This is a genomic window from Hallella absiana (assembly GCF_025457485.1).
Classification (GTDB): domain Bacteria; phylum Bacteroidota; class Bacteroidia; order Bacteroidales; family Bacteroidaceae; genus Prevotella; species Prevotella absiana.
In genome coordinates, this window is the sequence record NZ_JAMXSP010000015.1 from 1 (window position 1) to 57,671 (window position 57,671).

At 51.8% G+C, this 57,671-nt stretch carries 45 protein-coding genes (1 of these 45 running past the window's edge); 22 read left to right on the top strand and 23 right to left on the bottom strand.

Annotated elements, in window-relative coordinates; translation table 11 throughout:
• Positions 1-329 precede the first annotated feature (329 nt).
• The 8 genes from cysS (at position 330) to NG346_RS08810 (ending at position 10,598) form a co-directional block, all read left to right on the top strand.
• Positions 330-1,814 carry a cysteine--tRNA ligase gene (gene cysS, locus NG346_RS08775; RefSeq protein WP_262280475.1) on the top strand — a complete coding sequence of 495 codons (1,485 nt, stop codon included), beginning with the start codon at positions 330-332 and terminating at the stop codon, positions 1,812-1,814.
• 143 nt (positions 1,815-1,957) lie between these two features.
• Positions 1,958-4,021 (top strand): dipeptidyl-peptidase 5, encoded by a 2,064-nt coding sequence (locus NG346_RS08780; protein WP_262280476.1) that lies wholly within the window; start codon positions 1,958-1,960, stop codon positions 4,019-4,021.
• A 167-nt stretch (positions 4,022-4,188) separates the two neighbouring features.
• Entirely contained in the window at positions 4,189-4,848 is a 660-nt protein-coding gene (locus NG346_RS08785) for a hypothetical protein (RefSeq protein ID WP_262280477.1), read from the top strand.
• 24 nt (positions 4,849-4,872) lie between these two features.
• A complete protein-coding gene (rpoN, locus tag NG346_RS08790) occupies positions 4,873-6,402 on the top strand; it encodes an RNA polymerase factor sigma-54 (protein WP_262280478.1) in 1,530 nt (509 codons plus the stop codon).
• Between the two features lie 2 nt (positions 6,403-6,404).
• A complete protein-coding gene (locus NG346_RS08795; protein WP_262280517.1) occupies positions 6,405-7,016 on the top strand; it encodes a phosphatase PAP2 family protein in 612 nt (203 codons plus the stop codon).
• A 76-nt stretch (positions 7,017-7,092) separates the two neighbouring features.
• Positions 7,093-7,599, top strand: coding sequence for a 5-(carboxyamino)imidazole ribonucleotide mutase (purE, locus tag NG346_RS08800; RefSeq protein WP_262280479.1), 507 nt, complete (start codon positions 7,093-7,095; stop codon positions 7,597-7,599).
• Between the two features lie 59 nt (positions 7,600-7,658).
• The gene (locus NG346_RS08805; RefSeq protein ID WP_262280480.1) at positions 7,659-9,518 is read left to right on the top strand and encodes a 4-hydroxy-3-methylbut-2-en-1-yl diphosphate synthase; all 1,860 of its coding nucleotides are present in this window, start codon (positions 7,659-7,661) and stop codon (positions 9,516-9,518) included.
• Positions 9,519-9,638: 120 nt separating this feature from the next.
• Positions 9,639-10,598: an aldo/keto reductase gene (locus NG346_RS08810; RefSeq protein ID WP_262280518.1), complete on the top strand. Its 960-nt coding sequence runs from the start codon at positions 9,639-9,641 to the stop codon at positions 10,596-10,598.
• Between the two features lie 346 nt (positions 10,599-10,944).
• Here NG346_RS08810 and NG346_RS08815 read toward each other — a convergent pair whose 3' ends face one another.
• The 7 genes from NG346_RS08815 to polA all read right to left on the bottom strand — a co-directional run bounded on the left by NG346_RS08815 (position 10,945) and on the right by polA (position 21,831).
• Positions 10,945-11,760 (bottom strand): DUF3108 domain-containing protein, encoded by an 816-nt coding sequence (locus tag NG346_RS08815; protein WP_262280519.1) that lies wholly within the window; start codon positions 11,758-11,760, stop codon positions 10,945-10,947.
• A gap of 176 nt (positions 11,761-11,936) precedes the next feature.
• Positions 11,937-13,916, bottom strand: coding sequence for an Ig-like domain-containing domain (locus NG346_RS08820; protein ID WP_262280481.1), 1,980 nt, complete (start codon positions 13,914-13,916; stop codon positions 11,937-11,939).
• A gap of 86 nt (positions 13,917-14,002) precedes the next feature.
• Positions 14,003-15,523, bottom strand: coding sequence for a GH3 auxin-responsive promoter family protein (locus tag NG346_RS08825; RefSeq protein WP_262280482.1), 1,521 nt, complete (start codon positions 15,521-15,523; stop codon positions 14,003-14,005).
• 191 nt (positions 15,524-15,714) lie between these two features.
• Positions 15,715-16,563 (bottom strand): prolipoprotein diacylglyceryl transferase, encoded by an 849-nt coding sequence (gene lgt, locus NG346_RS08830; protein WP_262280483.1) that lies wholly within the window; start codon positions 16,561-16,563, stop codon positions 15,715-15,717.
• 55 nt (positions 16,564-16,618) lie between these two features.
• Positions 16,619-17,722 (bottom strand): redox-regulated ATPase YchF, encoded by a 1,104-nt coding sequence (gene ychF / locus NG346_RS08835; RefSeq protein WP_262280484.1) that lies wholly within the window; start codon positions 17,720-17,722, stop codon positions 16,619-16,621.
• A gap of 92 nt (positions 17,723-17,814) precedes the next feature.
• The gene (locus NG346_RS08840; RefSeq protein WP_262280485.1) at positions 17,815-18,942 is read right to left on the bottom strand and encodes an ATP-binding protein; all 1,128 of its coding nucleotides are present in this window, start codon (positions 18,940-18,942) and stop codon (positions 17,815-17,817) included.
• Between the two features lie 126 nt (positions 18,943-19,068).
• Complete coding sequence (polA, locus tag NG346_RS08845; protein ID WP_262280486.1) at positions 19,069-21,831, bottom strand: DNA polymerase I; 2,763 nt, start codon at positions 21,829-21,831, stop codon at positions 19,069-19,071.
• 90 nt (positions 21,832-21,921) lie between these two features.
• Here polA and NG346_RS08850 point away from each other — a divergent pair, with 90 nt between their 5' ends.
• The gene (locus tag NG346_RS08850; protein ID WP_262280487.1) at positions 21,922-22,899 is read left to right on the top strand and encodes a polyprenyl synthetase family protein; all 978 of its coding nucleotides are present in this window, start codon (positions 21,922-21,924) and stop codon (positions 22,897-22,899) included.
• A gap of 87 nt (positions 22,900-22,986) precedes the next feature.
• Here NG346_RS08850 and deoC read toward each other — a convergent pair whose 3' ends face one another.
• The 6 genes from deoC to mnmG all read right to left on the bottom strand — a co-directional run bounded on the left by deoC (position 22,987) and on the right by mnmG (position 30,458).
• Entirely contained in the window at positions 22,987-23,958 is a 972-nt protein-coding gene (deoC, locus tag NG346_RS08855) for a deoxyribose-phosphate aldolase (protein ID WP_262280488.1), read from the bottom strand.
• A 63-nt stretch (positions 23,959-24,021) separates the two neighbouring features.
• On the bottom strand, positions 24,022-24,360 hold the full coding sequence (locus NG346_RS08860; protein WP_262280520.1) for a nucleotide pyrophosphohydrolase: 339 nt from the start codon (positions 24,358-24,360) through the stop codon (positions 24,022-24,024).
• 73 nt (positions 24,361-24,433) lie between these two features.
• On the bottom strand, positions 24,434-24,886 hold the full coding sequence (gene dtd, locus NG346_RS08865; RefSeq protein WP_154533881.1) for a D-aminoacyl-tRNA deacylase: 453 nt from the start codon (positions 24,884-24,886) through the stop codon (positions 24,434-24,436).
• 952 nt (positions 24,887-25,838) lie between these two features.
• Complete coding sequence (gene uvrC / locus NG346_RS08870; RefSeq protein WP_154533882.1) at positions 25,839-27,689, bottom strand: excinuclease ABC subunit UvrC; 1,851 nt, start codon at positions 27,687-27,689, stop codon at positions 25,839-25,841.
• 239 nt (positions 27,690-27,928) lie between these two features.
• Entirely contained in the window at positions 27,929-28,459 is a 531-nt protein-coding gene (locus NG346_RS08875; protein ID WP_154533883.1) for an adenine phosphoribosyltransferase, read from the bottom strand.
• Positions 28,460-28,586: 127 nt separating this feature from the next.
• The gene (gene mnmG, locus NG346_RS08880) at positions 28,587-30,458 is read right to left on the bottom strand and encodes a tRNA uridine-5-carboxymethylaminomethyl(34) synthesis enzyme MnmG (protein WP_262280489.1); all 1,872 of its coding nucleotides are present in this window, start codon (positions 30,456-30,458) and stop codon (positions 28,587-28,589) included.
• A 214-nt stretch (positions 30,459-30,672) separates the two neighbouring features.
• On the opposite strand from mnmG, the gene NG346_RS08885 reads away from it, so the two are divergent.
• The 8 genes from NG346_RS08885 (at position 30,673) to ybeY (ending at position 40,406) form a co-directional block, all read left to right on the top strand.
• Complete coding sequence (locus NG346_RS08885; protein ID WP_154533885.1) at positions 30,673-31,356, top strand: succinate dehydrogenase/fumarate reductase cytochrome b subunit; 684 nt, start codon at positions 30,673-30,675, stop codon at positions 31,354-31,356.
• A 41-nt stretch (positions 31,357-31,397) separates the two neighbouring features.
• Complete coding sequence (locus NG346_RS08890) at positions 31,398-33,347, top strand: fumarate reductase/succinate dehydrogenase flavoprotein subunit (RefSeq protein WP_262280490.1); 1,950 nt, start codon at positions 31,398-31,400, stop codon at positions 33,345-33,347.
• 16 nt (positions 33,348-33,363) lie between these two features.
• Entirely contained in the window at positions 33,364-34,119 is a 756-nt protein-coding gene (locus NG346_RS08895; protein WP_154533887.1) for a succinate dehydrogenase/fumarate reductase iron-sulfur subunit, read from the top strand.
• Between the two features lie 439 nt (positions 34,120-34,558).
• The gene (locus tag NG346_RS08900; protein WP_262280491.1) at positions 34,559-35,779 is read left to right on the top strand and encodes a THUMP-like domain-containing protein; all 1,221 of its coding nucleotides are present in this window, start codon (positions 34,559-34,561) and stop codon (positions 35,777-35,779) included.
• A gap of 241 nt (positions 35,780-36,020) precedes the next feature.
• Complete coding sequence (locus tag NG346_RS08905) at positions 36,021-37,163, top strand: N-acetyltransferase (RefSeq protein WP_262280492.1); 1,143 nt, start codon at positions 36,021-36,023, stop codon at positions 37,161-37,163.
• A 38-nt stretch (positions 37,164-37,201) separates the two neighbouring features.
• Positions 37,202-39,190, top strand: coding sequence for a DNA topoisomerase IV subunit B (locus tag NG346_RS08910; protein WP_262280493.1), 1,989 nt, complete (start codon positions 37,202-37,204; stop codon positions 39,188-39,190).
• A 161-nt stretch (positions 39,191-39,351) separates the two neighbouring features.
• On the top strand, positions 39,352-39,825 hold the full coding sequence (coaD, locus tag NG346_RS08915; protein WP_154533891.1) for a pantetheine-phosphate adenylyltransferase: 474 nt from the start codon (positions 39,352-39,354) through the stop codon (positions 39,823-39,825).
• 155 nt (positions 39,826-39,980) lie between these two features.
• Positions 39,981-40,406 carry an rRNA maturation RNase YbeY gene (gene ybeY, locus NG346_RS08920; protein ID WP_154533892.1) on the top strand — a complete coding sequence of 142 codons (426 nt, stop codon included), beginning with the start codon at positions 39,981-39,983 and terminating at the stop codon, positions 40,404-40,406.
• A 215-nt stretch (positions 40,407-40,621) separates the two neighbouring features.
• Here ybeY and NG346_RS08925 read toward each other — a convergent pair whose 3' ends face one another.
• From NG346_RS08925 to NG346_RS08970, 10 genes are all read right to left on the bottom strand, one after another.
• Positions 40,622-40,969, bottom strand: coding sequence for a helix-turn-helix transcriptional regulator (locus NG346_RS08925; protein ID WP_154533893.1), 348 nt, complete (start codon positions 40,967-40,969; stop codon positions 40,622-40,624).
• A gap of 152 nt (positions 40,970-41,121) precedes the next feature.
• The gene (locus NG346_RS08930; RefSeq protein ID WP_262280521.1) at positions 41,122-42,675 is read right to left on the bottom strand and encodes a S41 family peptidase; all 1,554 of its coding nucleotides are present in this window, start codon (positions 42,673-42,675) and stop codon (positions 41,122-41,124) included.
• 258 nt (positions 42,676-42,933) lie between these two features.
• A complete protein-coding gene (ruvB, locus tag NG346_RS08935; protein WP_154533894.1) occupies positions 42,934-43,965 on the bottom strand; it encodes a Holliday junction branch migration DNA helicase RuvB in 1,032 nt (343 codons plus the stop codon).
• A 137-nt stretch (positions 43,966-44,102) separates the two neighbouring features.
• Entirely contained in the window at positions 44,103-45,128 is a 1,026-nt protein-coding gene (dusB, locus tag NG346_RS08940; RefSeq protein ID WP_262280494.1) for a tRNA dihydrouridine synthase DusB, read from the bottom strand.
• 37 nt (positions 45,129-45,165) lie between these two features.
• Complete coding sequence (gene dprA, locus NG346_RS08945; protein ID WP_262280495.1) at positions 45,166-46,296, bottom strand: DNA-processing protein DprA; 1,131 nt, start codon at positions 46,294-46,296, stop codon at positions 45,166-45,168.
• A gap of 15 nt (positions 46,297-46,311) precedes the next feature.
• Positions 46,312-46,770, bottom strand: coding sequence for an acyl-CoA thioesterase (locus NG346_RS08950; protein WP_262280522.1), 459 nt, complete (start codon positions 46,768-46,770; stop codon positions 46,312-46,314).
• Positions 46,771-46,814: 44 nt separating this feature from the next.
• Positions 46,815-48,110, bottom strand: a complete 1,296-nt coding sequence (locus NG346_RS08955) for a DUF2851 family protein (protein ID WP_262280496.1) — start codon at positions 48,108-48,110, stop codon at positions 46,815-46,817.
• Between the two features lie 200 nt (positions 48,111-48,310).
• Positions 48,311-49,867, bottom strand: coding sequence for a calycin-like domain-containing protein (locus NG346_RS08960; protein WP_262280497.1), 1,557 nt, complete (start codon positions 49,865-49,867; stop codon positions 48,311-48,313).
• 60 nt (positions 49,868-49,927) lie between these two features.
• Positions 49,928-50,689 carry a porin family protein gene (locus NG346_RS08965; protein ID WP_262280498.1) on the bottom strand — a complete coding sequence of 254 codons (762 nt, stop codon included), beginning with the start codon at positions 50,687-50,689 and terminating at the stop codon, positions 49,928-49,930.
• Positions 50,690-50,708: 19 nt separating this feature from the next.
• Positions 50,709-51,863, bottom strand: a complete 1,155-nt coding sequence (locus NG346_RS08970; protein ID WP_262280499.1) for a PCMD domain-containing protein — start codon at positions 51,861-51,863, stop codon at positions 50,709-50,711.
• Between the two features lie 203 nt (positions 51,864-52,066).
• On the opposite strand from NG346_RS08970, the gene dapB reads away from it, so the two are divergent.
• The 5 genes from dapB to NG346_RS08995 all read left to right on the top strand — a co-directional run.
• The gene (gene dapB / locus NG346_RS08975; protein WP_154533901.1) at positions 52,067-52,822 is read left to right on the top strand and encodes a 4-hydroxy-tetrahydrodipicolinate reductase; all 756 of its coding nucleotides are present in this window, start codon (positions 52,067-52,069) and stop codon (positions 52,820-52,822) included.
• Positions 52,823-52,846: 24 nt separating this feature from the next.
• Positions 52,847-54,292 carry a signal peptidase I gene (lepB, locus tag NG346_RS08980; RefSeq protein ID WP_262280500.1) on the top strand — a complete coding sequence of 482 codons (1,446 nt, stop codon included), beginning with the start codon at positions 52,847-52,849 and terminating at the stop codon, positions 54,290-54,292.
• A gap of 80 nt (positions 54,293-54,372) precedes the next feature.
• Positions 54,373-54,801: a S26 family signal peptidase gene (locus tag NG346_RS08985; RefSeq protein ID WP_262280501.1), complete on the top strand. Its 429-nt coding sequence runs from the start codon at positions 54,373-54,375 to the stop codon at positions 54,799-54,801.
• A gap of 175 nt (positions 54,802-54,976) precedes the next feature.
• Positions 54,977-55,651 carry a WbqC family protein gene (locus tag NG346_RS08990; RefSeq protein ID WP_262280502.1) on the top strand — a complete coding sequence of 225 codons (675 nt, stop codon included), beginning with the start codon at positions 54,977-54,979 and terminating at the stop codon, positions 55,649-55,651.
• 610 nt (positions 55,652-56,261) lie between these two features.
• Positions 56,262-57,671: the 5' portion of a DEAD/DEAH box helicase gene (locus NG346_RS08995; RefSeq protein WP_262280503.1), read on the top strand. 486 nt of this gene lie beyond the right edge of the window; only the first 1,410 of its 1,896 coding nucleotides appear in the window; its start codon is at positions 56,262-56,264; its stop codon lies off the right edge, out of view.

A 57,671-nucleotide genomic window follows, 5' to 3' on the forward strand; every position in this document is an offset into this window, starting at 1 on the left:
TGAAAGCCTTCAGGTCATGCCTGAAGGGAATAAGGGATATACCCTTCTTTTTCTATAGATGTGTTACTGTCTTTGGTTAGGCAGCGGCATCTGCCCGCCACGGACAATCCCCCTTGGGCCTTGATTATATATTAAGTAGGGGGCGGCTCAGTGAGCTTTTGCCCCTTCTTTATTTTTGTTTCGGCGGGTGCGTACTTACCAGGGAGCGTAGCAACGGTGCGTAACAGTTTTCAAGCTACTGGCCCTGACGTGCTATTCTTCTTTGCCTTTATTGTCTATTTCGAAATAAATCATTAACTTTGCATCTATAATAAACAACGTTTGGGATTATGGAACAGAATTTATTGATTTATAATACGCTCACCCGCAGCAAGGAGCTCTTCAAGCCTTTGAATGCTCCCCACGTGGGTATGTATGTCTGCGGACCTACTGTCTATGGTGATCCGCATTTGGGTCACGCCCGTCCGGCCATTACTTTCGACGTGCTCTTCCGCTATCTGAAGCATCTGGGCTACAAGGTTCGCTACGTGCGCAACATCACCGATGTGGGCCATCTCGAGCACGACGCCGACGAGGGCGACGACAAGATCGAGAAGAAAGCACGGCTGGAGCAACTCGAGCCCATGGAGATCGCACAATACTATACCAACCGCTATCACAAGGCCATGGACATGCTCAACGTGCTGCCGCCGTCGATAGAGCCCCACGCAACGGGACATATCATCGAGCAGGAAGAGCTTGTCAAGGAGATCATGAACAATGGTTTCGCCTACGAAAGCAATGGTTCTATCTACTTCGACGTGGAGAAATACGATCAGAAATACCACTACGGCATCCTCTCCGGACGCAATCTCACCGACATCAAGGACAACAGCCGTGAGCTCAACGGAGTAGGGGAGAAGAAGCATCAGTACGACTTCGCCCTATGGAAAAAGGCTACACCGGAGCATATCATGCGCTGGCCCAGTCCCTGGAGCGAGGGTTATCCCGGTTGGCATTGCGAGTGCACGGCTATGGGACGCAAGTATCTCGGCAACCATTTCGACATCCATGGCGGTGGCATGGACTTGATCTTCCCGCATCACGAGTGCGAGATCGCGCAGGCAGTAGCCTCACAGGGCGATCAAATGGTGCACTACTGGATGCACAACAACATGATCACCATCAACGGACAGAAGATGGGTAAGAGTCTCGGAAACTTTATCACTCTCGAGCAGTTCTTCACCGGCAACCATCCCACACTGGAGCAGGCCTATTCGCCAATGACGATCCGCTTCTTCATCCTCTCGGCTCACTACCGCGGCACGGTGGACTTCTCCAACGACGCGCTCAAGGCTGCACAGAAAGGCTACGACCGTCTGATGAAGGGCATCAAGGATTTGGCCCGCGTGCAAGCTGCCAAGGGATCGCAACCCGAGGTGCAGAAGTTTGTCAAAGAACTGCGTCAGCGTTGCTACGACGCCATGAACGACGACCTGCAGACACCGCTGGTCATCAGCGCGCTCTTTGAGGCTTGCCATCTCGTCAACCAGCTTGTTGACCACAAGGCTAAGATCTCTGCCGACGATCTCAAGGAGCTCGGCGACACCATGCGCCTCTTCACCTTCGACCTGCTGGGCTTGAAAGACGATGCCGCTGAGGGTAATGCCAGCCGAGAAAAGGCTTATGGCAAGGTCATGGAGATGGTGCTGCGCCTGCGCCAACAGGCCAAGGAGGCCAAAGACTGGGCTACCAGCGACCAGATCCGAGACGCACTCAACGATGCAGGCTTTGTCATCAACGATACCAAGGACGGCACTACCTGGTCGCTGTAAAAGACAGAGTAAACATATTATAGACATAGTAACATAGTAAACACAAGTCACACTATATGTTTACTATGTTACTATGTCTTTTTTATTTATGTTACTCTGTCTAAAAGAAAATCATTATCTTTGTATCATAAAATCTACGGTATATGAAGAAAATAGCAGTTTTTACTTTGGCTCTGCTCGCCGCTATGCCGCTTGCGGCACAGAAACGGGCGTTCACCATCGAGGATATCTATCGGTTGCAATACGCTTCCGGTCCAACCGTGTCGGCCACCGGTGCACTGGCCTACGGCACCAGCCGCTCTGACCTGAAGGCTCAGAAGAGCTACAGCAACATTGTCGTGAACGGCAAAACCATCACCACTGACAACAAGAGCTTCTCGCCGTTCTGGTCGGCCGACGGACGCACACTCTACTATGTCTCCATGGCCAGCGGCTCATCTCAGCTTTATGCCTGGCGCGACGGCAAGGCTACACAGCTCACCGACTATGCGCTGGGCATCGACGGCGCCACCGTGTCGCCCGACGGCAACTTGATTGCCTTCGCCGCAGAAGTTTATCCCGAGATCGGCGGCGCTGACGGTAAGGCCAACAAAGCCGCCATCGAGCGCAAGGCTAAGAATCCTATACAGGCACATATCGCTGATCATCTGCTCTATCGCCATTGGACGGAATACAGCGACGGGAAGTATTGGCATATCATTGTCTATAATCTCAAGAACAAGACCTACACCGACGTCACGCCGGGACGGTTCCACTCACCGGTGTTCTCGCCCAGTGGTCCTTCGGGCTTTGTGTTCTCACCCGACTCCAAGGAGCTTTGCTATCTGAGCAACCACGACGAGCATCCTGAGGCCACGACGAATTGCGACCTCTGGGTAGTGCCCGTGACCGGCGGCGAGGCAAAGAACATCACGGCTGAGAACAAGGCTTGGGACGGCTCGCCGCAGTATTCGCCCGACGGACGCTACATCGCCTACCGCTTCCAGCGCACGCCCGGATACGAGAGCGACCGTTTCATCCTCGGACTCTACGACCGCAAGACGGGGCAGAAGCGTGTGCTCACCGAGAAATTCGACAATTGGGTCGACGACTATAAATGGACTCCGGACTCCAAGGCTATCTATTTCCTGGGGGAAGAGCGTGGCTATGAGCCCCTCTATCGTGTCGACTTGAAGAACGACCGCATCACTAAGGTCATCGCCAACCGCGCTATCGGCAGCTTCGACTTCGACGGCAAGGGCGGATTCTACTATACTTATTCGCGCACCGGAAAGCCGTCGGCCATCTACCACGCCACCGCCAAGGCCATCGCGGCGGCCAAGGGACGCCCAGAGCTCAAGGAAACACAGGTGACACATCTTAACGACAGTCTGGAGGCCACGGTGGACATCCGACCCTCGGAGACCATGTGGATCAAAGGAGCCAAAGGCGACTCCGTCGAGGTGTTCATCGTGAAACCACACGGCTTCGACCCCAACAAGAAGTATCCATTGGTCATCAATGTACACGGTGGACCACAGATGCAGTGGATGGATTCTTTCCGTCCCGACTGGCAAGTCTATCCCGGTGCTGGCTATGTAGTGGCTTATCCCAATATCCACGGCTCCACGGGCTACGGACAGCAGTTCTGCCGCGACATCAGCGGACACTGGGGCAGCTATCCCTTCGAAGACTTTATGAAGGCCACCGACAAGCTCGCGCAACTCGCCTACGTCGACTCTACGCGCATGGGAGCCATGGGATGGAGCTACGGCGGCTATTTCATGAACTGGGTACAAGGACAGACCAAGCGCTTCAAGTGCCTGGCCTCGATGATGGGACTCTTTGACCTGCGCTCGATGTGGGGCGCTACAGAGGAGCTCTGGTTCCCCAACTTCGACCTTGAGGGACAGCCCTGGAACTCAGAACTCTACACCAAGTGGAGTCCGTCGAGCTATGTCAAGAACTTCGCCACGCCTACGCTGATCATCACCGGTGAGCGGGACTATCGTGTCAGCTACACACAGAGCCTGCAATATTTCTCCACGTTGCAGTCGCTGGGCATCCCCTCGCGTCTGATCGTCTTCAAGAACGATGGTCACTGGCCCAGCACGCTGAAGTCCATGCCGCTCTACTACAATGCCCACCTCGAGTGGTTCCATAAGTATCTTGGCGGTGCGCCCGCTCCCTGGGACAGCGAGAAGATGGTGCAGCAGGGGGAATGGTAAAAAACACATGATAGAGAGGTCTCTGAAGGACCTCTCTATTGTTTTAGTGACATGCAGTGCTTTTATCTGTAAAAAAGAGTGGAGAAAAGGTGCAACCAAACGGAAAAAGACGTATCTTTGTAGACAAAACAAAGAAATGATGTCAACAGCACCTAAATCCTAAGATTATGGCAAGACTTTGGCAAGACGATTACTGGTTGTTGCTCCTGCAACTCTATCTCAAGGCTCCGCAAGGCGTGAAGCCCCTCTATAGCCGTGCACTCATCGACGTGGCATTGCGCACACATCTCAAGCCGCAGTATATCTATCGCAAGCTCTTCCGCCTGCGACGCATCGACACACCATTGCTCCAGGAACTGTGGAACCGCTATGCCGAGAAGCCTGCACGGCTGAAAGCCGTGGTGAAAAAACTGCAGATGATGGACGGCTTCGGCAATGCCGAGGAGTTCTACGACGGAGTGGAAGCCACCAGAGAGTGGGAACGCGACTTCAAGCCCGTCAGTGCCGAAGAGGCCGCGAAGGGCAAGGATGCCGTCACACCGGTGAAGCTCATCGCCATCCTCGACCTTTACTACCAACTGGTGCCGGCCACGATGGTTCCCAGCACACCCGAAGTAGCGGCACTGGCAAAGTTGTTGCGCATGAGCGCCCAGGAGGTTGCCGACATCATGACCGTCTATCAGGCCTGCGATCCTTTCCTTAGTGAGGACGAGGGACGCAAGAGTCCGCTCTATGAGCCTTGCCGAAACATCTGGCGACGCTTTGGCAATGACGATCCCGAAAAGCTGGCCGCGCTGGCAGCACAACTCAAAGATTACTGGAAATAGACTCTCTCCCCTACATAGCATGTTATGGCACAAAAGTTAATACAGACTGAAACACAACAACAACTCCAGCAGCAGAGGCTCTCACAACAGCAGATGCTGCAGGTGAAACTGCTGGAGATGCCCTTGGCTGAGCTTGAGCAGAACGTCAATGCTGAGCTTGATGACAACCCGGCACTGGAGCATGACGACCATGAGCCTGACGAGTTCGGAGGGAGTGACGACCGCGATGACCGTCTGTCCGACGCCGACGGTGACGGCGATCAGGAGGACTACGAGGTGAAATCTGAGCGAGAAGAGCGTGAGGACGCCTTGGACAGTGCTCTTGAGGATCTGGGACGCGACGACGCAATGCCCTCCGCCGAATCCTCTTACTACGGCGGATCCGACACTGACGACGCTGACCGGGAAGAGATGGTGTGGGGAGACACGACATCGTTCTACGATAAACTGAAAGAGCAGATGGGTGAGCTGGAACTCACCGAACAGCAGCAGGCTATCATGGAATACCTGATCGGATCGCTCGACAGTGACGGACTGCTGAGGAAAAGCCTCGACGACATCGCGGACGAACTGGCTATCTATCACAACATCGACGTATCCACATCGGAGATAGAAAAGCTCCTCAAACTTCTGCAGACCTTTGATCCAGCCGGTATCGGGGCGCGAAACCTACAGGAATGTCTGCTGTTGCAGATAAGGCGGAAGCCGAAAGGCAAGGTGCGCGAACTGATGGAGAGTGTCATCAAAGACCATTTCGAAGACTTCACGCATAAGCGGTGGGACAAAATCTCACAGGCTTTGCAGCTCACCGACGAGCAGGCGACAGCACTGCGCAACGAGCTTCACCGTCTCAACCCGAAGCCCGGTGCATCACTCGGCGAAGCGATGGGACGTAACCTACAGCAGATCACGCCCGACTTTATCGTGGACACAGACGACGAAGGCAACGTGACGTTCACGCTCAACAATGGCCGTATTCCCGACTTGAAAGTGTCCCAGACCTTCTCTGACCTTGTCGACACCTATAAAAACAACAAGGCGAAGATGAACCGGCAGGATAAGGAGGCGCTGCTCTATGCCAAGGAGAAACTCGACAAGGCACAGGGATATATCGATGCCGTCAAGCAGCGGAGACATACGCTCTACGTCACGATGAAGGCCATCATCGACTGGCAGAAGAAGTATTTCCAGGACGGCGACGAGGCAGACTTGCGCCCGATGATCCTCAAAGACATCGCGGAGAAGACTGGTCTCGACATCTCTACGATCTCGCGCGTGTGCAATGTGAAGTACGCACAAACCCGCTGGGGCACGTTCCCCTTGCGTTTCTTCTTCTCCGACAGCTATGTCACCAAGGACGGAGAAGAGATGTCGACGAGAAAGATCAAGGTGGCGCTTCGCGACATCCTGGAGCAGGAGGACAAGCACAAACCGCTCAGCGACGATGCCCTCGCCGCCATGATGAAGAAAAAAGGATTCCCCATCGCAAGGCGCACCGTGGCCAAATACCGTGAACAACTGGGTGTGCCCGTAGCACGCCTGAGAAAGATATGATGATGAAAGAAAAGAATATAATACTGACAGCAAGGCTGATGAGTCTGATCTTCACGCCGTTTTATCTGCCGATAGTCGGGCTCATCGCTCTGTTCACCTTCAGCTATCTGAGCATCATGCCATGGCAATACAAGCTCAGCGTGGTGTTTATGGTGTATCTCTTCACCATTCTCTTCCCCACACTGCTGATCCATGTCTACCGACGCTACCAGGGATGGACACCATTGGAGATGGGAAAGAAGGAGCGACGCATGGTGCCTTACATCATCGCCATCCTTTGCTACTTCTGCTGCTACTACATCATGAGCCTGCTGCGTATTCCGCAGTTCATGGCCAACATCCTTGTGGCGGCGCTGATGATACAGATTGTCTGTGCCGTCATCAATGTTTGGTGGAAGATCTCCACCCACACGGCAGCCATAGGAGGCTTCGCCGGTGCGCTCGTAGCGTTCTCGATACTCTTTGCCTTCAACCCGATCTGGTGGTTCTGTCTCGTCATTCTCATTGCGGGACTGGTGGGCAGCAGTCGCATGATCCTGCGTCAGCATACCCTCACGCAGGTGGTTGTCGGCTTCCTTGTAGGCGTGATTCTGGGCTTCTGGACAATTCTGTAAGCAGCCGGAAACGTTGAGGCCTCGTGAAAACAAATAAAGACATCAATTAGATACCATAGATTTAAAAGACATAAGTATGAAACCATTAGTAAGTATCATCATGGGCTCTACAAGTGATCTGCCCATCATGGAAAAAGCATGTAAGTGGCTCGACGACCAACAGATTCCCTTTGAGGTTAATGCATTGTCGGCTCATCGCACACCCGACGCTGTTGAGGCTTTCGCCAAGGGAGCCAAGGAGCGCGGCATCAAAGTCATCATTGCCGGTGCCGGCATGGCTGCCGCTCTGCCCGGTGTCATTGCTGCCTCTACACCGCTGCCCGTCATCGGTGTGCCCATCAAAGGCATGCTCGACGGTCTCGATGCCATGCTGAGCATCATACAGATGCCACCGGGGATCCCCGTAGCCACTGTTGGCGTCAACGGCGCACAGAATGCTGCCATCCTCGCCGCTGAGATGATCGCCCTGGGTGACGAAGATGTCGCCAAGAAAGTGGAGGCATGGAAGGCTGGACTCGGCAAGAAGATCGAGAAAGCCAACGCTGATCTCAAAGAGGTGAAATATACCTATAAGTGCAACTAAGCGACGGAGTCCTTCTTAGGACTCCATTCGCTCATCAACATACCAACTCATCAACAGATATGGTCGATTTGTTTAACTATCATCGGCGCGAGACTTCTGTAGTGCATATCGGCAGACTGGATATGGGAGGAGACAATCCAATACGCATCCAGTCCATGACCACTACCAACACCGACGATACGCAGGCTTGCGTGGAGCAGGCTGAACGCATTATCAAAGCAGGAGGAGAACTCGTCAGACTGACCACACAGGGTGTGCGTGAAGCGGAGAATCTCAAGAACATTCACGATGGAATACGTCGTGACGGCTTCGCTACGCCACTCGTCGCCGACGTGCATTTCAATCCTCGTGTGGCTGACGTGGCTGCACGCTATGCAGAGAAAGTGCGTGTCAATCCGGGCAACTATGTCGACCCGGCACGTAAGTTCATCAAGAAAGAATATACCGATGAGGAATATGCCGAAGAACTGAAAAAGATAGAGGACCGCTTTGTGCCCTTCCTGAATATCTGCAAGGAGCACCATACGGCCATTCGCATTGGCGTGAACCACGGCTCGCTCTCGGACCGTATCCGCAACCGCTACGGCGACACACCGGAAGGTATTGTGGAGAGCTGCATGGAGTTTCTGCGCATCTGCAAGAAAGAGCATTTCGACGATGTGGTGATCTCTATCAAAGCTTCCAACACGGTGGTCATGGTGCGGTCGGTGAGATTGCTCGTAGACCAAATGGACAAGGAAGACATGCACTATCCTTTGCACCTTGGCGTGACGGAAGCCGGTGAGGGTGAGGACGGACGTATCAAGAGTGCGGTAGGCATTGGCGCCCTGCTGGCCGACGGCATTGGTGACACCGTACGCGTGTCATTGTCCGAGGAACCTGAGGCTGAGATACCCGTCGCACGACATCTTGTAGACTACATAGGCCGCAAGGCTGGCAGTCTGATCGTCCCCGGCGAGGCCTACGAAGGCTTTGACTGGCTTCGTCCCACACGACGCGAGACACAGCCCGTCGGGAATGTGGGAGGCGCACACGTGCCTGTTGTCATCGTCTCGGCTGAGCAGACCGACTATGCCGGTAAGGCTGACTATGTCTATGTAGGACAGCAGGTGCCTGAGCATCCACAGTCCGGCAAACACTATATCCTCGACTACGATGTCTTCGCACAACTGCAAAGTGAGGGTAATCTCGGCAAGGCGCAGGGCGAGGCAACGTTTTATCCTATCTTCCCCGTGGTGGCCATGCCCTTGGTGGGCATGGTACAGAGCGACATGAAGTTCCTCGTGCTCCAGTTCGGAACACCGAGTGCTGAGTACCTGGCTTGCCTGAAGGCACATCCGGAAGTGGTGGTTGTCTGTACGAGCAACCAGCAAAACAGACTCGGTAATCAGCGCGCGCTTGTTCACGAGATGATGACCGCTGAAGTCAGCAATCCCGTCGTCTTCGCACAGATGTACCAGCTCAATGACAAGGAAGAGTTCCAGTTGGAAGCTGCCGCCGACATGGGCGCACTGATGATGGACGGACTTACTGATGGCATCTGGCTGATGAACAAGGGCAATATCAGTGTCGGCGACATCGAGGATACGGCCTTTGGCATCTTGCAGGCAGCCCGTCTGCGCACCTCGCGCACCGAGTATATCAGTTGTCCGGGCTGTGGACGTACGCTCTACGACCTGCGCACGACGATCGCGCGCATCAAGGAGGCTACTAAAGACATGCACGGACTGAAGATCGGCATCATGGGATGTATCGTCAACGGACCGGGAGAGATGGCAGACGCCGACTACGGTTATGTGGGTGCAGGACCGGGAAAGGTCTCACTCTACCGTGGACAGGAATGTGTGGAAAAGAACATTCCAGAGGATGAAGCCGTGGATCGTCTGCTGCAACTCATCAAGTCCGACCGGCAAGGGTAGAACTCTCTTTGCCTCACGGCACTGTCCTGAACGGAGCCGTGGGGCAATATAGTCACCAAAATTCTCTACTTTAAAGACAAAGCAATGAATATCAACACGAAGAGCAGAACGCTGAGCGAGATGGAGCTGAGGAAGCCTTATATCGCCGCGGACAGCCGTTATGACCAAAGCCACAGCCTTTACCGCCGTTGTGGACGGTCAGGCGTGTTGCTGCCAAAAGTGAGTTTGGGCTTTTGGCACAACTTTGGCGGCAATGACAGCTATGAGCGTGCGCGTGACATCACGCACTACGCTTTCGACCACGGCATCACTCACTTCGACCTTGCCAACAACTATGGACCTCCCTACGGCTCGGCAGAAGAGACGATGGGCAAGCTTCTCTGTGACGATTTCTTTCGCTATCGCGACGAGCTCTTCATTTCCACGAAGGCAGGCTACGACATGTGGCCGGGACCTTACGGCAATTGGGGCTCGCGCAAATACCTCATGGCAAGCATCGACCAAAGCCTCCGGCGAATGGGACTGGACTATGTCGACCTCTTCTACAGCCATCGCTACGACCCTCAGACACCGTTGGAGGAGACTTTGCAAGCCTTGGTCGACATCGTCAGAGCGGGCAAGGCGCTCTATGTGGGCATCTCACGCTGGCCACTGGAAGCCTTGAAGGTCGCTGACAAGTACCTTCGCGACCATGATGTGCCTTTGCTGATCTATCAGGGACGGGTCAATATGATCGACCACGAACCGATTGACGAGGGCATATTGGACTATTGCAGCGAGCATGGCATTGGCTTCATCAGCTTCTCACCGTTGGCGCAGGGACTGCTCACCGACCGATATCTCAATGGCATTCCGCAGGACTCCCGTATGGCACATGGCGGTTCCTTGACCGCTGATAAGCTCACGCCGGAACTGTTGGCGCGCCTACGTCAGCTCAACAGCGAGGCACAGGCTCAGGGCCATACCCTTGCCGAGAATGCGCTGGCATGGATCCTTCATCAAAAGGGAATCACGAGTGTGCTCGTAGGAGCCAGTAGTGTGGGACAGTTGGAAAGGAACATGAAATGCATCTTTGACTGACGGGCTTGCAGCCTCTGTCCGTTTGGCTTGTCTTTAACCGTAAAGAATGAGAATATCATAAGGCTTTCAGTATAAGTAAAACGAAAAAGCCCCTCACAGTCATTTCTTTGGTCTGTGAGGGGCTTTTCTTGATATAATAATAATGGTATCGCCGAATAAGCAACGAGCTCTCAGCGCGCGTTTTTTGCAACAAACTGCTTCGGGGTGTAGCTCTAATGGCTGTTGATGCCTTCGTTGTTGCCCGTTGAGGCTCTTTTTATTGCCTACTGATACTCTCTTTCTTGTCTGTTTATGCTCTCTTTTTAGTCTGTTGAGACTTTATTCTTTGTCTCTTGCTAACATTGTCTTACTTCACGCGTGACTGAATCTCGCCTTTCACGCCCTTGTATCCAACCAGGAAGGCCTTGGCAGATCCGAAGCGGAGGTGGAGATCCAAGCGTACGGGGATGTGGTTGGCATCGTCGCTGACAAAGAAGTCTACGATCTTTTTATAGGGCTTTCCGTCCTCTTTTTCGAGATAAGCCAACTTCAGGCATCGGTAGGTGTGGCCGTCGTCGGCTTTGACATTGACTTTTCCCTCATAGTGCAGACGTGCGGGGTCACGGCTGTCGCCGTCGACCATCGGGAAGTCAACATTGTGTCCTTTCTTCCAGCTTTCCGGGTTGAAGGAGCGTGCACGCAGGAAGATGCTCATCATGTCGTATACGCAGTCGTTGTAGGTGTGCTTTTCCCATTGACTCTTCCCATCGCTTTTTTTGCGGTGTTGCACAACGTGGCACTTGCCTTCGGGATAGGAATAGAACACCTCGTCGACCGTATATCGGCTGCCTTCGCGTGCGCCCTTGCGATAATAGAGTGGTGCCATCTCCAAGCTGTTGTAGCACAGCAGAGTGTCGCGCAGTACGAAGAAATCGTCAACGCGGTGGTTGCCGCGGGTGATGAGGCTGCCGCGCCATGCCGGCGTGCCTTTGTAGACACTCCTTACCGTAGAGAATGAGGCAGAACCAGCCTTGACCCATACGAACTTCCAATTATAATAGAGGTTGTAGGAGAGAAACTCTCCTGACTTGAACGCTGTGTTTCGGAATGTACACTGCGCTCCGGCTTGCGTGGCGACCATGGCCAGCACAAGACTGACAAACCAGATTTTCAGTGTTTTCATCATTTCTTGATTTTGTTATTCTGTCTTGATACTTATATGGAACAATCTTTATGCTTATACAGAACCGGCAGTGAGCCTCTTTCCCAATCGGATTTCGTCGTTGCTTGGCAGTGGCAGTCCTACGTTTCTCAAAGCGTAGTCAGGAAGACAGGAAGATGTTCCCTGACTATTGTGGCTTAGGGTTGGGGGATGTATTGAATGCCGAGCTTCTTGGCTCTTTCGGCATTTCTGTGCTGCACCTGCTTTTGCTTGTCAGCCTTTTGCTTGGTGATGGCCGATGGCTTTTGTCGATAGAGTGGTGTGGCGGCAGGGTCCCATGAGCGCGTGGCGTCCCATTTGGCGCGACATTCAATCACTTCGGGATAGTAATAGACGGGTTCCGGCTCTATGTCCTTGCCGAAATCGCCTGTATCCCACAGTTTGTTGTTGTTGGTGTCCTCGATCATCCTCAGATAGTACTTTCCCTCCTTGAGGTAGTAGAACTCCGCCTGGCCGTTGTCGGTGAAGGCTTGCTTGACGACCTTGTCGCTCTCGTCCATGAGCTGGGCGATGACGTGCTTGCCCTGCATGCCGTTGATGGTGACGAGCAGCGAGGCATAGGTGTCGTTGCCGCGCACTTTCAGTCCGGTCTTGATCTTACCGGATATATCGCCGTAGATGGACTGGAAGGCGGTACTGTCAATCTCTAAGCTGTATTGATAATCGGGTTTCCACGATGCCTTGAGCAGGTAGGAGAGGGCATTGACGCGTGTCATCTCGTAGGGTTCTCGGTACCATAGCGAGTCGCTGGGCGGTTGGGAGTATAGATGTACCATCTTTTCGATGTCTACGTCTTTGACAGGTACTGTTGACGTCATGGTGACGTTTTGGTCAGGATCCATCTCGCTGCTTGGTGTGATGGCTATTTCGAGAGGCTTCACGGCCATGACCGAGTCGTAAGGTTCTCCTTTTTTCTTTTTCTTCTCCTGCTCTTTTGCCCATTTGTCGTAGGCTTTCTTTTGCTCTTTCAGCCGTTTGGCATAGGGTTGCTTAGAGAGAATGGAGAGCGTGTCGGTGTGGAGACGAAGCACGCCGAGCGAGTCGGTGATGTGGTGCTGTAGCTCCACTTCGAGTGTGTCCTGGTTGATCAGTGCGGTGTCGCGCAGCCAGTAGGTGATGGTGTCTCGCTTGGCTGACGGATCGATGACAAAGGCGTTGTCAGCATTGAAGTTAAGTCCGCGGAGCTTAGGAAGGTCCGCGTCACCATAGGTATAGAAGAGCGTGAAGTGGTTGGCCTCCTTTCGCTCAGCCTTCACAAAGTATCGGTCGGTGTTGATGCCGGTGAAGGCACGCAGACAGATGTCGTCGGGGAGGAAGTGGGTGTAGTGCACATCGGTGATGCTGGCGATGTGGAGCGTGTCGAGCCATGTCGTGTCTTGCCTGACATCAGGCTTGAAAGTCGGTGTGATCGTCTGATGATTGAAGGCGATCATCTCGCTCTTTTGGGCATAGCGATAGTCACCGTCAGCGTCCTTGAGGGCGTAGATGCGGTAAGAGCCGGGGGCTACACCACGTATGATGAAGTGACCGCGGGAGTCAGTGCGCGACACACGCATCATGGGAGTCTTCTGAAATGCGCTGTCCTCCATGTTGCTGTACAGTCCCACGAGAATGCCTTTGACGGGTTCCAGATTGTCGGCTTCGAGCACGTAACCGGCCACTTCGAGCGTGTCGATATGGTCGCCGGTGGAGAAACTGTAGGTGTAGTTGCCCAGAGGGTTGCCCTCGTTGTTGTCAGAGATGGCATTGGAGAAGTCGACGGTGTAGGTGGTGTTGGGTTTCAAAGAGTCCATCAGCTCCACGCTGATGCGCTTGCCTTGTCCCTTGATCTCTGGTGCCTCAAGCTGTGGCGGCGATACGACGACGTTCTCAGTAGGGTTGTCGATGGTGATGAACTCATCAAAGTTGATGTATATGTGCTTGCGGTGCACGTTGGTGGCATGGTCAGCAGGAGTGGCACCGACCACTTTAGGCGGTGTCTCATCGTACCATCCTCCATCGGGTTGTCCCATGCGGGCGCACGAGTGGAGCAGAAGCAGGAAAAGGAAAGAGAGGGTAAGGAGCAGCAAGTGGCTACCGGTCTCTTTCCATTCGATATGCTTGTTAGGCTTGTCCATGGTCTATACTCGTTTATGCTCTGCACTTTTTTGGTCTCCGCATGTGAATGATTGAATCCTGTGAGAACCGTGGCAGAGTGACAGAACTATTCGTTTTCTTTATGGTTCATCTCCAGCAGTTCATCCATGTTCTTTCTGGAGTTGCTCAGTCGTGGCACCTTATGCTGTCCGCCGAGCTTGCCTTTTGATTTGAGCCAGTCGTTGAAGAGGTCGGGTCTTGCCTTGACGACTTCGAGATGCTGGAGCGTTACATTGTGTGAGCGTTTGGCTTCGTAGTCGGAGTTGATCTCCTGCAGCTTCTTGTCAAGAAGGTCGGCGAAGCGATCCAGACTGTCGGGTTCCACAGAGAACTCAATAAGCCACTGGTGGCGGCATTTTGCGTTTTCGTCCATATAGACAGGAGCGGCTGTGTATTCCTTGACTTGTGCGCCGGTCTTCTCGCAGGCGTAGGCGAGTCCTTTCTCGGCGTTGTCCATGATCAGTTCTTCGCCGAAGGCATTGATAAAGTACTTGGTACGTCCGGTGATGACGAACTTATAAGGTCGCTTGGACGTGAAGCTGATGGTGTCGCCGATCATATAGCGCCACAGTCCGCACGACGTGGTGATGACGATGGCATAGTTGCGTCCGAGTTCCACACCTTCGAGCGGTACGATACTGGGATTGTCTTTCCCTACGTCCTCCAAGGGGATGAACTCATAGAACACGCCGTAGTCAAGCATCAGAAGCATGCTCTTGTCGGTGGGATCATCCTGCAGTCCGAAGAAGCCCTCAGAGGCGTTGTAGGTCTCCATATAGTGCATTTTCGGTGAGGTGATGATTTGCTCATACTGTTTGCGATAGGGTGTGAAGGCAATACCGCCGTGGAAGAACACTTCCAGATTGGGCCACACATCTTCTATATGTTCTTTTCCGGAGATCTCCAGCACGCGTACGAGCACGCTGAGCATCCACGATGGCACACCCGAGATGTTGGTCACATTGCTTTTCAGACATTCGTGGGCAATGCGGTCGCGCTTGACTTCAAAGTCGGAAAGCAGGGCCGTTTGCTTCTTGGGTACGCGGAAGAGGTTGGCAATCGGGTTGATGTTCTCGATGAGGATGGCGCTGAGGTCACCCACGAGCGAGCCTTCCACGTTGTAGTTGGGCGAGTGGCTGCCACCGAGGATGAGCGACTTGCCGTCAAAAAGTCGGCTGCCGGGGTTGTTGCGAAGATAGACGGTGACCACGTCTGCACCACCTTTATAGTGGATGTTGTGCAGTCCGTCGGAAGAAACAGGGATGAACTTCGACTTGTCGTTGGTGGTTCCAGAGGATTTGGCATACCATTTCACCACGCCCGGCCACAATACATTCGGCTCGCCGTGACGCATACGATCGATGTCGCCTTTCAGTTCTTCGTATGTGTTGATGGGCACATTGTTGACGAAATCGTCGTAGCTGTGCGTACTCGCCAGCATGTGGTTGCGTCCATATTCGGTATATTTACCCTTTTCAAGCAGGTAGTGCAATGCACGGCGTTGTAGAGCCTCGGGCTGCGTGTAGTGCTTTTCGAGCTCATACTGTCGTGGCTTGAACAACTTGCTTGCAAACTTTGTCAAACTCATAATTTGCGCAATATATCAATCTAAGGTGCAAAATTAGTCTAAAACTTTGACATCCTCTACTAATTTAGCTTTTTTTATATGTGTAGTCGGCTTTTGTAGCAACTGTGAAGAACAAAACAAAAACCTCCAGCCAGGGCTTCGGTTGTTTGCCTTGGCTGGAGGTGGTTATGAGAAGATGGGCTGATGATGGCTCAGTCTTGCTTTACAGGTTTGAATTTCTTTGCGTGGAGGATGCACAGAAGGCCGATGATGATAAACGGTATCGACAGCAACTGTCCCATGTCGAGCGGCAGGTTGGCCTCGAAAGCTTCCTGGATGTCCTTGGTATACTCGATGAGGAAGCGGGCGACAAACACCAGTGTGAGGCACAGTCCGAGGTAGAGTCCGCTACCCACCATGTCGCGGTGCTTGCGATAGATGAGATAGATGATCACGAAGAAGCAGGCGTAGGACAGGGCCTCGTAGAGTTGACCGGGATGGCGCGGATACTGATCTACACGCTCGAAGATGAAAGCCCAGGGCACATCGGTCACCTTGCCGATGATCTCACTGTTCATCAAGTTGCCCAAGCGGATGAAGGTGGCTGTGATACAGGAGCAGATGCCCATGTTGTCAAACACTACCCAGGGTGAGAGCTTGTTGCGGTGGGAGTAGACAAAGATGGCAATGATCATACCGATCACGCCGCCGTGTGAGGCCAGTCCCTCATAGCCCGTAAATACCCATGTGCCGCTTTGCATGTGGTGAAAAGGGATGAGCATCTCTATGAAATGGTCCCAGGACGAGAGGAAATAGTCGGGCTGGTAGAACAGACAGTGGCCCAGTCGTGCGCCCACAAGCACGGAAACAAAGATATAGATAAACAGTGGCTCGAACTTCTCGTCGGGGATATGCTGCTGCTTATAGAGGCGCTGCATGAGCAGATAGCCCAACAGCAGGCCCATGAGCCAGCACATCGAATACCAGCGAAGACCAAAATGTCCCACGTGGAACATGACTTGGTCGGGGTCCCAGACGATATATGAAAGCAATGTTGACATGATATGTGCCTTATTAGCTTAAAAGATATGAGTAATAGGGTAGGGCGTCCGTAGCTTAGACGTTGAAGCGGAAGTGCATGATGTCGCCGTCCTGTACCTCATAGTCCTTGCCCTCGATGCCGAGCTTTCCGGCCTCGCGCACAGCGGCCTCAGAGCCGTACTTGATATAGTCCTCGTACTTGATGACCTCGGCGCGGATGAATCCCTTCTCAAAGTCGGTGTGGATGACGCCGGCGCACTGTGGTGCCTTCCAGCCTTTGTGGAAAGTCCAGGCCTTCACCTCCATCTCACCTGCGGTGATAAACGTCTGCAGGTTGAGCAGATGATAGGCTTTCTTGATGAGTCGGTTGACGCCGCTCTCCTCCAATCCCAGCTCGTCGAGGAAGAGCTTCTTGTCTTCATAGGTGTCGAGAGAGGCGATGTCTTCCTCTGTCTTGGCAGCGATGACCATAGCCTCGGCACCTTCCTTGGCAGCGATCTCCTCTATCTTCTTGGAATGGTCGTTGCCCGTCTTGGCGCTCTGCTCGTCGACATTGCAGACATAGAGCACCGGTTTGGTGGTGAGCAGGAAGAGGTCGTGAGCGGCCTGCTGCTCTTCCTTGGTGTCGAAAGTCACCGAGCGTGCGTTCTCGCCGCGGTCGAGGACCTCTTTATAAGCCTTGAGGACAGACACCAGAACCTTGGCGTCCTTGTTGCCGGTGGCGGCAATTTTCTCCTGCTTGGCCATTTGCCCTTCGATAGTCTCCAAGTCTTTGAGTTGCAGCTCTGTATCGATGGTCTCCTTGTCAGCGATAGGATCTACGGGAGCACCGCCCTCGCGCACTACGTTGTCGTCGTCGAAGCAGCGGATGACATGAATGATGGCATCGCACTCGCGGATGTTTCCGAGGAACTTATTGCCCAGGCCTTCACCTTTGGAAGCACCTTTCACCAGTCCGGCGATGTCCACGATCTCACAGGTAGCGGGCACGATGCGTCCCGGGTGCACGATTTCGGCAAGCTTAGTGAGTCGCTCGTCGGGAACTGTAATCACGCCTAAGTTGGGTTCAATCGTACAGAAGGGGAAGTTAGCAGCCTGTGCCTTAGCACTGGACAGGCAATTAAACAAAGTAGACTTTCCCACATTTGGTAAGCCTACAATACCACATTTTAATGACATGTCTTTATATAAACGTTTATATCTTTTCTGTTTGCAAAAGTAAGAAAAATATCTGAGGTGGGCAAAGACTGAGGCATAAAAGCGGTTAAATGTCACACGATGAAGAACTCATCGGCGTTTTCCGGTGTCACCACTTTAAAGGTAGCTTGAGGATAAGCCTTGCTGAATGCTTCGGGACAACGTACGTTGGCTTTTCTTGCATTCCATTTAAACTCAGTAGCATCGAGCTTTCCGTCGCTCTCCTCAAGGAAGTCGATCTCGCGCTGTTGCTGCGTTCTCCAGAACCAAAAATTGGTAAATGGCTGATGGATATTGAGATGTTTGAGTCTTTCCGCTATGGCAAAGTTCTCCCACAAAGCTCCGGTGTCGGCGCGGTTCTCCACCTGCTGGAAGTTTGCAATGATGGCATTGCGTATACCCAAATCCCAGAAATAGATCTTCCGGCTCGATTTGAGCTCGTTTCTCAAATTGCGTGAGAAACTGCTCAGACGAAAGATGATGAAGTTCTTTTCCAGTATGTCGACATATTTCTCCACGGTCTTTGAATCCAGTCCGATGAGTTGTCCGACCTCGTTGTATGACACCTGCTCGCCAATCTGATAGGCGAGTGCCTGAAGCAGTCTGACGATTTTGTCGGGTTTGGAGATGTTGTCGATGGTCATAATGTCCTTGTAGAGATAACTGTTGGACAGTTCGTGCAGCACTTCCCGCTCTTCGCCTGGCGAAGTAACCACCTCGGGATAGTATCCAAAAACCATGCGGTGGGGGATCATACGGTGCTCCTCCAACAGATTGGTTTCGTTGACCATCTCCTTATAAGATAAAGGGAAGATGGTGAACTCACGCTTGCGACCGGTCAGCGATTCCTTGATGCCGGAAGCTAAAAGCAGCGAAGAACTGCCCGTAGCCACCACTTGTACGCCCGGCACTTGGTCTGTGACGAGTTTCAACCGCAGTCCTATTTCTGGAATTCTTTGAGCCTCGTCGACGATAAGCCAGCGGTTGTTACCGAGAATCGCCTTGATGCGTGTGGAGGTCATGTCCTTGAACAGTCGCTGGACGTCGAGATCGTCGGCATTCATCCACAGCACCTGCTCCCTGTCGTCGAAGAGTTGATGCAGTAAGGTCGATTTGCCCACCTGTCTGGCACCATAGATGATCACGGCCTTATCGCCTCCGATAAGCCGTTCAATCTGTTTTTTTTGTTCACGCTCTATCATTTCTTGCAATATCAGTATGGTTGCAAAAGTAGGCAAAACGTCTGTAAATTCCAAATTTCTTATAAGATTTTTGGAATCGATTCCCAAAATCTTATAAGAAATTTGGAATTGTCTGACATCTTTACTTTAGTGTGCTTCCAGCCAGTTCTTTCCCCAACCGGCGTCTGCAATCAGTGGTACGCTGAGCTGACAAGCGTTTTGCATCTCGGTGAGGACGATGTCCTCAACCTTTTCTTTCTCCTCGGGATAGACGCTGAAGTTGAGTTCGTCGTGCACCTGCAGGATCATCTTGGAGCGTATGCCTTCCTTTTTGAAGCGTCGCCAGATGCGTATCATGGCAATCTTGATGATGTCGGCTTCCGAACCCTGAATGGGCGCATTGATGGCATTGCGCTCAGCGAAGCCTCGCACGGTGCCGTTTTTGGAATCTATGTCGGGCAGATAGCGGCGTCGTCCAAACATCGTCTCAGCATATTTCTTCTCGCGTGCTGTCGCGATGGCACTTTCCATAAACGCATGTACTTTGGGGAAGGTGGCGAAATAGTCCTGGATGAGTTGTCGTGCCTCGCCGTTGGGGATGCCCATGCGTTGCGCCAGACCAAAGGCAGTGATGCCGTAGATGATGCCGAAATTGGCTTGTTTGGCTTTTTTGCGCTGTGCGTCGGTGACCTCATCAAGGGGCTCTTTCCATATCTTGGCGGCGGTGGCACGGTGGATGTCCAGTCCCTCGCGAAACGCCTCTATCATGTTCTCGTCGCCACTGAGGTGAGCCATGATGCGCAACTCTATCTGGCTGTAGTCAGCGGAGAAGAAGAGGCAGCCCGGTTCGGGCACGAAGCACTTGCGGATCTCCTTGCCGTCGTCATCGCGCACGGGAATGTTCTGCAGGTTGGGGTCTGAGGATGAGAGCCGCCCTGTGGCGGTAACTGCTTGATTGAACGACGTGTGGATGTGTCCCGTACGCTTGTTGATCAACAGTGGCAACGCCTCGACATAGGTGCCGAGAAGTTTTTTCAGACCGCGGTAGTTGAGGATGTCGTCGACGATAGGCGCCTTGTCGCGAAGCTGTAGCAGAACCTCCTCTGAGGTGACATACTGTCCGGTACGTGTCTTCTTAGGTTTGTCGACAAGCTGCATCTTGCCGAAGAGGATGTCACCGACCTGTTTGGGGCTGCTGATGTTGAACGTTTCGCCGGCGAGCTCATAGGCATGTTGCTCATAGCGGGCCATGCGCTCCTTGAAGATGTGCTCTGTCTCTTTGAGAGAGTCGGTGTCGAGGCAGACGCCGTTGAGCTCCATGTCGGCGAGAACCTTGACGAGTGGCATCTCAATGTCCCAGAATAGTCGCTCCATGCCTTTCTCTTTGAGCATGGGTTCGAGGACGTTTTTCAGCTTCAACGTGACGTCGGCATCCTCAGCAGCGTATTCATAGACCTCTTTAGGATCCAGGTCGCGCATGTTTTTCTGATGTTTTCCTTTTGGTCCGATGAGCTCTTCGATGTGCACGGTACGGTAGTGGAGGAGTGTCTCGGCCATGAAGTCCATGTTGTGATGCAGTTCGGGCTGAAGCACATAATGGGCGAGCATGGTGTCGAACATCGGTCCCTGGATGTCGACGCCATAGTTGCGGAGCACCTCGTAATCGTATTTGATATTCTGTCCGACCTTGAGCGTTTCCGTGTTCTCATAGAGTGGTTTAAATATGTTAACATATTGCAAGGCTTCTTCACGGTTTGCTGGTATTGCCACATAATAGGCCTTGTTTTCCTCCACAGCGAAGCTCAAACCGACCAATTCTGCGTCGACAGGGCTGGTAGAAGTGGTTTCTGTGTCTAGACTGAGAATTTCTTTTGTCCTTAAAAAGTCATAAAGTTGAGACACATCTTGCTTATTATCAATCAGTTGATATTCGTGAGAGGTCGTTTTAAGGCTTGCGAGAATCGAATTTTCAGCGACAGCTTGCCCGTCGGTCGGGATTTCGTCAAAAAGAGAAGGCTGTTTTGGCGCGTTTTTCTTGGCGTTTTCAGTTTTATGGAGAAACTTTTCGGCAAGTCGCTTAAACTCGAGTTGTGCGAAGATCTCGCTGAGTTGCTTCTCGTCGGGCTCGGTCATCTTCAGCTCATCGAGGTTGAGCTCGATGGGCACATCGGTACGTATGGTAGCGAGAAACTTCGACATCTTGATGTCGTCCTTTGCGTTTTCCACCTTCTCGCGCATTTTTCCTTTGAGCTGGTCGGCATGTGCGAGCAGTTCTTCACACGATCCGAACTCATTGATCAGCTTCACGGCAGTTTTCTCTCCCACGCCGGGGCAACCGGGATAGTTGTCGGCAGAATCACCCATGAGGGCGAGCAGGTCGATGACCTTGTGTGCTGAGTCGATGCCATATTTCTCTTTGATCTCGCTCTCGCCGATTTTGTCATAGCCGCCACCATGGCGTGGCTTGAACATAAAGACGTTTGGCGCGATGAGCTGTCCATAGTCTTTGTCGGGTGTGAGCATATAAGTTTCCACACCTGCTTTTCCGGCTTTCGTGGCGAGCGTACCGATGACGTCGTCGGCCTCAAAGCCGTCGGCCTGCAAGACGGGGATGTGCATGGCCTGGAGGATCTCCTTTATATAAGGTACGCTGAGTTTGATGTCTTCCGGTGTCTCCTCGCGCTGAGCCTTGTAGGGTGGGTAAGCCTCGTGGCGGAACGTCTTGCCGTGGTCGAAAGCCACGCCGAGATGGGTGGGATGCTCTTTGTCGATGATCTCCCTCAGCGTGTTGCAGAACCCCAGGATAGCAGAGGTGTTCAGGCCCTTGGAGTTGATGGTCGGTCGGTTGATAAAGGCATAGTACGCCCGGAAAATGATGGCGTAGGCGTCGAGTAAGAAGAGCTTGTTCATTTGATATTTCTTTTTTATTTGTAAAATTACGAAATTATTGCCATATTATCCAATTAAAATAACTAATTTTGTATCAAAGATTACTATAGCATGGATTATTTGTCAATCATCAAGCAACCTATCAGCTCAGAATTGTGCGATTTCATCGATCTTTTCAACAAGTCGTTGTCGCATACCGACGGGCTTTTGTCGCAGGCACTGGAGCACATCCGCAACCGTGCTGGAAAGCGTATGCGTCCTATTCTGATACTTCTCATGGCCAAGAACTTCGGTGAGATCACGGATGTCACGCAGCATGCGGCTGTGGGACTGGAACTGTTGCATACGGCCTCACTCGTGCACGATGATGTCGTGGACGAGAGCGGAGAGCGCCGAGGACAGAAAAGCGTCAATGCGATGTTTGACAATAAGGTGGCCGTGCTCGTGGGCGATTATATCCTCTCAACGGCTTTGCTGCATGTCAGCTACACCCATTCCGAGATCATCGTACGGTATCTCGCTGAGCTCGGCCGCACCCTTTCCAATGGTGAAATCCTGCAATTGTCCAATATCCAGAACCAGGAGATCTCAGAAGAGGTCTACTATCAGGTGATCAAACAGAAGACGGCAGCACTCTTCGAAGCCTGTGCTGCCATCGGCGCGCTGTCGGCCGGTGCGGCTGAGGAAGAGATCCAAGAAGCCAAGAAGTTCGGGCAGAACTTGGGCGTCATCTTCCAGATCCGTGACGACATCTTTGACTATTACGACCAGGCCAATGTCGGTAAGCCTACCGGCAACGACATGGCAGAGGGCAAGCTCACGCTGCCCGTCATCTATGCGCTCCGCTCCACCGGCAATCAGGATATGCTCGCTTTAGCCCGAAAGGTGAAGGCTGGCACTGTCACCAAGGACGAGATCGCGGAACTTGTCAAGTTTACCAAGGAGAACGGTGGTATAGAATATGCCGACCAGCGCATGTGGGAGCTTCATGCCGAGAGCGTTTATTTCCTTGAGCATGAGGTGCATGACGAGGATGTGCGCAAGAGTCTGAGAGCCTATCTCGACTATGTCATCGAGCGGAATATCTGATTTCAGTTTGACTACCTACCCATTATCATAAAAGGGAGCAGCCTCTTTGAGGCTGCTCCCTTTTGCTTGTGTTTTATGTTTCCCGTCTTAGTACCACTTGGTATCCTTGCCGAGTACATCGCTGAGCAGCAAGTTGGTCAGGCGGCTCGTGCCCAGTCGGAAGAGCTCGTTGGTGAGCCACTGCTCGCCGAGCACCTCTTTCACGATGGTGTAGTAGGTCACAGCGTCCTTGACCGTGTTGATGCCACCGGCAGGCTTCAGTCCGACGACGCGGCCCGTCTGCTCGTAGTACTCCTTGATAGCCTGTGCCATGACGTAGACACCTTCCGGTGTGGCACCCTGCTTCTCCTTTCCTGTGGATGTCTTGATATAGTCGGCACCGGAATACATCGCCAGCAGGGCCGCTTTCTTCACGTTGCTCAGGCTGCCCAGGTCGCAGGTTTCGAGGATCACCTTCATGGGCACTTCGCCGCAGGTCTGCTTCAGCTCATCGATGTCATCGGCCAGTCCTTCGTAGTCGCCGCTGAGAAATTTGCCTACGGGCAGCACGATGTCCACGTTGGTGGCACCGTCTTTGATGGCCAGTGCTGTCTCTGCCACCTTCACCTCGATAAACGTCTGTGAGGAGGGAAAAGAACCTGAGACAACAGCGACCTCCACACCGTCGACTTCAAGGCTTTGGCTGACGATATGCGCAAAGTTGGGATAGACACAGATCGTCGCCACATGGGGCAGGTCGGGATAGGCTTCGTCGAATTTATTGACCTTTTCGGTCATCGCCAGAATGCTCTCTTCTGTGTCTGTGGTATGGAGACTGGTGAGCTCCACACTGCCGAGTAGGAACTTTTTCACCTCCTCGTTGTCGTTCTCAGGCACCTTTTCCGCGATGATCTTCTCGACGGCAGTTTTCACCTGTGCCTCGTCGACGTCGCAGTTGTATTTGTGCAGAGCCTGCTCGTATTTGTCTTCTTTTGGCTCGTTGCTTTTACGGCCGTTCTCTACTTTCGCCTTCAGGCTGCCCGGCTGTATGGTGGGCTCGATGTCTTTTGTGTATGCCATGTGCGTATGATTGATGTGTTATGATTGGATGATTATGAGGTGTTGCCAATGAATGATCATTGATCATTGATTGGCGTGGTCCTTGAGTTTGGGATTGTTCTTGTGTCTTGTCGCGTCTCGCTGAGTCTTCTTTTCTATGCTTTTCCTGAACTCCTCAGAGAGGTTCACGCCGGTTTGGTTGGCCAGGCAGCAGAGTACCCAGAAGATGTCAGCCATCTCCTCGCCGAGGTTGTCTTTCTCGCCCGGTTTGAAGCTCTGGTCGCCGTATTTGCGGGCCATCACACGGGCGAGCTCACCGACTTCCTCAGTGAGGACGGTCATATTGGTCAGCTCGCTGAAATAGCGCACGCCATAAGTCTTGATCCAGCTGTCTACCTGCTGTTGTGCCTCTTCAAGGGTTATCGTTTTGTTCTCCATATATTGTTGTCTTATCGCTGGCTCCGGTATCTTATGTCCGGAGCGACATTTAATGGTTTTATTCCTTGTTTTTTGTGTCCATGCAGATGGTCACGGGTCCGTCGTTGAGCAGTTCCACCTTCATGTCAGCACCAAACTCTCCTGTGCCGATCGGCTTGCCGAAAGCCTCTTGCAGCACTTTACAGAAACGCTCATAGAGGGGGATGGAGATGGAGTGGGGCGCAGCTTTGATCCAACTGGGACGGTTGCCTTTCTTCGTGCTTGCCATAAGCGTGAACTGGCTCACGACGATGATGTCACCGCCCACGTCGCCTATGCTGAGGTTCATCACGCCATTGGCATCGTCGAAGACGCGCAGGCCAATGATCTTCTTCACCAGCCACTGGATGTCCTCCTCGCCGTCGTCGCTGCCGATACCCAGGAGGATGAGGTAACCACGGCCGATGCTGGACTTCACTTTGCCCTCTATTGTCACCGAAGCATGGCTGACGCGCTGTATTACGATTCTCATGATTGTCTTACTTCTTGTTTTGCAACCTACAAATTTAAGCAATTTATTCCATACTACGATGATTTTGACCGAAAATCTACTTGGTGATCGCTCCATTGGTTGGGCGTCACGTTTTGACTCAACGGGCTTCGTCTTATATTCAACGGCTTTGTCTTGTGCTCAAAGTCCTTCTTTTTTGTGTTTAATTCGCTTTTCATCATAGATCCCAACGGCTTTCAATTCTCTATCGTCCTCGTTTTTTCATTCTTTGCCGAAATGTCTTGGAAACTGACAATTTTGCGCCTCTGAGAATCGATTCTTTTTCACGAAACTCTATTTTCGTGCGATTTCGCGCGAAATGAGCGTTTTTTATAAAGTGCTGATTTATAACATCTTATAAAATAGACCATTTGGGGCAAAGTACAAAAGGGTTGTTTGATGAAAAATTCTCTAGAGAATTTTTCATCAAAGCACTGAGATGACAAGGTCATCTCAGTGCTTTGATAGGCAAAAACAAGTGTGATGACGAAGTAAACACAGTGGTTTGATACTCAAAAACAGTTTTTTTGTTAGTTTTAGTTCGGTTGAATTGTCTTTTCACTTGGTTTTTCACTCTAGAATAAAACCTTTTGCGAATATGTTTTTGTCAATAAAAAAGTAAATTAAATACAGCTCTTACGGGGCACCATATAAGTTGGGAGTATGGCAATACATGGTTAGAAGTATGGATGAAAAAACGTGATGTGTAAGTGTACAGACTACTAATATATTGATAATCAGGTAGTTGTAATTTCCTGTTTTTGTCGCAGTTCCTTTGTCGGAGACCTTTATGGACGGTTGCGGCTTTTTCTCCTTGGGTTCAGTTCTTATGCTTACAAGTAAGGTAGGGCCCTTCAGGCAAGTACGAATCGGGACTTGGGACAAGTAAAGTGGGAAGCCTTTGGGTAAGCAATCGCTTACCCAAGGGACCTCTTTACGCTTCTTCTCCTTGTTGTCCTTCCTGGAAGTGGTCATAAACCAGCTGAGCTTTGGCGGGTCCGATGGCGGTGGCAAGCTGCTCAAGCGTTGCTCCCTTGATGCTCTTTACAGTCTTAAAGGCCTTGAGCAGGGCTTCGGCAGTCTTGCTGCCAATGCCTTTGATGTCGTCGAGCTCAGAGTGCAGGGCGTGTTTGGAACGCTTGTCGCGGTGGAAGGTGATGGCGAAGCGGTGCACCTCATCCTGTATCTGTGTAAGCACACGGAAAAGCTCTGAGTCGGTCTTCAGACCGATCACCTGTGGCGGGAAGCCGTAGAGCAGTTCGTTGGTGCGGTGACGGTCGTCCTTGGCAAGGCCTGCGATGGGGATCTGCAAGTGGAGCTCATCCTCCACAACTTCCCTGACGACATCCATCTGCCCCTTTCCGCCATCAGTGATAATGAGGTCGGGAAGGGGCGTACCTTCCTCTTTCATGCGACCATAGCGGCGGCGTACCACCTCCTGCATGGAAGCATAGTCGTCGGGGCCTACCACCGTCTTGATGTTATACTTGCGGTAGTCTTTCTTGGAGGGCTTCATGCCTTTGTAGACAATGCAAGCTGCTACGGCATCCGTACCGGAGATGTTGGAGTTGTCGAAGCACTCTATCTGGTAGGGAAGTTTGGGCAGTTGCAACCGGTCTTGCAGTTCTTTCATCAGCCGCGTCTGTTTCTGCTCAGGATTGAGCTTGTCGCTTTGTTTCAGACGGTCGAACTTATATTGCTTTCCGTTCATCTCCGAAAGCTCTAAAAGGTGGTGTTTATCACCCCGTTGCGGCACGGTGAAGGTAGCATCAGGCAGTGTCCAGTCCATCTCAAAGGGCACGATGATCTCCTTCGCCTTGCTTTTGAAGCGCTCACGAATCTCTGGTATGGCTTGCAGTAGCAGGTCCTGGTCGGTCTCCTCCAGCTTGCGCTTATATTCATAGGTGAAGCTTTGGTTGATCGTGCCGTTGGTGACGTGGATATAGTTGATGAAGGCGTTCTTCTGCTGATCGTCGTCTGTGATGGTGAACACGTCGACGTCGTTGATCGTGTGACTGACGACCTCACTCTTTGAGACGAACTCCTGCAGGAGCAGATAACGCTGTTTGAGACGCTCTGCTTCCTCAAACTTCAGCAGTTTTGCGTTGGCCATCATGCGTGTATAGACCCATTCGCTGAGTGCGCGTGTGTTGCCCTTGAGCACCTCGCGGGCCTGCCGCATGTTCTCTTGGTAGTCTTCATAGCTTTGTTTGCCGATACAGCACCCCTCACAGTTGTGGATATGATATTCCAAACAAGGCTTGTATTTGTGCAGATCCACGCCTTCGCGGGTGATAGGCTGACGGCAGGAACGAGGCTTGAACACCTTCTTGATGAGCTCCAGCACGTTGTACATGGCAGAGATATGGGGAAACGGACCAAAGTAAGTGCCGTAGCGCTTGTTGATGTGGCGTGTCTTGAAGATACGGGGAAAGTATTCGTTGGTCATGCAGATGCTGGGATAGGTCTTACCGTCCTTGAGCAGCACGTTGTAGCGAGGATTATATTTCTTGATGAGTGCGTTCTCGAGCAGCAAAGCGTCTTCCTCGCTGTTGACAACCGAATAGCTGATGTCTTCTATCTTGCTCACCAGTACCTTGGTCTTAAAGCGGTCTACCTCTTTATGGAAATAGGTGGAGACACGACTCTTAAGCTTCTTTGCCTTACCTACATATATGATGACATGATCCTTGTCATAGAATTGATAGGAGCCCGGTTTCTCAGGCATGTTGAGCACAATGTTCTTGAGTCGTGCCAGTCTCTCGTCGTTTTCTTCTCTTGTCATGGTCGTCTTTACCTTTATCTACTATATATAAGCACGTTGCCAGTTTCACGTGGAACGAATACTATAAGCCTATGATCTCTGTTTGACAGAATCGTGCGTTAGCCCCCAAACGGCTGCGCTTCTCCTTGCTATTTTGTGCGGTGTGGCGCAAAGATGCGGTCTCTGTCAATGTTTCAACGTTTATAGGCTAAAAAGCCAAGACCGTTTTGGCGGTCTTGGCTTTGTGATTTTGGAGTCTGTCAGAATTGCAGGAGACTTGTGACTTCGATGTCTTTGTCGAAGATGTCGCGTGCGTGGGGAAATTCCGACTGCAACTCTATGATGAAGTTACAATAGATCTTTTTGGGATGGAACTTCTTTACGAGGTCGCAAGCAGCCTTCATGGTGCCACCCGTAGCAAGGAGATCATCGTGAAGCAGCACCACGTCGTCAGGCGTGATCGCGTCTTTATGGATCTCGATTGTATCGACACCGTACTCTTTGGCGTAGCTTTGCTGAATCGTCTCACAGGGCAGCTTGCCGGGCTTACGGCAAAGCACGATGCCCGCGTGAAGAAGATAGGCAGCAGCAGAACTGAGGACGAAGCCTCTGCTCTCGATGCCCACGATCTTCGTAATGCCTTTGTCCTTGTATAAATCATACATGGCATTACTTAGTTCTTGAATACATTCGGGACTCTTAAACATCGTTGTCACATCCCGAAAATGAACTCCTTTAATCGGCCAGTCGGGTATGACGCGCAGATTATCCAGTAGGATTTGTTTGTTCATCTTTTACGTTTTACTTTAATGATTAAGTGGTTTTATTTCAATATCTTACCTGTTTCTCGGTTTCACGTGGAACGTTTGTGGTTTCCATTCGATTGATCTTCTGACAGGAGAAAGTCAGCAGCTCGCCTTATCTTCCCATCATCACGAGCAGCACATTGATGTCACTTGGCGATACACCCGGTATGCGGCTGGCCTGAGCAAGTGTTTCCGGATCGATGTGCTCAAGTTTCTGACGGCCTTCGGTGCTGATTTCCTGAATCTCGCTGTACTTGAAATGACCGCGAATCTTGATGCCTTCTAAGCGGTGCATCTTGTCTGCTACGATTTTCTCGCGCTCGATATATCCCTTGTATTTCATCTTGATTTCAGCAGCCTCTGCAATTTCTTCTTTTCTGTTCTCGGGAGATTCGAGCACAGCTTTCAGTTCGGGCAATACTTCAGCGAGATTTTTTAGCGATAACTGCGGGCGTGCGACAAGGTCTGAAATCTTGCAACCGAAATGGAGTGGGGTGGATCCGAGGGCTTCCAGCGCGCCATTGATGTCGCGCGGTTTCACGTTTGTGGTACTGCAATAGTTGATAATTTGGTCGATACCCGCTTTTTTCTGCAACCACCAGTCAAGACGTTCGCGTGTGGCCAGCCCTAAATGATAGGATTTCTCCGTCAGTCGGGCATCGGCATCGTCCTGTCTGAGGAGGATGCGGTACTCGGCTCTTGAGGTGAACATACGGTAAGGCTCGTCGACACCTTTCGTCGTCAGGTCATCAATGAGTACACCGATGTAGCTTTCGTCCCTGCCCATCACGAAGGGTTCGCCGCCTCCGCAGTGGATGGCTGCGTTGATTCCTGCCACGGTGCCTTGGCCTCCGGCTTCCTCATATCCCGTCGTACCGTTGACTTGTCCGGCAAAGAACAGTCCTTTGATCACCTTTGACTCCAGCGAGTGCTCGAGTTGCGTGGGATCGAAGTAATCGTATTCGATGGCATAGCCGGGGCGGTAAGCCTTCGCGTCGCGCAGTGCGGGAATCTGCCGAAGTGCGCGCAGCTGTGTCTCCATCGGCATGGAGGATGAGAAGCCGTTGAGATACATCTCGTTGGTGTCTTCGCCTTCCGGTTCTATGAACAGCGGGTGCTGGTCCTTATCGGGAAAGGTGACGAGCTTCGTCTCTATGCTCGGGCAGTAGCGCGGACCGGTGGACTGTATCTGTCCGTTGAACAGCGGAGAGTTGTCGAGGTCGGCTTTCAGTATGTCGTGCACACTCTTGTTGGTGTAGCAAGTCCAGCAGGGCAGTTGCTTCAAAATGCGGTGTGGTGCCATGTAGCTGAACTGATGGAAGTCTGCCTCGCCGTCTTGCCGCTCAGTATCTTCGAAGTGTATCGTGCGCTTGTCGAGTCGCACGGGTGTACCGGTCTTCATTCTTGCGGATCGGATGCCCCATCGTGTGATGGACTCCGTCAGGTGGGCAACGGCGGGTTCGGCGCAGCGTCCGCCCGGAACTTTGTGTCGTCCGATGTGCATCAAACCGTTGAGAAAGGTGCCTGCAGTGATGATGACACTCTTTGCGCGAATCTCCACGCCCCATATCGTGCGCACGCCGACAGCTTCTCCATTCTCTACGAGCAGCTCGTCGGCCTGGTCTTGCCAGATGTCAAGGTTAGGGGTGCAGTCAAGAGTAGACCGCCACCTCCAGATAAACTTACCTCTGTCGCACTGTGCGCGCGGTGACCACACGGCAGGACCTTTGCCGCGGTTGAGCATACGAAACTGTATGGCGGTAGCGTCCGTGACCTTTGCCATCTGTCCGCCGAGGGCATCGATTTCCCTCACGATTTGTCCTTTGGCAATACCACCAACGGCAGGGTTGCAACTCATCTGACCAATCTTGTTCATGTCCATCGTCACCAGCAGCGTCTTGGCACCCATGTTGGCGGCTGCCGTAGCAGCCTCGCATCCGGCATGTCCTCCGCCGATGACGATGACATCATAGTTTAATTCCATGTTTTTGTCTTTTTTGGCAAAAGTAAGAAATTAAATTCAATTTTTATCGCTTTTACTTTGAATTATCGCCAAAATATAGTATTTTTGCATATTGAAAACGGCAGCGTCTACTATATATAAGGTATAGGAGGGCGTCATGTCGTGCTCATAAAGATGCTTCAATATATTTATATCGGATTTATCTAACAGTTAAATAATTAAAAGTCAATCATTTATGTGGTTAATCAATTCTCCGATTGGTAGAAAAGTTGTGATGTCGGTGACCGGCATCTGCCTTATTCTATTCTTGACTTTCCACTGCTGCATGAATGTTGCCGCATTCTTCTCTGGGGATGCGTACAACACGATTTGTGGTCTTTTGGGAAGCAACTGGTATGCAGTGGCTGGTACTTTGGGCCTGGCATTCTTGGCCGTGTGTCACATCGTCTATGCCTTCATCCTGACAGCACAGAACCGTCGCGCACGTGGCGAGCAGCGCTATGAGGTGACAAGCCGCCGTCCTGAGGTGAGCTGGGCTTCGCAGAACATGCTCGTGCTCGGTCTGATCATCCTCATCGGCATCGTGCTCCACCTGTACAACTTCTGGGGACACATGATGTTTGCAGAGCTTGCCGGCATCGAGGTAGCACATGATCCTGCCGACGGATTCGCTTGGATTCAGGACACTTTCTCCAATCCTGTGTTCTCTATCCTGTATCTGATCTGGATCTGCGCCATCTGGTTCCACCTCTCTCATGGCTTCTGGAGTGCTATGCAGACACTGGGATGGAGCGGCAAGATCTGGTTGAAGCGCTGGCAGTGCATCGGTCTGGTGTATGTCACCATCCTGATGGCCGTCTTCGCCTTCTTGATTCTGTCCTTCTGGCTCGGCTTTGCCCCCAGCATGTGCAATGCTTAAATCCGATTCCTTACATCATTTATCATTAGCATCAACTAATTATGTCACAAATAGATTCTAAGATTCCTGAAGGCCCTTTGGCTGAAAAATGGACCAACTATAAAGCACATCAGAAACTGGTCAACCCCGCCAACAAGCGTAAGCTGAGCATTATCGTCGTGGGTACCGGCTTGGCTGGTGCCAGCGCAGCAGCCTCTTTAGGTGAGATGGGCTTCCACGTGATTAACTTCTGCATCCAGGATTCACCCCGCCGCGCTCACTCTATCGCTGCCCAGGGTGGTATCAATGCTGCAAAGAACTACCAAAACGACGGTGACTGCGTCTACCGTCTGTTCTACGATACAATCAAAGGTGGTGACTATCGCGCACGCGAGGCCAACGTCTATCGTTTGGCAGAGGTCAGCGCAAACATCATCGACCAGTGCGTCGCACAGGGTGTGCCTTTCGCACGTGAGTATGGTGGCATGCTCGCCAACCGCTCTTTCGGTGGTGTGCAGGTCAGCCGTACGTTCTATGCCAAGGGTCAGACCGGTCAGCAGTTGCTGCTCGGTGCTTACTCCTCTTTGATGAAAGAGGTCAACCGCGGCACTGTAGAGCTCCACACGCGTACCGAGATGGAGGACATCGTCATCATCGACGGTCGCGCACGCGGTATCATTGCCAAGAATCTGGTAACCGGAAAACTCGAGCGCTACTCTGCTCACGCTGTCTGCCTCGCTACCGGCGGATACGGCAACACCTACTTCCTCTCCACCAACGCCATGGGTTGCAACTGCACCGCTGCCCTGCAGGCATACCGCAAGGGTGCTTACTTCGCTAACCCCTGTTTCGTTCAGATTCACCCGACCTGTATTCCTGTACACGGTGACAAGCAGAGTAAGCTGACGCTGATGTCTGAGTCACTGCGTAACGATGGCCGTATCTGGGTACCGAAAAAATTGGAGGACGCCAAGAAACTCCAGCGTGGTGAGATCAAGGGCCGCGACATTCCTGAGGAAGACCGCGATTACTACTTGGAGCGCCGCTATCCTGCCTTTGGTAACCTCGTACCTCGTGACGTGGCTTCCCGTGCCGCTAAGGAGCGTACCGACAAGGGCTATGGCGTGAACAACACCGGTCTGGCTGTGTTCCTCGATTTCTCCGAGGCTTTCCAGCGCCTGGGCCGCGACGTTGTAGACCAGCGTTATGGCAACCTCTTCGACATGTATCAGGAGATCACCGACGTGGATCCGCATGACAACCCGATGATGATCTTCCCCGCTATCCACTATACCATGGGTGGTCTGTGGGTAGACTATGAGTTGCAGACTTCCATCAAGGGCCTCTTCGCTCTGGGTGAGTGCAACTTCTCTGACCACGGTGCTAACCGTCTGGGTGCCTCTGCTTTGATGCAGGGCTTGAGCGACGGCTACTTCGTGATTCCTTATACTTTGCAGAACTATCTCTCTGACCAGATCACTGTGCCTTTGTACAGCACCGACCGTCCTGAGTTCGAGGAGGCAGAAAAAGGCGTGGAAGCTGAGATGCATCGTCTGATGAACACTAAGTTCCACGACCAGAGTGTCGACTCTATCCACAAGAAGCTCTACGGCATCATGTGGAACTATGTCGGTATGGCACGTAATAAGGAGGGACTGGAAAAGGCTCTGAAGATGCTCAAGGACATCCGCGTAGAGTTCGACGAGCACGTGCGCATCCCTGGCTCTCGCGAGGGTCTGAACGTAGAGCTTGACAAGGCTATCCACCTGCGTGACTTCATCACCATGGGCGAGCTGATCGCTTACGATGCCCTGAACCGCAACGAGAGCTGCGGCGGACACTTCCGCGAGGAGAGCCAGACCGAGGACGGTGAGGCTAAGCGTGATGATGAGAACTACATGTATGTGGCTTGCTGGAAGTACAACGGCTCTGACGAGACGGCTCCTGAACTGCTCAAGGAAGACCTGAACTACCAGTACATCAAGGTTCAGACGAGAAACTATAAATCTTAATTAAGGAATCAAGACAATGGATACAAATATTTCATTCACACTGAAAGTATGGCGTCAGAATGGCCCTACGGCTGAGGGTCACTTTGATACCTTTGAGATGAAGGATATCCCCGGCGACACCTCTTTCCTGGAGATGCTGGACATCCTCAACGAGCAGCTCATCGAGGCCAACAAGGAGCCGTTCGTCTTTGACCACGACTGCCGCGAGGGTATCTGCGGTATGTGTTCGCTCTATATCAACGGCCATCCTCACGGACCTGCTCAGGGCGCTACTACCTGTCAGCTCTACATGCGCCGCTTCCACGACGGCGACGTGATCACGGTGGAGCCGTGGCGTTCTGCTGCCTTCCCTGTTATCAAGGACTGCATGGTCGACCGCTCTGCTTTTGACAAGATCATCGCCGCTGGTGGCTACACTTCTGTGCGTACAGGTCAGGCTCAGGATGCCAATGCCATCCTTATTCCTAAGCAGGATGCCGACGAGGCTATGGACTGTGCTACCTGCATCGGCTGCGGCGCTTGCGTAGCAGCCTGCAAGAATGGATCTGCCATGCTCTTCGTCAGCTCTAAGGTGAGCCAGCTCGCTCTGCTGCCACAAGGCCGTCCTGAGGCTGCAAAGCGTGCTAAGGCTATGGTCGCTAAGATGGAGGAGCTCGGATTCGGCAACTGCACCAACACCCGCGCCTGCGAGGCTGAGTGCCCGAAGAATGAGTCTATCGCCAACATCGCACGTCTCAACCGCGAGTTCATCAAGGCTAAGTTGGCTGACTAAGACGCGATTTTCATGGCTGACTAAGCCTTGCTTTCATTGCTGACTAAGTCGTGCCTATATATAAATAAGGAGTCCATGCGTAGGCTGGACTCCTTATATTATATATATAGCGCTCCTTTTTATACATAAAACAACGAGGGCCGACCCTCACCGGATCGGCCCTCGCTCTGTTTCTTCAATAGGATTGAATTAATACTTACTGATACCATACCTCTCCGCCAAGCTTTTGGCAGAAACTTTCTTCTTCGTTCTTTTTCCTTTGGATGTCTTCCTCTTGGAAGATGCCAGCTAGGTTTTTACTACTTGTTTTCATGGTCTTTATTTAATGATTGGATATAAAGTTTCACATTGCAAATATAGAAAATATATTTGAGATCACCAAATATTTTGCGATGTTTTTGCGTTATCTGATAATAAATGTAGCTTTTTTGAATAATTTATGTGTAAATTTGTAACATCTGACTTCGTTTTGCAGCATCGTGAGGATGACGTGAGACAACTTGCGCTTCAGGCCAACAAGTATCCTGAGGTGGATATGCCCTATGTGCTGGACCAGATTGCAGGGTGGAAAAAGGCCAAAGAGAAGGTGCCACGATGGGCTGCTTGCAAGGATATTATCTACCCTCCTCACCTCAATATGGAGCAGTGTAGTTCGCAGACGACGGCGGAATATAAGCAGCGACTTATCGCGGAGATACTCGGAGAACAGCGAAAGACGACGACTCTCGTGGATCTCACGGGCGGCTGGGGTGTTGATTTCTCGTTTCTGGCGCAAGTTTTTGGTAAAGCGGTATATGTGGAGCGTGACGAGCGTTTGTGCCGTCTGGCGCGCCATAATATGCCTCTTTTGGGCCTGTCCGATGCTGTTGTTGTCAACGACGACAGCACGAAGTATCTTGCAGGCTTGCAGGATGACGTTCAGCGGCTCTTTTTCATTGATCCGGCCCGTCGTGATGTGCAGGGCAGAAAGGTCGCCGGACTGGAGGCTTGTACGCCTGATGTGTTGCAGCTTTTTGACAGAATGATGTCGTTGTCTATGGGCGTGATGATGAAACTTTCACCGATGCTTGACTGGCATGAGGCAATTAGACAACTGAGAAAAGCCACTTCGCAAGCCGTGTTCTTTGACGTACATATACTCTCTGTACATAATGAGTGCAAAGAGTTGCTGGTGGTGGCTACGCATCATCAGCATCCGTTGACGGTGACCTGCGTCAATGATGGCGAGACGTTTACGTATCATGCGGAGGAAGAGAAGCCGGCTGACGTCCGCTATTGCAATGCAGAGCAGCTACAGGACTACCGTTTCTTATATGCTCCAAATGCAAGTCTGATGAAGGCGGGATGTTTCCCGGAACTGTGTGCGAGATATGATTTGGATATGGCAGATGCCAATTCTCATCTGTTCCTTTCGCACGAGATGATTTCTGCTTTCCCCGGCCGCCAGTTTGAAATCTTAGCCATTTCATCGCTTAATAAGCGCGAGGTGAAACAGACGCTGAAAGACGTTGGCCAGGCCAACGTGGCTGTGCGCAACTTTCCCATGACCGCTGTGGAGCTTCGTAAACGGCTTCGTCTGCGCGATGGGGGCAATAGCTATATATTTGCTACCACCATCCGGCGCAAGCATCTCTTGTTTTTGTGTCAGCCTGTCTCATAATGCTGTAATAGTGCTACGCTTCTCCTGCACCTCTGCCTATGCTTTATTGCAGGTGAGTTTCGTCTTTCCTGCAACAGCGTGGCGTGGCTTCTCGATGCTCGATAGACGTGGTTTCTTAATGGCAGAAGGCAGAGGTCGGCCTATAGAATAGAAATTGTTAATTTGGTCAATACCTTTTGCTATTTGACTTAAAATCACTAACTTTGCAAGTCTTTAATTATTAAATATAAGAGATTCATTCATGTCCGTTGAAATTAAAAAGGTAGAGACACGCAAAGAGCTCGCCACATTTATAGACTTCCACTATGACCTTTATGCAGGTTGCCCCTACGATGTGCCCAATCTGTTCATTGATGAGATGGCAACACTACGCAGAGACAAGAATGTGGCTTTTGACTTCTGTGAGGCAGAATATTACCTTGCTTACAAGGATGGAAAGCTGGCTGGCCGTGTGGCTGCCATTATCAACCATCGCGCCAATGAGCGTTGGAATGTCAAGGACGTGCGTTTTGGGTGGATCGACTTCATTGATGATACAGAGGTAAGCCAGGCCTTGCTCGACGCTGTGGCTGAATATGGCCGCAAGAAAGGCATGAACTCTGTTGTCGGTCCGCTTGGTTTCACTGACCTCGACCCTGAAGGCATGCTCACCTGGGGCTTTGATAAGCTCGGCACCATGCCTACCATCTACAACTATGCTTACTATCCCGAGCACATGGAAAAGCTGGGAGGTTGGCAGAAAGACAACGACTATGTAGAGTATTACATGCCCGTGCCTGATAAGGTGCCCGAGAAATATGAGAAGCTCGCCGCGATTGTGGAGAAGCGATACAATCTGCATGTGAAGAAGATCACCAAGGCAGACATCCGCAACGGCTATGCCCATGAGGTGTTCCGCGTCATCAACGAGACGTATAAAGACCTGTATGGCTTTGTGGAACTTACTGAGCGGCAGATCGATCAATACGTCAAGTCGTATATGCCAGCTTTGGATCTCAATCTCGTAACGGTGATTGTCGACGGCAACAACAATGACCGCATCGCCGGAGTAGGCATCACCATGCCTTCGATGTCGCACGCCATGCAGAAGTGCCATCGTGGACGCTTGCTGCCATTTGGCTGGTGGCATGTGCTCAGAGCGGCCAAATTCCACAAGACCGACGGCGTGGACCTGTTGCTCATCGGCTTCCGTCCCGAATACCGCTCCAAAGGAGCCAACGCACTGCTCTTCGCCGATCTGATCCCAAGATACATCAACTATGGTATCAAGTGGGGAGAATCGCAGGTGGAGATGGAAAGCAACAGTGGCGTGCAAAGCCAGTGGAGCGCGTTGGAACATATCAATCATAAGCGTCGCCGTTGCTATCGCAAAGCCATCGGCTGATGCAATTGTCTTTAACCCCTCATCCTATCTATAACTAAATGTCTGAAAATAAAAATAATAACAACAGTTCGCAAGAACAGCCCACAGTGGCTTACACTGATGATAACATACGCCACCTCAGTGATATGGAGCATGTGCGTACGCGTCCCGGTATGTATATCGGGCGCTTGGGCGACGGCTCGCTGCCTGAAGATGGCGTGTATGTGTTGTTGAAGGAAGTCATCGACAACTCCATCGATGAGTTCAAGATGCATGCCGGGGACCGCATAGAAGTGGATATCATCGACAATCTGAGTGTGTCTGTCCGTGACTATGGACGTGGCATCCCTCAAGGCAAACTTGTAGAGGCTGTCTCTGTGCTCAATACAGGAGGTAAATACGATTCCAAGGCTTTTAAGAAAAGCGTGGGATTGAATGGCGTCGGTGTCAAGGCCGTCAATGCTTTGAGTTCCCGCTTTGAGGTGAAGAGCTATCGCGACGGTACGGTGCGCTGCCTGGTTTTTGAGAAAGGCGTACTGAAAGAAGACCATACCGAAGACACTCAGGACGAGAATGGAACCTATATCTTCTTCCGTCCTGACGATACGCTGTTTAAGAACTATTCATTCCATGACGAGTTTGTGGAGACCATGCTCCGCAACTACACCTACCTCAACTCTGGTCTGACAATCATGTACAACGGGCGGCGCATCAAGAGCCGCAACGGCTTGGAGGACTTGCTGGTTGACAATATGACGGTCGATCCGCTCTATCCCATCGTACATATCAAGGGAGAAGACATAGAGATCGCTTTTACCCATACCAATCAGTATGGCGAGGAGTATCATAGCTTTGTCAACGGACAGCATACCACACAGGGCGGTACGCATCAGAGTGCCTTCAAAGAGCATATTGCCAAAACGATTAAGGAATTCTTTGATAAGAATTACGAGTACACCGATATCCGCAATGGTATCGTTGCCGCTATCGCCATCAACGTGGAAGAACCCGTGTTTGAGAGTCAGACAAAGATCAAGCTTGGCTCTACACTCATGGAACCAGGGGGCGAGACCATCAACAAGTATGTCGGTGACTTCATCAAGCGTGAGGTCGACAACTACCTGCATATCCATAAAGAGGATGTCGCTGACGTACTGGAAAACAAGATCAAGGAAAGTGAGCGGGAACGTAAGGCAATGGCCGGTGTCACCAAGTTGGCACGTGAACGCGCCAAGAAAGCCAATCTCCACAACCGCAAACTTCGCGACTGTCGCATTCATTTCTGTGATGTCCGCGACGACCGCAAGGAGGAATCTTCCATCTTTATCACCGAAGGAGATTCCGCAAGTGGTAGTATCACCAAGAGCCGCGACGTCAACACGCAGGCTGTCTTCTCACTGAGAGGAAAGCCTCTCAATTGCTTCGGACTCTCTAAAAAGGTGGTCTATGAAAATGAAGAGTTCAACCTCCTTCAAGCAGCCTTGAACATCGAGGACGGGCTTGATGATCTCAGATATAACAAAGTGATTGTGGCTACCGATGCCGATGTCGATGGTATGCACATCCGTTTGTTGGTCATCACCTTCTTCTTGCAGTTCTATCCCGAGCTGATCAAGAAGGGCCATGTCTATGTCTTGCAGACGCCACTCTTCCGTGTTCGCAACCGTCGCTCTAAGATCAAGAACAAGCAAGTCATCGCTAACGCAGATGCCAAACTGCTGAAGAATGAGAAGAAAAGCGACTTCATCACCCGTTATTGCTATACCGAGCAAGAGCGTCTTGACGCGATTCGCGACCTTGGACCCGACCCGGAGATCACACGATTCAAAGGATTGGGTGAGATCTCGCCCGATGAGTTTGCGCATTTCATCGGCCCGGACATCCGACTCGAGCAGGTCACCTTGCACAAAAACGACCAAGTGCAGAAGCTACTGGAATACTACATGGGCAAGAATACCATGGAGCGTCAGAACTTCATCATTGACAATTTGGTGATCGAGGAGGACAAGCCCGAGGGGGAAGAGACAAATGTCGATGACGGAGAATAAAGGCATCTGCACTGATAAAAAGGGTGATGTATCTTCTAAAAAACGGATGATGTCTGTTATCAACATAGAAGATGCTCCTTTTAAAAACGGATGATGTCTCTAATCAACCAGGGCAAAGAAAAGTATATGATACCACAAAGGGAAGGAGGATATGACGGTTTATGAATCAAGATCAGAAACAACGGATAGGTCTGTTTGTAGGTTCCTTTGATCCGTTTACGATAGGGCACGACGAAATCGTGCGGCGGGCATTGCCGCTATTCGACAAATTGGTCATTGGAGTAGGGGATAATCCCCGCAAGCAACATGCCTACTCAATAGAAGAGCGCGTAAACGCCATTCAGAGGCTCTACAGCGGTGAGAAACGTATCGAGGTGATACCTTATAATGATTTAGCCGTAGACCTCGCTCAGCGCGTCGGAGCGCATTATGTCGTCAAAGGCGTCAGGTCGGTACAAGACTTCGAATATGAGCGTGTGCAGGCCGACTACAATCGTAAGTTAGGCGGTTTGGAGACCCTGCTGATCTACGCCAGTCCGGAGATGACAAGCATCTCCTCCACTGCTTATCGCGAGCTGGTCCACTTCCATAAAGATGCTTCATGGATGTTGCCGGGAGGGAAGAAACGGAAATAGAGTGCTTGAAAGGTCATCTAATGCTTGGGTTCCGTACGTTGCATACAACAGGCGTTTTTAGAGCATATAACGGATGTCCTTACAATATATGATAGATGTTTTTAGAATACATCACGGATATTCATTGATTATTTCGACTTTTAATCCACAACAATATGATTAGTTATCAGTCAGACGGCGTGAAGATGCCGGAGTTCAATCATCGTTCTACCACGGCTTGGATCAAAGCAGTAGCAGCCACCTATGGCCGGCGGGTAGGAGAGATCGGCTATATGTTTGTCAGCGACGAGAAGATTCTTGAGGTCAACAACCAGTATCTTGGCCATGACTACTACACCGACATCATCACGTTTGACTATGACGAGGGTGATGTAATCAATGGTGACATCGTCATCTCGCTGGACACGGTGCGCAGCAATGCTGAGCAGTTTGGCAAGGCCTACGATGATGAGTTGCATCGCGTCATTATTCATGGCATTCTGCATCTCTGTGGCATCAACGACAAAGGGCCTGGTGAGCGCGAGATCATGGAAGCCAATGAGGACAAGGCTTTGGCCATGCTTCCTACATATCTGGGTTGACAATGTATCGGCTCGCTCAGCTTACGTCTCCCTTGCTGTTTCCCAGTAAGCCTGCAAGTCTTTATTGCATAGCGTTTATAGCTTTACAGCGCGTCTATAAAGGTTCTATGGCACGTTTGTGTCGGTTTTTATAGCGTATGATCTCACGCTGATTTCTCCGTCTCATTCATAAAGAAAGAGCCCCGCATTCCTATTTGGAGAGCGGGGCACTTTTGTTATTTCTTTCTGTATTCTGTGGGTGTCATGCCGTATTTCTTTACGAAGATCCGGTAGAACGTCTGTGGTGCTGGGATGCCACATTCGCGTGCTACGGCTTCAACAGAGTATTCTTGATGCTCTTTGAGCAGCCTCACGGCATAGTCCAGCCGGAGGTTGTTGACGTAGTTGACAAAGTTGGTGCCTGCAAAGCGGACGAAGAGCTGACCAAACTTGTTTCTGGGCACATACACCCGATTCGTCACATCTTCACGCGAGAGGCGTGGCTGGAGGAACATCTTCTCATGGACAATATAATATTCAATGCGCTGGAAGAGAGCCTCGTCGAGGTCAATCGGGTTTGGCATAATCGTTGTTTTATATAGTTATTTAATGTAGCAAATTTAATCATTAAATAATTATCCACCAACGATTTTACACCTGTTGTTCTCTCAAAACAGCACATGATGTTTAAATTGTGAATGATTGAGACATAGTTTTAAACATTGTTGACAGTATGTTACTGTTCTTTGCTTATTATTTGCAGTGCTTTGCTGATAATTTTGTTTTTTTCGTTGATTATCTGAAAGTATTCATTCATATCCCAGAGATCCCTTGCGACGAGTGCTTTTAGCTGTGTTTTGAGATAAGGAAGCGTTTGTTGGAGTTCTTTGTTGTCTTTTGGCTCAATCTTCTGCTTCTTGCCGTCTGCGAGGATACTGTCGATGAGTGTCTGTGGCACCGTGTAGTGCTGCAGGAAATCACTGAAGAGTTGATAGCGTCTCTTCAGTTCCTTGCGGTTATCGTCAACGTATTTCAGGTTATGCTTGATGACGATTCCTTTCGCCATCAGCTGTCTGTGAAGGCGTGTGTACAATGTTGTGTCGAGCGGCACGAAGTAGTCTGGCATGATGCCACCGCCGCCATACACGGTGCGGTGCTTGCGGAGTGTGTAGAATTTCAGTGAATCGGCAAAATGAATGCTGTCGGCTGAATAGAGCTCCCCATGTTTGTAGCGGTCATCCAGTTCCATCTCATAGTCCTTCAAATCCCCTTTTTTATAGGGTTTTTGGATGCAACGGCCTGAGGGAGTGTAGTAGTGAGCGATGGTCAGACGCATCATGCTGCCGTCAGCAAAGGGTATCGGGCGCTGCACAAGGCCTTTGCCGAAGCTGCGTCGGCCGACGACCTTGCCGCGATCCTGGTCTTGTATGGCACCTGTGACGATCTCTGCTGCTGAGGCTGTGAACTCGTTGACGAGTACAATCACCTTTCCGTCCAGGAACTGTCCGTTGCCTTTCGCCCTGTATTCCTCTCTGGGCACCCGTCGGCCTATCGTGTAGACGATCAGATCGTTCTTCTTCAAGAACTCGTTGGCGATGTCCACGGCGGCATTCAGATAGCCTCCACCGTTCTCTTCCAAGTCCAGTATCAGGTCTTTCATGCCTTGGCCTTTCAGCGTTTTTACCGCTGCCATAAACTCATCGTAGGTGGTGGCACCGAAGCTACCGATGCGGATATATCCCACGTGTGGCTCGATCATATAATAGGCGTCGAGTGTCTTCACCGGGATCTTGTCTCTGACAACATCGAAAAACAGCGTTCCGGCAATGCCACGACGTACAATTCCAAGCTTCACGTGCGTGCCCTTAGGACCACGCAGACGCTTCATGATCTCTTCCTGCGGCATTTTCACGCCTGCAATTGCTGTGTCGTTGACGCTGACGATGCGGTCGCCGGCCATGATGCCCACTTTTTCCGACGGGCCTTTCGACACGGGTTGTATGACCAGCAGGGTGTCAGCTTGGATGTTGAACTGCACGCCGATGCCCTCAAACGAGCCGTTGAGCGACTCTGAGAGTGCTTTGGCTTCTTTGGCGGACGAGTAGGAGGAGTGCGGGTCGAGCTTTTCCAGCATGCCTCGGATGCCGTCCTCAACGAGCTTCTGTTCGTTGACAGAGTCGACATAGAGATTGCTGATCGCCATCTCTGCTATTTGCAGTTTGCGCAAAGGACTGTTCGGTCCGAAATTGATTTGCATACGTTGAGCCTGCACTGCCACAGGACAGAGCATCGAGAGGCCCAATGCCAGCGTCATAAAGTATTTTTTGATTCTCATCATTCTGCTTTTATGTAAATCTAAACGGTCTTTCTTTTAAATATTTTCCTTAAAATAATATGAGTGGCTACTTGACGTATCCAAGTTCAGTTCTCGTATTTTTTCAACTCGTTCCTTGCATATAATGAGTCAACTCCTTTATATATAATAGGTACCCTTCACGATAATAATGAGTCAACTTCTTATATAATAAGTTCCCATTTCTATTTCAATTCAGAACAGTTCAGGCTGCATTGGGTTTGCCGTGCGAATATTTCTGCCTAAGTGCTCGTAAGCCAGTGCTGTCGCCATGCGTCCGCGTGGCGTACGCTTGATAAATCCCTCCATGATCAGGAACGGCTCATAGACCTCCTCCACCGTGTCGGCATCCTCGCCGATGGCAGTGGCAATGGTAGAGACACCGACAGGTCCACCACGAAACTTGTCGATGATAGTCAGTAGGATCTTATTGTCGATCTCGTCAAGACCGTAGGAGTCGATGTTCAGCGCGCCCAACGACAGCTGTGCGATGGCTGAGGTGATGGTGCCGTTGCCCTTCACTTGTGCGAAGTCACGCACGCGTCGCAACAGTCCATTGGCAATACGTGGCGTGCCACGGCTGCGCCGTGCGATCTCCATGGCGGCATCGTCTTCGATAGGCACTTTGAGTAGCATGGCCGAGCGTTTGATGATTTTCTTCAGTGTCTCCGGGTCGTAGTACTCCAAGTGCATGTTAATGCCAAAGCGGGCACGCAAAGGTGCTGTGAGCATACCAGAGCGCGTGGTGGCTCCTATGAGCGTGAAGGGATTCAGATCGATCTGTATGCTTCTTGCCGACGGCCCTTTGTCGATCATGATGTCAATGCGATAGTCCTCCATGGCGGAGTAGAGATATTCCTCCACGACGGGCTGCAGTCGATGGATCTCGTCGATGAAGAGCACGTCGTTGGGTTCCAGCGATGTGAGGATTCCGGCCAGATCTCCCGGTTTGTCAAGGACGGGACCGGAAGTAATCTTGAATCCTACGCCGAGTTCGTTGGCGATGATATTGCTCAAAGTCGTCTTTCCCAGGCCAGGAGGACCATAGAGAAGCGTGTGGTCGAGAGGCTCGCCTCGGTATTTGGCTGCCTCGACGAAGATGCGCAGGTTGTCCACTACCTTCTGCTGACCGTTGAAGTCGTCGAAGTGCAGGGGCCTCAGCGCATTCTCGAATTCTTTCTCTGTTGAGGAGAGCTTTTCCTCATGTATGTCAAAGTCTTCTGCCATTGTTTGTTGATGATTGCTTGTTTGTTAAAGGGGGAGGAGGGAGGCGGCTGCACAGCAGCCACTTACGAAACCCAGCGATAGAGAGAAGCAAACGGGACACAGGGCTCAGGGCTTCGCTCTTTAGTCTTTGCCCTGCTCTACGCTTGCGCTTCTCCGCTTTTCAAGTAGGCGCGGCACTGCTCAAGGATGTCGGTGAGGTCCTCGACGGTCTCTGCTCTGAGCATGGCGATGCGTGTTTGTCGGAAGTTGGGAATGCCTTTGAAGATCGGGGAAGCGGCCAGATGACGGCGAGTATGGAGGATACCGCGGTACTCGTCAATGCGTTCCACATTGATGCGCAGCTGTTCTTCCAGGATGTCGATCTTGTCGTCTATGGTCAGGACAGCGGGTGCTGCAGGCGTGCCTCCCTCCCGGCGAGTCTTCTCGGCGTCGATATATTGCCGCATCTCTTGGAATATCCAAGGATGACCAAAGGTAGCCCGTCCCACCATCACAGCGTCTACACCATAGTTGTCAAAGGCCTCTTCCGCCTCCTGTGGTGTGGTGATGTCACCATTGCCAATGATTGGGATATGAATACGCGGGTTGTCTTTCACCGCTTTTATCAAGGTCCAGTCAGCATTGCCGGTATACATCTGGCTGCGCGTACGTCCGTGAATGGTCAGAGCCTGTATGCCGCAGTCCTGCAACTGTTCAGCCAAGTCCGTGATGATTAGGTTTTCTTTGTCCCATCCCAGTCGCGTCTTCACGGTTACCGGTGTTTTTACGGCTTTGACAACCTCTCTTGTGATGTCAAGCAAGAGCGGAATGTTCTTGAGCATACCCGCTCCCGCACCTTTTCCGGCTACCTTTTTCACCGGGCATCCAAAGTTTATGTCGATGATGTCGGGGTGCACCGATTCCACGATTTTAGCCGCCTCGACCATCGAGTCCACGTCTTTTCCATAGATCTGAATGCCTACCGGCCGCTCCTCATCATTGATGTGCATCTTGTCGAGAGTGGACTTGATGCTACGGATGATAGCGTCGGCAGATACAAACTCAGTGTAGACCATCGCTGCCCCAAACCGTTTGCAGAGCATACGGAAGCCTACGTCCGTCACGTCTTCCATAGGAGCGAGGAAGAGCGGACGTTCACCGAAGTCAATGTTTCCTATCTTCATATATGAGTGCAAAGGTAGCGAAAAAAAGTGGGAAAACCTATTTCAGCAAGTGATAGAATCCTCCTGCATAGGGCTTGACGACTCCTTTCATCTCCAAAGAGAACAGCTTTGCCTGTATCGTACCGATATTCAGTGCCGTTTTTACGGCGATGATGTTAGCAGGCAGATCGTTTTGTGCTTGCAGCAGCGTGGTGATTTTTTGCTCCTCCTCGTCGAGTTCCGGGAACATCTGCCGCTCTATTCCTGCCTTTCTCATTTGGTTGATTTCCAGTTCGTCTTGCCATCCCATGGCCTTGACGAAGTCTACTGCGGAAGTGATCAGTGCGGCTCCGTTGTCGCGGATCAGGTGGTTGCAACCTTCACTGTAGGGCGCGCCTACCGGTCCGGGGAAAGCAAAGACGTCACGGTTGTACTCTCTTGAGATGCGTGCTGTGATGAGTCCGCCACCCTTCTTCGCGCTCTCCACGACGATGGTGGCGTCGCTGAGCCCTGCCGTGATGCGGTTTCGGCGCACGAAGTTGAGCTTGTCGATCTTTGTGTGCGTCATATATTCCGTGAGCAGTCCGCCGTGAAAGACCATCTCGTTGGCTGTGTCGCGGTGCCGCGGCGGGTAGAGCTCGTCGAGACCATGGGCGAGCACGCCTACCGTGTCCATATTGTTTTCCAGCGCATTACGGTGTGCATGGATGTCAACACCGTAGGCCAGCCCACTGACAATCAGTGTGTCGGGACACAGCCGGCTCAGGTCTGCGAGGAAGCTACGAATGAGATCCTGTCCGTAGGTGGTACAGTGGCGTGTGCCGACCACCGCGATGACATGTTGCCGGTTGAGGTCAGCCATTCCCTTGTAGAAGAGCATGAGTGGCGGATCTGTGCATTCGGTGAGTCGCTTGGGGTAGTTCGTGTCGTTGAGGCAGAGCATCTGTATGTCGTGCTCTCTGCAATAAGCCAGTTCCTCCACGGCTCTTGGTCGCATGGCTTCGGCATCCATCAGGTCGTCGGCAATGCGCTGAGGCAGTCCGGGATAGGTTGTCTTGAGATGATCGCGTTGCCGGATGATCTCAGTGGCGGAGCCCAGTTGTTTATAGAGTTCCACCATCGTGTTGAGATGGAAGTAGCTGAGACGTGTCAGGATGATGGTGTTGATGAGTTCCTCTTCAGTGATCATGCTTAGGAAAAAAGGCTATTTACAGACATTGTTGTCAGAAGCAGTGAGGGGCGTGCCGTCTTTTTCAAATCGCTCAATGACAGGCAGAAAGGCATCGTCGTAGTCCTTGCTCACGCCGAGGCGTCCGTTGATGAGCGTGACCAGTTCCGTGTCGGCATGGAAACAGAGAGCGTTGTCGGAAGCACGGTAGATATCGTGCTCAAAGACATAGCGCACGCCCTCCTTATGAAGGTTGAGGCACGAGCGAAACTCATCGTCGCATTTCAGTGGTCGCTTGAATTGCAGTTGCATCCTTGCCACGACAGCGTCCACGCCCTTTTCGTGCAGGTCGGCAAAGCTCACGCCGAGGGCACGGAGAAAGCGGTGGCGCGTATGTTCGGTATAGTGGAGATAGTTGGCGTTGTTGACGATACCCTCGATGTCGCATTCGTAGTCGCGCACCTCCATACGGGTTTCGAAGAGATAAGACTTCATGAGTGTTGCGTGATATTTATTCATTTTTATTTATACACTATACATTATACATTTCTCAGGTATTCGTATCCGAATCGGCAGCGGAGGCAGTCCTTGCGGTCGCAGTATTCGTTTTTCAGTTGGATGAGAGCCTGAGAGTCACCGGCGTTTTCTACGTCGAGCCCGCATTGTTTCCACATTCTGACGATATGGTTATCCTCAGCTTTGAGCTCCTCCAGGAAGTCGAAGGCGCGGTCGCAGAGTCTGTCGTCCTCTTTGTGTCTGCCGTAAGCGAAGAGCATGGGCACCACCGTGTTGATCGTCAACACGGTGACAGAGTCTTTCGACAGTCGTTTTTCAGCCTTCTTGCTTTCCGTTCCGAAGGTATAATGCGTTTCCCAGTAGGGTGTCGCCTCGGTGTCAAAGAGCTGTTGCACCTCTTTCAGCGTCTTGCAGTCAATGAGTTGGCTCAGTCCTGTCCGGCGATGATAATAGAGGTTGGCCAGTTGTGAGATGCGTATCGTTGGGAAGTTCTGGGGTCTCAGCCTTAGGAAGCGCCATCGCTGTCCACTGATGGGCTCCAACGAAAACTTATGAGCGAGATAGAGATATTCGTGTCTCAGCCTTTGAAAGTACTCGTCTTCCTCAGCTTGCTTTCTGTGTCGTTGCGGCATGTCGTCGGTGTTGAGCATTCCCGCCTGCCCCATGAAGATCGCCTCAATCTGGAAGAGATCATCGCGGTGGTGGTCTACGTCATGCAGTGGCACGTGTAGTGCCCACTGCTCAAACGCCTCGCTGTTGATGCTGAAACCGAAGCTTCGCGCCAGCGTGACGAAGTAAGCCTGCTCCCAGGAGCCGTTGGCAATGGCGACGCGCTGGCGTATCTTCTCTGTCTTCTGTTCGAGGCGCTCAGTCTGTAGCGCGCTCATCCAAGAGTGAACGGTCAGCCGTGATAGTTGCGGGATGATGCGATAGCAGGGCGGGTATTGGTCTTCCTGCAACAGCTCTTGGTAGTGTCTTTCCACCGTCTCGGGCACTTCCATCTCCAATTGCGGCAGTACATCGCCATTGGCGGTCTTCACCTCAGTGTCAGCCTTCCCCGTGACGTGCAGTACCACATTATTATAATGGTCATCCTTCTCGTGTCCGTGGAGATACCAGTCCGACGACTTGTCGTGGATCTCCACGTTTCCCACCCACAGCGTGCCGTCGATCTTCACCTTAGCGTTGAAGAAGTCGGGACCCGCATTTCGGTTGTGCAGTCCCGGATCAATGACCTCCACGTCTTGTCCGCTGGTGGTCTTGAGTTGTTGTAGTGGGAAGAGCCTGTGCTTCCAGCAGTAGTGCAATAGCTGTTCCATCTGATGGCTTTTATAGTATTTTGGTTTGGAGAATCTTCGCTGACGCAAGGAGACTCATTTGCAAAGATAAGAAAAAATCCCGTATCTGTGTACAATAGATGCGGGATTTTTCTTTGGCGACAAAAAGATGTAAAGTTTTCTTTTCTCGTCTCTTAGTTGATAGTCAGACAGTTGCTTGCGTTTTCTGTCTGTCTGAAAGCTTATTTCAGCACTTTCTTACCGTTAAGGATGTAGACGTTGCCGTGGTGCATGGTCTTCACCTCGCGTCCGTTGAGGTCATAGACCTTGCTGTCTTTGTTGGTAGCAGTTTTGATTTGGCTGATACCAGTCTCTGCTCCCTTGTCGATAACGAGGGTATATGTCTTGATCGTCTTCAAGTCGTCAGAGCAGTAGAGCAGTTGCAGCTTGCGCTGATCGGCGGAAGAGCTGAGCTCGCTGACGGCAGCGAAAGAGCCCTTGTTGGCTGTGGAGGCGACAACAACGGCGGTGGTCGGATCGGTGGCAGTAGTGCTTACCTCGGCGTTGTCGAGCGTGACGGCATGACCGTTGACGGTTACCGCAGGCTTGTCTACATTGTAGATGAGGCTGATGTCGTCGACGTAGAGGCTGTCAGCAGGAGAGCCTTGACCGGGATCGGCGTTGGTGGAGATGGTCACGAGCAGAGCTTTGGCTTTCACATTGTTGTCGTTGTACTTAAAGGGAATGACGATGTGCTGCCAAGCAAAGCCGTTGGAGGCAATCTGAGCATTCTTTGCTGTAGCTACCACATTGGTGTAGTCTTTGTCCTGTGGATCCTGATAGTAAGTGCCATCGGTGAGAGCCGCACTGACGGTAGCGTAAGGATGGTCGGCAACATGTGTCTGCTGTTTGAACTTCACCCAAACGGAGAGAGAGTCGGGCGTGCCGTCCATGAGTGCATAGAACGGATCACCATGGCTGTCCGTGGAAGTGCTGTCGGTGGAAAGAAAAGCGCAGTTTTTCGTATTAGCAGCATTCATGTCTCCTGCTTGCATGCGGCCTGTGGTGATAGTGCCGTTAGCGATGGTGATTCCCAAGACCGAAGCGGATGTGAGCAATAAGCTTTTCTTTCCTGTGCTGTTGGGGCGTACAACGTCGGAGGAATAGGTGTGTGGAGCGGAGAAAGCATTGGCAGCCTGAACATACTTACCCGTAGCGGAGGCAAAGGAATGCCAGTTCAGAGGCTCCTCCACGTTGATAGTAGATGGAGGATTAGCTCCTGTTAAGTCTGCCTGCAATGTTTGCTCGGTGCGATAATCCTCAAACCCACTGTTGGACAACTGGTATCTGTCACCGAACGTGACGTGGATGACTTGATTCAAGGATGCCATGTTAATATCGATCACGGTGTACAGATGATCATCCTGAACAAGGGTCTTCAGCTGGAGAGGAATCTGACCCAGCATCGGGCCCATCCACATGGCTACAGACTTGTCATCACCATTTGAAATCGTTATTGTGGTGTCGGTGGCAAGCACTTCTCCTTTGCTGCTTGTAGCAGGTACAAGGTTCTTGAGCTCGATGTTTCCGATACCCCTCACTGCTCCCGCCATGTTCAACTTAAAGTTCTTCAAGGCGAAGTTGTATCGTCCGTCAGCCTGCTTGTCCACGCTGATAGTAGCTGTCTGCGTGGTTGTTGATCCATTGACGGTCACGGCTAGTGTGTCCGTGTAGTCCTTGGCACTCATGCTCAGTGAGGAGAGCAAGGCCAGGGCTAACGAGAGTAATGTTTTCTTCATAATTTAAATCTTTTACTTTAGAAAGAACTAACAATAATGTATGTTTCTGATTTCAATGATTTACCGATGTTTGAGCCGATAGCTTACGCCCACAGAGGCAAAGATAGGGTAGAGCGTCTGCTCTACGGCTGTGAAACCGCTGTGGTGGATGCCGCTGAGTCCCCAGCTGAGGTTGGCAAAGATCGCCGTACGCTGCCAGATGCGATATTCTCCTCCGAAGTCTACGCCCCATTGCAGGTGTCGCATGTCATCGCTGAAGTCATAGTCGCCGCGCGTACTCTCGTCGCCACCGAGAGTCACCTTGGCACCCGTGGGATCGCCTACGCGCAGATAGCCGTCGTGGGCGTAGCCCGTGAACTTGCGCTGGGTGAGCACCGAGAGATAAGGTCCGGCGTGGAGCGAAAGACGGTTCGTAGCCTGCCAACGGGCGTGCAGAGGGATGGTGAGCATCCATTCCGTCACCTCTGTCGTGACGTCGCCGGTGAACATGCCGGCGAGCTTCTCGCCGCCGCGCACCACTTCCTCGTGGTAGTTCTTCACGCGTGCGTCCTCTTTCATGCCTTTGTTTTCTATTTGCAGCCCCAGTGTCAGTCCCCAGCGGTCGTCAAGGGCTTTGTCAGCCTCCACGCCGAGCACCAGATTGGGTTGCAGCGTGTAGCTGTTGAGTCGGCGTATTGATGCCGGCATACCCACGGGTGCCGTACCACCGATGTTGTAGCCGAGATGCATTTTCAGTTCCATGTTGTCCATCAGTCCTTTGGCCTGAGCGTTTACGGCAAGGGCGGGCAGGAGAGCGAGTGCGAGTGCTTTTATTTTGTTCATCGTCATGGTGTCTAAGAGATTATTGTTCTTTTTTGCATACCAGTCTCACTTTGTCGACGCAGAGCGTAGAGCCGATGGCTCCCTCAAACTGGTCACCGTCGGCACTGGACGAGAAGACGATGGTGAGGCTGTAGCCGCGCTGCTTGAGCAGGTCGAGGTCGATGTCGCTGAGATAATTAAAGTTGATGGAGAACGGCGTCCACTCTTTTGTGGTTTTCACCATGCCCATGTCAGCAATGGCGACGATCTGCGGACTTGTTTTCACATTGTCGCCGTAGAGCGTCACGGCGTTGCCCTTGTCGTCGTGGTTGCGGTAGAGCACGGCGTAGATGGCAGCCTGATCGGTGCGGTCAGCCACGGTGTTGCCCTTCGGATCCTGGAAGGTAGCTCCCGGCTGATAGGTATAGTAGCCCGTGAGCTTCATCGGCTGTCGGTCGAAGACCTGTCCGAAGTGTGTCGCCTTCATAGCATCTGTCAGCGCACTGGCCATGTCGAAGGTGCCGATGAAGAGGTTTCCGGCCGCGATTCGCTTGTTGACCATCGCGCCGAAAGGTCCCGTGCTGCGTGTGGTGAGCTTCACGGCGGCACCGTCGTAGCCGTCGGGCAACGTAGCCGTCGGGTATTCGTCGGGCTTGGCAGAGCCCATGCTGAGGCTGAAACCGGGGTTGCCGTTGGCCCAGTCACCAGCACTGCTGCCATCGTTGCGCAGGATATGCCAGACATAATATTGTCCCTTCGGCTCCAGCTCATAGTGCTCGAAGTCGAATTTCACCGTGTCGTTGGTCATGCGTGCCATGGGTCTTACCTCCACGGTGTAGTTGCGGTGCCAGTGTCCGTCCTCCGAGACGACCTGATAGTACCATTTACCGCCTGTCGCATTGTCGACCTCGCTGCCGGTCATCACCGCCTTGGCCCCCGGTGTCAGCTGCAATGTCGGCGTGAGCAGGCTGAGATCAGCCTCGTGGTCGCGTCTGACCTCAAAGGAGATGAGGCTGTCGGTGGACAGCACGTTCTGTGCGGTGTCGGACAGCTGATAGAAAGTAGCCAACGGGTTGTCGGTGTGCAGACTCACGTGCGTGATGTCGCACTCGCTGTTGAGCGGCTCCTCTTTGAAACAGGAACTCAGCGTCAGCGTAGCAGCCAACAAGGGCAGCGTGTAGAAGTATCTTTTCATTCCTTGAAAGTGTTATGTAATGGTATATATAGCCCGAAAACATCTACAAAGTTACACGTTTTTTATTTAAATGGATGTTACCAAAGGGATAATAGCGGTTAAAAGTATCTAATGCGGTTCATTTTGAATAATTTAAGCGACAAAAGCAACGTCTTTTGCCATAAAATCGCTAATTTTGCAGAAACGTTTAATTCCGGAAATACATGAAGATAGCTTTGATTGGCTACGGCAAGATGGGACACATGATCGAGCAGATCGCCCTGGAGCGTGGCCACGAGATTGTTTGTAAGATTGATGTCAACAACCAGGACGACTTCGACAGCCCTGCCTTTGCGTCGGCCGACGTCGCCATAGAGTTCACAAACCCCACGGCTGCCTACGGCAACTATCTGCGCGCTTTTGCCCACAACGTCAAGGTGGTGAGCGGCTCCACCGGCTGGATGAAAGACCACAAGGCCGATGTGGAGGCGCTCTGCAAGGACGGCAAGCAGACGCTCTTTTGGGCCAGCAACTTCTCCATTGGCGTGGCGATCTTCTCTGCCGTCAATAAGTATCTGGCCAAAATCATGAACCAGTTCCCACAGTACGACGTGAAGATGACCGAAACTCACCATATCCATAAGCTCGACGCACCGTCGGGCACTGCCATCACCTTGGCGGAGGATATCATCGACAACCTCGACCGCAAGACATCGTGGAAGGCCGGCACCACCGTATGGGACGACGGACATGTCGACGGAACTGAGGACCACAAGGCCGACGAGCTGCTTGTCGACAGCATCCGCCACGACGAGGTGCCCGGCATCCATTCCATCGCTTACGACTCTGAGGCCGACTGCATCACCATCACCCACGACGCTCACAGCCGCAAGGGCTTTGCCCTCGGTGCCGTGCTCGCCGCTGAGTTCACCAAAGACCATAAGGGACTGCTCACCACGAGCGATCTGTTTAAGTTCTAAAACCGTTATCCAATAACAAAAGAAATGATCGATAAGGAAAAAGCTAAGATGAACATGAAGAAGCAGTGGATCAAGTTTGGCGTGGTCACTGCGCTCTATCTGCTCTTCCTCCTGTGGGTGAAGAGCTGGCTGGGACTGATCGTCGTCCCGTTCATCTTCGATAACTATATCACCAAGAAGATTCGCTGGACCTGGTGGAAGGACGCCGAGGGCCCCGTGCGCTTCGTCATGAGCTGGGTCGACGCGCTGGTCTTCGCCCTCGTGGCCGTGTACTTCATCAACCTCTTCGCTTTCCAGAACTACGTCATCCCGTCGAGTTCCCTGGAGAAGAGCTTGCTCACGGGCGACTACCTCTTTGTTTCCAAGCTCAGCTACGGTCCACGTATCCCTGAGACACCGCTTACCATGCCGCTCACGCAGCACACGCTGCCCATCATACACACCAAGAGCTACGTCGAGTGGCCGCATTGGGACTACCGCCGCGTGAAGGGTCTTGGCCATGTGAAGCTCAACGACATCGTGGTCTTCAACTATCCTGCCGGTGACACCATTCTCACCGAGGACCAGTTCGCCAATAGTTACTACACGATGTGCTACGACTTTGGTACGGAGCTCTACCAAGCCCAGAACCCCAATCCCGTCAATCCGGCTACACTCAATCGTCAGGGACAGCTCGACTACTTCAATATGATCTATAACCTGGGACGGGAATATATCGTGCAGAATCCGGTGAAGTATGGCATGATCGACCACCGGCCCACCGACCGCCGCGAGAACTATGTCAAGCGCTGCGTCGGTTTGCCGGGTCAGACCCTGCAGATCAAAAACCGTATCGTCTACCTCGATGGCAAGCCCAACAAGGAGCCCGACAACGTACAGTACTTCTATTATGTCAAGCTCAAGCGTGACCTGCCCGACGACGTGCTGAAAGATTTGGGCATCTCCATGGAAGACCTGGGATATCTCAACCAGGGCGGTGCCATGCCGCTGACCAAGCGCGCTGTGAACTATCTCTCCCACCGCAAGGATCTCGTAGCCAGCATCCACATCGTCAACGACGCAGTCACCGGCGATCTCTATCCGATGAACATGGTCACAGGATGGACACGCGATAACTACGGACCGATCTGGATCCCGAAGAAAGGAGCCACTCTCAAGCTCACCATGGACAACATCGCCATCTATGAGCGACCCATCCGTGTCTATGAGCACAACCAGCTGGTGGTGAAAAACAACCGCATCTATATCAACGGCAAGCCTGCCAACAGCTATACGTTCAAGATGGACTACTACTGGATGATGGGCGACAACCGCCACAACTCCGAGGACTCTCGCTACTGGGGCTTTGTGCCGGAAGACCATATCGTGGGCAAGCCCATCTTCATCTGGTGGAGTTCCGATCCCGACCGCCATGGTTTCAGTGGCATCCGATGGAACCGCCTCTTCCGCTGGGTAGACAACATCAAATAATATCGGACAGCCATGACACGCCCCTCGCGGCGTGCCGTGGCTCTTCCGTTTTTGTTCACTCCTTATTATATATATAGATCTTGCTGAAGCAAACGCTGAAATTTGTCATTGCGCTGTGTGTCGCCACCGCTTTCGTGGTGGCTGTGCATGCCTTTGCCTTCGCCGTCTGCACACTTCCTTCTGGCTTTGGTAACAAGTACCATAAGGGCGATCGTGTGGTGGTGAATAAGCTCGTGCGTGACAGTTTTCGTCGGGGCGATCTGGTGCTGTACTATCCCGACTGGCGCGTCACCAGCCGCTATGCCGACAATCCGATGAATATCGGACGCATAGAAGCCATCCCCGGCGACACCATCCGGCTGGGCAAGGACCGCTTCCGCATTCCTCTGCGCTGCTGCCATAAGTGCCGTTGCATGGACTGCAAGCTCTATCTCGTCAACACCGGGCAGGGGCAGACCCTCGTGCATCTCCATCAGATCGTGGGAAAGGCCTACCGACTCACGCCATAAAGCGCTTTGCGATTTCGTGCAGCGTCTTGCCTTCTGTGTGCCTCGTCTTGTCTTCTGTGTGTCGCGTCTTGCCTTCTTTGTGCCGCGTCTTGCCTTCTGTGTGCAACCGTTGGGTTTGCCGCTGTTGTGCAGCGGCCCTATACTTTATTCATCCTTCATTACTCATCACTCAGCATTGAACACTCTCCTTTCCGCCACATATTTTGGCCCGATACAATGGTATCAGAAGCTCAACAGGTCTGAGCTCTGCTATATCGAGCAGCACGACAACTTCATCAAGCAGACCTATCGCAACCGCTGTGTCATCGCCACGACGCAGGGCACACAAGCCCTTACCGTCCCCATCGAGCGCTACGACGGCCTGAAATGCGAGATGCGTGACATACGCATCAGCGACCACGGCGCCTGGCGCCATCTCCACTGGAATGCCCTCGTCTCTGCCTATGGTGAAAGTCCCTTCTTTGAGTTCTATGCCGACGACCTACGCCCCTTCTTCGAGAAGAGGTGGCAGTTTCTCTACGACTACGACCTTGCCATCACCGAGAAAATGTGCGAGCTGTTGGATATCCATCCCACGTTGAGACGAACAGAAGAATACATCAAATTGCCCGATTCCACCGCTGCGGATTCTGCTGAGGCCGTTGTTATTTCTTCCGATGGAATCGCTGGTAATCTCATGCAATGGGCCGACTACCGTGAAATCATCCGTCCGAAGCATCCATTGCCCGATGCTGACTTCCAGCCCAAGCCTTATTACCAGGTCTACAAGCAGAAGTTCGGCTTCTTACCTAACCTTAGTATTCTTGACCTGCTGTTTAATGAAGGCAACGAAGCCGTGCTTTTCCTTTGATGTTTTTTCTGACAAAAGTAGTGCCGCGCGGACTTTCAATCTAAAGAAAACGGTGAGGGCGAAAAACGCAAAAACAAGAGTGAAATCAGTAAAATGGCTTGATGAGGTGATGAAAGCAGTGAGATGAGCGACACAAATCAGTTGTTTTACTTGATAAAATCAGTGAGATGATGAGGCAAAATCACTGAGATGACACGATAAAAGAGGTGTTTTGAGACAGAATCCTATAGAGTTTTTTGCCTCGAAGCGCCTTTTCTTGTTTGTAAAACGTACTTGCTTTTTTATAACATACTATGTGTCAGGATCTTATAAAAAAGTGCCAAGAATCGCGTCATTCGGGTCAATGAAGGCCTTTGCTCAGAAAATTGCAGCCACGAAGGTGGAAAAATGTCAGTTTATCCAACAAAGAGAACTTATACTATAGTCTGTGACTCCAGAGTTGCGAGGTTACTAAATAACTCTAAAAAAAGCATGAAACAACGGCTATGTGCCGCTTTTTTCGTAACTTTGTGCCAATTTGCACGAATGGAGGAAGAGCGCCCGATGATTTTCAATGGCTGGGAGGGCGATTGATTCCTCATGCGTCATTGAAAATTTAAAGGTTTAAAGATTGAAGACATTTGAAGAATTGGGCGTCAGCGAAGAGATTCGCCGCGCCATCGAAGAGCTGGGCTTTGAGCAGCCCATGCCCGTACAGGAAGAAGTAATCCCTTATTTGCTCGGTCATGGCAACGATGTCATTGCATTGGCACAGACAGGAACAGGCAAGACCGCCGCCTACGGCATCCCCGTGTTGCAGAAGACCGACCCCACCAACAAAGCGACCCAGGCCCTCATCCTCAGCCCCACACGTGAGCTGTGCTTGCAGATTGCCGACGACCTCAACGCTTTTGCCAAGTATATCGACGGCATGCACATCGTGCCCGTCTACGGCGGAGCGTCTATCGAGACACAGATCCATGCCTTGCGCCATGGCGTGCAGATCATCGTGGCTACCCCCGGCCGTCTCATCGATCTGATGAAACGTGGCGTGGCACAGCTCGATCAGGTCAACAACGTCGTGCTCGATGAGGCCGACGAAATGCTCAATATGGGCTTCTCGGAAAGCATCAACGAGATCTTTGAGGGCGTGCCCGCTGACCGCAATACCCTGCTCTTCTCAGCCACGATGAGCAAGGAGATCGAGGCCATCGCCAAGAACTATCTCCACGACTACAAGGAGATCGTCGTCGGATCACGCAACGAAGGTGCCGAGAACGTCAACCACATCTATTATATGGTCAACGCGCGTGACAAGTATCTCGCGCTGAAACGTATCGTCGATTTCTACCCTCGCATCTATGCCATCATCTTTTGTCGCACGAAGATCGAGACGCAGGAAGTGGCTGATAAGCTCATCAAGGACGGATACAATGCCGAGGCGCTTCATGGTGACCTGAGCCAGCAACAGCGTGATCTGACCATGCAGAAGTTCCGCAACCACCTGACCCAGCTGCTCGTAGCCACTGATGTGGCCGCCCGTGGACTCGACGTTGACGACCTGACCCACGTGATCAACTATGGTCTGCCCGACGATGTGGAGAACTATACCCACCGCTCTGGACGTACCGGACGCGCCGGCAAGAAGGGCACGAGCATCTCCATCATCCACTCGCGCGAGAAGTTCAAGGTGCGCAACATCGAGAAGATCATCGGGAAAGAGTTTGTCGACGGCACGCTGCCCACGCCTGAGGAGATCTGCAAAAAGCAACTCTTCAAGACCATGGACGACATTATGAAGGCTGACGTCGACGAGGAGCTCATCGCACCTTACATGCCTGAGATCAACCGACAGTTTGACTATGTCGACAAGGAAGACATTATCAAGAAGATGGTGAGCATCACCTTCGGTAAGTTCCTTGACTACTACAAGAATGCGCCCGAGATTGTCAAGCCTGCGACCAAGGGGCGCGACAAGTCGGAACAGGGCGACCGCAACGGACGTGGCGGCAAGGGCTCGCGCGACCGCAAGCGCGGACCC

Excerpts from the sequence above, each read along its gene's own strand:
- deoC (WP_262280488.1), bottom strand. The coding sequence starts at position 23,958 with ATGGCATACACAAAAGACATCGAGCCCACCATACAGCCGGGCAGCCTG.
- NG346_RS08850 (WP_262280487.1), top strand. The coding sequence starts at position 21,922 with ATGGATTATTTGTCAATCATCAAGCAACCTATCAGCTCAGAATTGTGC.
- NG346_RS08965 (WP_262280498.1), bottom strand. The coding sequence starts at position 50,689 with ATGAACAAAATAAAAGCACTCGCACTCGCTCTCCTGCCCGCCCTTGCC.
- cysS (WP_262280475.1), top strand. The coding sequence starts at position 330 with ATGGAACAGAATTTATTGATTTATAATACGCTCACCCGCAGCAAGGAG.
- ybeY (WP_154533892.1), top strand. The coding sequence starts at position 39,981 with ATGATTAGTTATCAGTCAGACGGCGTGAAGATGCCGGAGTTCAATCAT.
- rpoN (WP_262280478.1), top strand. The coding sequence starts at position 4,873 with ATGGCACAAAAGTTAATACAGACTGAAACACAACAACAACTCCAGCAG.
- NG346_RS08825 (WP_262280482.1), bottom strand. The coding sequence starts at position 15,523 with ATGAGTTTGACAAAGTTTGCAAGCAAGTTGTTCAAGCCACGACAGTAT.
- mnmG (WP_262280489.1), bottom strand. The coding sequence starts at position 30,458 with ATGGAATTAAACTATGATGTCATCGTCATCGGCGGAGGACATGCCGGA.
- NG346_RS08910 (WP_262280493.1), top strand. The coding sequence starts at position 37,202 with ATGTCTGAAAATAAAAATAATAACAACAGTTCGCAAGAACAGCCCACA.
- NG346_RS08795 (WP_262280517.1), top strand. The coding sequence starts at position 6,405 with ATGAAAGAAAAGAATATAATACTGACAGCAAGGCTGATGAGTCTGATC.
- NG346_RS08930 (WP_262280521.1), bottom strand. The coding sequence starts at position 42,675 with ATGCTCTGTCCTGTGGCAGTGCAGGCTCAACGTATGCAAATCAATTTC.
- uvrC (WP_154533882.1), bottom strand. The coding sequence starts at position 27,689 with ATGACAAGAGAAGAAAACGACGAGAGACTGGCACGACTCAAGAACATT.
- NG346_RS08805 (WP_262280480.1), top strand. The coding sequence starts at position 7,659 with ATGGTCGATTTGTTTAACTATCATCGGCGCGAGACTTCTGTAGTGCAT.
- NG346_RS08905 (WP_262280492.1), top strand. The coding sequence starts at position 36,021 with ATGTCCGTTGAAATTAAAAAGGTAGAGACACGCAAAGAGCTCGCCACA.
- NG346_RS08785 (WP_262280477.1), top strand. The coding sequence starts at position 4,189 with ATGGCAAGACTTTGGCAAGACGATTACTGGTTGTTGCTCCTGCAACTC.
- ychF (WP_262280484.1), bottom strand. The coding sequence starts at position 17,722 with ATGTCATTAAAATGTGGTATTGTAGGCTTACCAAATGTGGGAAAGTCT.
- dusB (WP_262280494.1), bottom strand. The coding sequence starts at position 45,128 with ATGAAGATAGGAAACATTGACTTCGGTGAACGTCCGCTCTTCCTCGCT.
- NG346_RS08900 (WP_262280491.1), top strand. The coding sequence starts at position 34,559 with ATGTGTAAATTTGTAACATCTGACTTCGTTTTGCAGCATCGTGAGGAT.
- NG346_RS08885 (WP_154533885.1), top strand. The coding sequence starts at position 30,673 with ATGTGGTTAATCAATTCTCCGATTGGTAGAAAAGTTGTGATGTCGGTG.
- purE (WP_262280479.1), top strand. The coding sequence starts at position 7,093 with ATGAAACCATTAGTAAGTATCATCATGGGCTCTACAAGTGATCTGCCC.
- NG346_RS08780 (WP_262280476.1), top strand. The coding sequence starts at position 1,958 with ATGAAGAAAATAGCAGTTTTTACTTTGGCTCTGCTCGCCGCTATGCCG.
- NG346_RS08970 (WP_262280499.1), bottom strand. The coding sequence starts at position 51,863 with ATGAAAAGATACTTCTACACGCTGCCCTTGTTGGCTGCTACGCTGACG.
- NG346_RS08810 (WP_262280518.1), top strand. The coding sequence starts at position 9,639 with ATGGAGCTGAGGAAGCCTTATATCGCCGCGGACAGCCGTTATGACCAA.
- NG346_RS08950 (WP_262280522.1), bottom strand. The coding sequence starts at position 46,770 with ATGAAGTCTTATCTCTTCGAAACCCGTATGGAGGTGCGCGACTACGAA.
- NG346_RS08955 (WP_262280496.1), bottom strand. The coding sequence starts at position 48,110 with ATGGAACAGCTATTGCACTACTGCTGGAAGCACAGGCTCTTCCCACTA.
- NG346_RS08895 (WP_154533887.1), top strand. The coding sequence starts at position 33,364 with ATGGATACAAATATTTCATTCACACTGAAAGTATGGCGTCAGAATGGC.
- lgt (WP_262280483.1), bottom strand. The coding sequence starts at position 16,563 with ATGTCAACATTGCTTTCATATATCGTCTGGGACCCCGACCAAGTCATG.
- ruvB (WP_154533894.1), bottom strand. The coding sequence starts at position 43,965 with ATGGCAGAAGACTTTGACATACATGAGGAAAAGCTCTCCTCAACAGAG.
- dapB (WP_154533901.1), top strand. The coding sequence starts at position 52,067 with ATGAAGATAGCTTTGATTGGCTACGGCAAGATGGGACACATGATCGAG.
- polA (WP_262280486.1), bottom strand. The coding sequence starts at position 21,831 with ATGAACAAGCTCTTCTTACTCGACGCCTACGCCATCATTTTCCGGGCG.
- lepB (WP_262280500.1), top strand. The coding sequence starts at position 52,847 with ATGATCGATAAGGAAAAAGCTAAGATGAACATGAAGAAGCAGTGGATC.
- NG346_RS08875 (WP_154533883.1), bottom strand. The coding sequence starts at position 28,459 with ATGAACAAACAAATCCTACTGGATAATCTGCGCGTCATACCCGACTGG.
- NG346_RS08960 (WP_262280497.1), bottom strand. The coding sequence starts at position 49,867 with ATGAAGAAAACATTACTCTCGTTAGCCCTGGCCTTGCTCTCCTCACTG.
- NG346_RS08925 (WP_154533893.1), bottom strand. The coding sequence starts at position 40,969 with ATGCCAAACCCGATTGACCTCGACGAGGCTCTCTTCCAGCGCATTGAA.
- NG346_RS08815 (WP_262280519.1), bottom strand. The coding sequence starts at position 11,760 with ATGAAAACACTGAAAATCTGGTTTGTCAGTCTTGTGCTGGCCATGGTC.
- dprA (WP_262280495.1), bottom strand. The coding sequence starts at position 46,296 with ATGATCACTGAAGAGGAACTCATCAACACCATCATCCTGACACGTCTC.
- NG346_RS08840 (WP_262280485.1), bottom strand. The coding sequence starts at position 18,942 with ATGATAGAGCGTGAACAAAAAAAACAGATTGAACGGCTTATCGGAGGC.
- NG346_RS08890 (WP_262280490.1), top strand. The coding sequence starts at position 31,398 with ATGTCACAAATAGATTCTAAGATTCCTGAAGGCCCTTTGGCTGAAAAA.
- coaD (WP_154533891.1), top strand. The coding sequence starts at position 39,352 with ATGAATCAAGATCAGAAACAACGGATAGGTCTGTTTGTAGGTTCCTTT.
- dtd (WP_154533881.1), bottom strand. The coding sequence starts at position 24,886 with ATGAGAATCGTAATACAGCGCGTCAGCCATGCTTCGGTGACAATAGAG.
- NG346_RS08820 (WP_262280481.1), bottom strand. The coding sequence starts at position 13,916 with ATGGACAAGCCTAACAAGCATATCGAATGGAAAGAGACCGGTAGCCAC.